Source organism: Paraflavitalea speifideaquila (genome assembly GCF_032395985.1).
Lineage (GTDB): Bacteria > Bacteroidota > Bacteroidia > Chitinophagales > Chitinophagaceae > Paraflavitalea > Paraflavitalea speifideaquila.
Genome location: NZ_CP135920.1, coordinates 3,547,833 through 3,604,922, shown reverse-complemented (window position 1 = coordinate 3,604,922; position 57,090 = coordinate 3,547,833). Strand labels below are relative to the sequence as shown.

General features: G+C 44.8%; 69 protein-coding genes, 1 tRNA gene and 2 pseudogenes (2 of these 72 running past the window's edge). 41 read left to right on the top strand and 31 right to left on the bottom strand.

What is annotated here, in order from left to right; genetic code table 11:
• From RS881_RS24510 to RS881_RS24490, 5 genes are all read left to right on the top strand, one after another.
• Positions 1-198: the 3' portion of a hypothetical protein gene (locus RS881_RS24510; protein ID WP_315823496.1), read on the top strand. It extends 123 nt beyond the left edge of the window; 198 of the gene's 321 nt are visible here — the last part of the coding sequence; its start codon lies beyond the left edge, outside the window; it ends in the stop codon at positions 196-198.
• Entirely contained in the window at positions 129-707 is a 579-nt protein-coding gene (locus tag RS881_RS24505) for an SAVED domain-containing protein (RefSeq protein WP_315824600.1), read from the top strand. Before RS881_RS24510 ends, RS881_RS24505 begins: the two co-directional genes overlap by 70 nt.
• A gap of 60 nt (positions 708-767) precedes the next feature.
• Positions 768-941: a histone H3 family protein gene (locus RS881_RS24500; protein ID WP_315823495.1), complete on the top strand. Its 174-nt coding sequence runs from the start codon at positions 768-770 to the stop codon at positions 939-941.
• A 416-nt stretch (positions 942-1,357) separates the two neighbouring features.
• The gene (locus RS881_RS24495) at positions 1,358-1,786 is read left to right on the top strand and encodes a hypothetical protein (RefSeq protein WP_315823494.1); all 429 of its coding nucleotides are present in this window, start codon (positions 1,358-1,360) and stop codon (positions 1,784-1,786) included.
• A 23-nt stretch (positions 1,787-1,809) separates the two neighbouring features.
• Entirely contained in the window at positions 1,810-2,397 is a 588-nt protein-coding gene (locus RS881_RS24490) for a nucleotidyltransferase domain-containing protein (protein WP_315823493.1), read from the top strand.
• A gap of 1,306 nt (positions 2,398-3,703) precedes the next feature.
• Here RS881_RS24490 and RS881_RS24485 read toward each other — a convergent pair.
• From RS881_RS24485 to RS881_RS24470, 4 genes are all read right to left on the bottom strand, one after another.
• The gene (locus RS881_RS24485; RefSeq protein WP_315823492.1) at positions 3,704-4,120 is read right to left on the bottom strand and encodes a hypothetical protein; all 417 of its coding nucleotides are present in this window, start codon (positions 4,118-4,120) and stop codon (positions 3,704-3,706) included.
• Positions 4,121-4,197: 77 nt separating this feature from the next.
• On the bottom strand, positions 4,198-4,473 hold the full coding sequence (locus tag RS881_RS24480) for a hypothetical protein (protein WP_315823491.1): 276 nt from the start codon (positions 4,471-4,473) through the stop codon (positions 4,198-4,200).
• Positions 4,474-4,591: 118 nt separating this feature from the next.
• Entirely contained in the window at positions 4,592-5,830 is a 1,239-nt protein-coding gene (locus RS881_RS24475) for a site-specific integrase (protein ID WP_315823490.1), read from the bottom strand.
• Between the two features lie 248 nt (positions 5,831-6,078).
• Positions 6,079-6,165, bottom strand: a tRNA-Ser gene (locus RS881_RS24470).
• 57 nt (positions 6,166-6,222) lie between these two features.
• On the opposite strand from RS881_RS24470, the gene RS881_RS24465 reads away from it, so the two are divergent.
• The 4 genes from RS881_RS24465 (at position 6,223) to RS881_RS24450 (ending at position 8,528) form a co-directional block, all read left to right on the top strand.
• The gene (locus tag RS881_RS24465) at positions 6,223-6,654 is read left to right on the top strand and encodes an ester cyclase (protein WP_315823489.1); all 432 of its coding nucleotides are present in this window, start codon (positions 6,223-6,225) and stop codon (positions 6,652-6,654) included.
• 177 nt (positions 6,655-6,831) lie between these two features.
• Positions 6,832-7,113 (top strand): hypothetical protein, encoded by a 282-nt coding sequence (locus tag RS881_RS24460; protein WP_315823488.1) that lies wholly within the window; start codon positions 6,832-6,834, stop codon positions 7,111-7,113.
• Positions 7,114-7,141: 28 nt separating this feature from the next.
• The gene (locus RS881_RS24455) at positions 7,142-7,315 is read left to right on the top strand and encodes a hypothetical protein (RefSeq protein WP_315823487.1); all 174 of its coding nucleotides are present in this window, start codon (positions 7,142-7,144) and stop codon (positions 7,313-7,315) included.
• Between the two features lie 109 nt (positions 7,316-7,424).
• A complete protein-coding gene (locus tag RS881_RS24450) occupies positions 7,425-8,528 on the top strand; it encodes a sialidase family protein (protein WP_315823486.1) in 1,104 nt (367 codons plus the stop codon).
• A 446-nt stretch (positions 8,529-8,974) separates the two neighbouring features.
• Here the strand turns inward: RS881_RS24450 and RS881_RS24445 are convergent, their stop codons facing one another.
• The 14 genes from RS881_RS24445 to RS881_RS24385 all read right to left on the bottom strand — a co-directional run bounded on the left by RS881_RS24445 (position 8,975) and on the right by RS881_RS24385 (position 19,155).
• Positions 8,975-9,130, bottom strand: a complete 156-nt coding sequence (locus RS881_RS24445; RefSeq protein ID WP_315823485.1) for a hypothetical protein — start codon at positions 9,128-9,130, stop codon at positions 8,975-8,977.
• A gap of 28 nt (positions 9,131-9,158) precedes the next feature.
• Positions 9,159-9,434: a hypothetical protein gene (locus RS881_RS24440; RefSeq protein ID WP_315823484.1), complete on the bottom strand. Its 276-nt coding sequence runs from the start codon at positions 9,432-9,434 to the stop codon at positions 9,159-9,161.
• 297 nt (positions 9,435-9,731) lie between these two features.
• Complete coding sequence (locus RS881_RS24435) at positions 9,732-10,457, bottom strand: hypothetical protein (protein ID WP_315823483.1); 726 nt, start codon at positions 10,455-10,457, stop codon at positions 9,732-9,734.
• 576 nt (positions 10,458-11,033) lie between these two features.
• On the bottom strand, positions 11,034-11,624 hold the full coding sequence (locus RS881_RS24430) for a hypothetical protein (RefSeq protein ID WP_315823482.1): 591 nt from the start codon (positions 11,622-11,624) through the stop codon (positions 11,034-11,036).
• A gap of 332 nt (positions 11,625-11,956) precedes the next feature.
• The gene (locus tag RS881_RS24425) at positions 11,957-12,934 is read right to left on the bottom strand and encodes a J domain-containing protein (RefSeq protein ID WP_315823481.1); all 978 of its coding nucleotides are present in this window, start codon (positions 12,932-12,934) and stop codon (positions 11,957-11,959) included.
• A 204-nt stretch (positions 12,935-13,138) separates the two neighbouring features.
• Positions 13,139-13,723, bottom strand: a complete 585-nt coding sequence (locus RS881_RS24420) for a hypothetical protein (RefSeq protein WP_315823480.1) — start codon at positions 13,721-13,723, stop codon at positions 13,139-13,141.
• 190 nt (positions 13,724-13,913) lie between these two features.
• The gene (locus RS881_RS24415) at positions 13,914-14,216 is read right to left on the bottom strand and encodes a hypothetical protein (RefSeq protein WP_315825063.1); all 303 of its coding nucleotides are present in this window, start codon (positions 14,214-14,216) and stop codon (positions 13,914-13,916) included.
• A gap of 236 nt (positions 14,217-14,452) precedes the next feature.
• Positions 14,453-14,860, bottom strand: a complete 408-nt coding sequence (locus RS881_RS61700) for a DUF4407 domain-containing protein (RefSeq protein ID WP_425476366.1) — start codon at positions 14,858-14,860, stop codon at positions 14,453-14,455.
• A complete protein-coding gene (locus RS881_RS59955) occupies positions 14,857-15,174 on the bottom strand; it encodes a DUF4407 domain-containing protein (protein ID WP_350340174.1) in 318 nt (105 codons plus the stop codon). The genes RS881_RS61700 and RS881_RS59955 overlap by 4 nt, the downstream gene beginning before the upstream one ends.
• Before the next feature lie 1,072 nt (positions 15,175-16,246).
• A complete protein-coding gene (locus RS881_RS24405) occupies positions 16,247-16,456 on the bottom strand; it encodes a hypothetical protein (protein WP_315823479.1) in 210 nt (69 codons plus the stop codon).
• A 179-nt stretch (positions 16,457-16,635) separates the two neighbouring features.
• A complete protein-coding gene (locus RS881_RS24400) occupies positions 16,636-17,223 on the bottom strand; it encodes a DNA-binding transcriptional response regulator (protein WP_315823478.1) in 588 nt (195 codons plus the stop codon).
• Complete coding sequence (locus RS881_RS24395) at positions 17,220-18,020, bottom strand: sensor histidine kinase (RefSeq protein WP_315823477.1); 801 nt, start codon at positions 18,018-18,020, stop codon at positions 17,220-17,222. Before RS881_RS24395 ends, RS881_RS24400 begins: the two co-directional genes overlap by 4 nt.
• Before the next feature lie 26 nt (positions 18,021-18,046).
• Positions 18,047-18,877: a tetratricopeptide repeat protein gene (locus RS881_RS24390; RefSeq protein ID WP_315823476.1), complete on the bottom strand. Its 831-nt coding sequence runs from the start codon at positions 18,875-18,877 to the stop codon at positions 18,047-18,049.
• A gap of 113 nt (positions 18,878-18,990) precedes the next feature.
• Positions 18,991-19,155: a hypothetical protein gene (locus RS881_RS24385; protein WP_315823475.1), complete on the bottom strand. Its 165-nt coding sequence runs from the start codon at positions 19,153-19,155 to the stop codon at positions 18,991-18,993.
• Between the two features lie 615 nt (positions 19,156-19,770).
• Here RS881_RS24385 and RS881_RS24380 point away from each other — a divergent pair.
• From RS881_RS24380 to RS881_RS24365, 5 genes are all read left to right on the top strand, one after another.
• Positions 19,771-20,151 carry a hypothetical protein gene (locus RS881_RS24380; protein ID WP_315823474.1) on the top strand — a complete coding sequence of 127 codons (381 nt, stop codon included), beginning with the start codon at positions 19,771-19,773 and terminating at the stop codon, positions 20,149-20,151.
• Between the two features lie 40 nt (positions 20,152-20,191).
• Positions 20,192-20,419: a hypothetical protein gene (locus RS881_RS24375; RefSeq protein ID WP_315823473.1), complete on the top strand. Its 228-nt coding sequence runs from the start codon at positions 20,192-20,194 to the stop codon at positions 20,417-20,419.
• Positions 20,420-20,800: 381 nt separating this feature from the next.
• On the top strand, positions 20,801-21,100 hold the full coding sequence (locus RS881_RS59950) for a patatin-like phospholipase family protein (RefSeq protein ID WP_350340173.1): 300 nt from the start codon (positions 20,801-20,803) through the stop codon (positions 21,098-21,100).
• On the top strand, positions 21,028-21,645 hold the full coding sequence (locus tag RS881_RS24370; RefSeq protein ID WP_315823472.1) for a patatin-like phospholipase family protein: 618 nt from the start codon (positions 21,028-21,030) through the stop codon (positions 21,643-21,645). Before RS881_RS59950 ends, RS881_RS24370 begins: the two co-directional genes overlap by 73 nt.
• A gap of 41 nt (positions 21,646-21,686) precedes the next feature.
• Positions 21,687-22,190, top strand: a complete 504-nt coding sequence (locus RS881_RS24365) for a toll/interleukin-1 receptor domain-containing protein (protein WP_315823471.1) — start codon at positions 21,687-21,689, stop codon at positions 22,188-22,190.
• 21 nt (positions 22,191-22,211) lie between these two features.
• On the opposite strand, the gene RS881_RS24360 is transcribed toward RS881_RS24365, so the two are convergent.
• From RS881_RS24360 to RS881_RS24345, 4 genes are all read right to left on the bottom strand, one after another.
• Complete coding sequence (locus tag RS881_RS24360) at positions 22,212-22,358, bottom strand: hypothetical protein (protein WP_315823470.1); 147 nt, start codon at positions 22,356-22,358, stop codon at positions 22,212-22,214.
• Between the two features lie 146 nt (positions 22,359-22,504).
• Positions 22,505-23,227, bottom strand: coding sequence for a leucine-rich repeat domain-containing protein (locus RS881_RS24355; protein WP_315823469.1), 723 nt, complete (start codon positions 23,225-23,227; stop codon positions 22,505-22,507).
• Positions 23,228-23,280: 53 nt separating this feature from the next.
• On the bottom strand, positions 23,281-23,547 hold the full coding sequence (locus RS881_RS24350; RefSeq protein WP_315823468.1) for a hypothetical protein: 267 nt from the start codon (positions 23,545-23,547) through the stop codon (positions 23,281-23,283).
• Positions 23,547-23,822: a hypothetical protein gene (locus tag RS881_RS24345; protein ID WP_315823467.1), complete on the bottom strand. Its 276-nt coding sequence runs from the start codon at positions 23,820-23,822 to the stop codon at positions 23,547-23,549. Before RS881_RS24345 ends, RS881_RS24350 begins: the two co-directional genes overlap by 1 nt.
• Positions 23,823-24,227: 405 nt before the next feature.
• On the opposite strand from RS881_RS24345, the gene RS881_RS24340 reads away from it, so the two are divergent.
• The 13 genes from RS881_RS24340 (at position 24,228) to RS881_RS24280 (ending at position 43,014) form a co-directional block, all read left to right on the top strand.
• Positions 24,228-24,971: a hypothetical protein gene (locus RS881_RS24340; protein ID WP_315823466.1), complete on the top strand. Its 744-nt coding sequence runs from the start codon at positions 24,228-24,230 to the stop codon at positions 24,969-24,971.
• On the top strand, positions 24,935-25,300 hold the full coding sequence (locus tag RS881_RS24335) for a hypothetical protein (protein WP_315823465.1): 366 nt from the start codon (positions 24,935-24,937) through the stop codon (positions 25,298-25,300). Before RS881_RS24340 ends, RS881_RS24335 begins: the two co-directional genes overlap by 37 nt.
• A 512-nt stretch (positions 25,301-25,812) precedes the next feature.
• Positions 25,813-26,151 carry a hypothetical protein gene (locus tag RS881_RS24330; protein WP_315823464.1) on the top strand — a complete coding sequence of 113 codons (339 nt, stop codon included), beginning with the start codon at positions 25,813-25,815 and terminating at the stop codon, positions 26,149-26,151.
• Positions 26,135-35,629: an MBG domain-containing protein gene (locus RS881_RS24325; protein ID WP_315823463.1), complete on the top strand. Its 9,495-nt coding sequence runs from the start codon at positions 26,135-26,137 to the stop codon at positions 35,627-35,629. The genes RS881_RS24330 and RS881_RS24325 overlap by 17 nt, the downstream gene beginning before the upstream one ends.
• Entirely contained in the window at positions 35,626-36,744 is a 1,119-nt protein-coding gene (locus RS881_RS24320; protein WP_315823462.1) for a PKD domain-containing protein, read from the top strand. Before RS881_RS24325 ends, RS881_RS24320 begins: the two co-directional genes overlap by 4 nt.
• Before the next feature lie 13 nt (positions 36,745-36,757).
• Entirely contained in the window at positions 36,758-37,207 is a 450-nt protein-coding gene (locus tag RS881_RS24315; protein WP_315823461.1) for a hypothetical protein, read from the top strand.
• Positions 37,204-37,449, top strand: a complete 246-nt coding sequence (locus RS881_RS24310; protein ID WP_315823460.1) for a hypothetical protein — start codon at positions 37,204-37,206, stop codon at positions 37,447-37,449. Before RS881_RS24315 ends, RS881_RS24310 begins: the two co-directional genes overlap by 4 nt.
• Positions 37,407-37,814 carry a T9SS type A sorting domain-containing protein gene (locus tag RS881_RS24305; RefSeq protein WP_315823459.1) on the top strand — a complete coding sequence of 136 codons (408 nt, stop codon included), beginning with the start codon at positions 37,407-37,409 and terminating at the stop codon, positions 37,812-37,814. The genes RS881_RS24310 and RS881_RS24305 overlap by 43 nt, the downstream gene beginning before the upstream one ends.
• Before the next feature lie 642 nt (positions 37,815-38,456).
• On the top strand, positions 38,457-38,990 hold the full coding sequence (locus RS881_RS24300; RefSeq protein ID WP_315823458.1) for a hypothetical protein: 534 nt from the start codon (positions 38,457-38,459) through the stop codon (positions 38,988-38,990).
• Between the two features lie 295 nt (positions 38,991-39,285).
• Positions 39,286-39,894 (top strand): hypothetical protein, encoded by a 609-nt coding sequence (locus tag RS881_RS24295; protein WP_315823457.1) that lies wholly within the window; start codon positions 39,286-39,288, stop codon positions 39,892-39,894.
• 123 nt (positions 39,895-40,017) lie between these two features.
• On the top strand, positions 40,018-40,743 hold the full coding sequence (locus RS881_RS24290; RefSeq protein WP_315823456.1) for a carboxypeptidase regulatory-like domain-containing protein: 726 nt from the start codon (positions 40,018-40,020) through the stop codon (positions 40,741-40,743).
• Between the two features lie 149 nt (positions 40,744-40,892).
• Positions 40,893-42,296 carry a TonB-dependent receptor domain-containing protein gene (locus tag RS881_RS24285; protein ID WP_315823455.1) on the top strand — a complete coding sequence of 468 codons (1,404 nt, stop codon included), beginning with the start codon at positions 40,893-40,895 and terminating at the stop codon, positions 42,294-42,296.
• Positions 42,238-43,014: a DUF4249 family protein gene (locus RS881_RS24280; protein WP_315823454.1), complete on the top strand. Its 777-nt coding sequence runs from the start codon at positions 42,238-42,240 to the stop codon at positions 43,012-43,014. Before RS881_RS24285 ends, RS881_RS24280 begins: the two co-directional genes overlap by 59 nt.
• Before the next feature lie 74 nt (positions 43,015-43,088).
• On the opposite strand, the gene RS881_RS24275 is transcribed toward RS881_RS24280, so the two are convergent.
• The 3 genes from RS881_RS24275 to RS881_RS24265 all read right to left on the bottom strand — a co-directional run bounded on the left by RS881_RS24275 (position 43,089) and on the right by RS881_RS24265 (position 44,915).
• Positions 43,089-43,532 (bottom strand): APC family permease, encoded by a 444-nt coding sequence (locus tag RS881_RS24275; RefSeq protein ID WP_315824599.1) that lies wholly within the window; start codon positions 43,530-43,532, stop codon positions 43,089-43,091.
• Positions 43,533-43,564: 32 nt separating this feature from the next.
• Positions 43,565-44,551: an amino acid permease gene (locus RS881_RS24270; protein ID WP_315823453.1), complete on the bottom strand. Its 987-nt coding sequence runs from the start codon at positions 44,549-44,551 to the stop codon at positions 43,565-43,567.
• 151 nt (positions 44,552-44,702) lie between these two features.
• The gene (locus RS881_RS24265; RefSeq protein WP_315823452.1) at positions 44,703-44,915 is read right to left on the bottom strand and encodes a TetR family transcriptional regulator C-terminal domain-containing protein; all 213 of its coding nucleotides are present in this window, start codon (positions 44,913-44,915) and stop codon (positions 44,703-44,705) included.
• Between the two features lie 293 nt (positions 44,916-45,208).
• Between RS881_RS24265 and RS881_RS24260 the strand changes: the two genes are divergently transcribed.
• Both RS881_RS24260 and RS881_RS24255 read left to right on the top strand, forming a co-directional pair.
• Positions 45,209-45,508 (top strand): hypothetical protein, encoded by a 300-nt coding sequence (locus tag RS881_RS24260; RefSeq protein WP_315823451.1) that lies wholly within the window; start codon positions 45,209-45,211, stop codon positions 45,506-45,508.
• A gap of 193 nt (positions 45,509-45,701) precedes the next feature.
• Positions 45,702-46,103 carry a hypothetical protein gene (locus RS881_RS24255; protein WP_315823450.1) on the top strand — a complete coding sequence of 134 codons (402 nt, stop codon included), beginning with the start codon at positions 45,702-45,704 and terminating at the stop codon, positions 46,101-46,103.
• 145 nt (positions 46,104-46,248) lie between these two features.
• Here the strand turns inward: RS881_RS24255 and RS881_RS24250 are convergent, their stop codons facing one another.
• The 4 genes from RS881_RS24250 to RS881_RS24235 form a co-directional block, all read right to left on the bottom strand.
• Positions 46,249-46,722, bottom strand: coding sequence for a Fic family protein (locus tag RS881_RS24250; protein WP_315823449.1), 474 nt, complete (start codon positions 46,720-46,722; stop codon positions 46,249-46,251).
• Entirely contained in the window at positions 46,707-46,922 is a 216-nt protein-coding gene (locus RS881_RS24245; RefSeq protein ID WP_315823448.1) for a hypothetical protein, read from the bottom strand. The genes RS881_RS24250 and RS881_RS24245 overlap by 16 nt, the downstream gene beginning before the upstream one ends.
• A gap of 812 nt (positions 46,923-47,734) precedes the next feature.
• Positions 47,735-48,064 carry an NAD(P)-binding domain-containing protein gene (locus tag RS881_RS24240; RefSeq protein WP_315823447.1) on the bottom strand — a complete coding sequence of 110 codons (330 nt, stop codon included), beginning with the start codon at positions 48,062-48,064 and terminating at the stop codon, positions 47,735-47,737.
• A 104-nt stretch (positions 48,065-48,168) separates the two neighbouring features.
• Positions 48,169-48,249 carry a hypothetical protein gene (locus RS881_RS24235; RefSeq protein WP_315824598.1) on the bottom strand — a complete coding sequence of 27 codons (81 nt, stop codon included), beginning with the start codon at positions 48,247-48,249 and terminating at the stop codon, positions 48,169-48,171.
• 45 nt (positions 48,250-48,294) lie between these two features.
• Between RS881_RS24235 and RS881_RS24230 the strand changes: the two genes are divergently transcribed.
• From RS881_RS24230 to RS881_RS59945, 12 genes and pseudogenes are all read left to right on the top strand, one after another.
• Positions 48,295-48,888 carry an SDR family NAD(P)-dependent oxidoreductase gene (locus RS881_RS24230; protein WP_315823446.1) on the top strand — a complete coding sequence of 198 codons (594 nt, stop codon included), beginning with the start codon at positions 48,295-48,297 and terminating at the stop codon, positions 48,886-48,888.
• Positions 48,889-49,086: 198 nt separating this feature from the next.
• Positions 49,087-49,164, top strand: coding sequence for a hypothetical protein (locus tag RS881_RS24225; protein WP_315824597.1), 78 nt, complete (start codon positions 49,087-49,089; stop codon positions 49,162-49,164).
• Positions 49,165-49,196: 32 nt separating this feature from the next.
• Positions 49,197-49,343 (top strand): hypothetical protein, encoded by a 147-nt coding sequence (locus RS881_RS24220; RefSeq protein ID WP_315823445.1) that lies wholly within the window; start codon positions 49,197-49,199, stop codon positions 49,341-49,343.
• Entirely contained in the window at positions 49,340-49,705 is a 366-nt protein-coding gene (locus RS881_RS24215) for an SDR family NAD(P)-dependent oxidoreductase (protein ID WP_315823444.1), read from the top strand. Before RS881_RS24220 ends, RS881_RS24215 begins: the two co-directional genes overlap by 4 nt.
• Before the next feature lie 155 nt (positions 49,706-49,860).
• Positions 49,861-50,469 (top strand): TetR/AcrR family transcriptional regulator, encoded by a 609-nt coding sequence (locus tag RS881_RS24210; protein WP_315823443.1) that lies wholly within the window; start codon positions 49,861-49,863, stop codon positions 50,467-50,469.
• A 140-nt stretch (positions 50,470-50,609) separates the two neighbouring features.
• Entirely contained in the window at positions 50,610-51,887 is a 1,278-nt protein-coding gene (locus RS881_RS24205; RefSeq protein ID WP_315823442.1) for a TolC family protein, read from the top strand.
• Positions 51,888-51,893: 6 nt separating this feature from the next.
• Complete coding sequence (locus RS881_RS24200) at positions 51,894-52,496, top strand: efflux RND transporter periplasmic adaptor subunit (RefSeq protein ID WP_315823441.1); 603 nt, start codon at positions 51,894-51,896, stop codon at positions 52,494-52,496.
• A gap of 140 nt (positions 52,497-52,636) precedes the next feature.
• Positions 52,637-52,939 carry a permuted SH3 domain-containing protein gene (locus tag RS881_RS24195; protein ID WP_315823440.1) on the top strand — a complete coding sequence of 101 codons (303 nt, stop codon included), beginning with the start codon at positions 52,637-52,639 and terminating at the stop codon, positions 52,937-52,939.
• 11 nt (positions 52,940-52,950) lie between these two features.
• The gene (locus tag RS881_RS24190) at positions 52,951-53,361 is read left to right on the top strand and encodes an efflux RND transporter permease subunit (protein ID WP_315823439.1); all 411 of its coding nucleotides are present in this window, start codon (positions 52,951-52,953) and stop codon (positions 53,359-53,361) included.
• Between the two features lie 17 nt (positions 53,362-53,378).
• On the top strand, positions 53,379-53,633 hold the full coding sequence (locus RS881_RS24185; RefSeq protein ID WP_315823438.1) for a hypothetical protein: 255 nt from the start codon (positions 53,379-53,381) through the stop codon (positions 53,631-53,633).
• Positions 53,603-56,001, top strand: a pseudogene (locus RS881_RS24180) (efflux RND transporter permease subunit). The gene RS881_RS24185 and the pseudogene RS881_RS24180 overlap by 31 nt, the downstream one beginning before the upstream one ends.
• A gap of 32 nt (positions 56,002-56,033) precedes the next feature.
• Positions 56,034-56,323, top strand: a pseudogene (locus tag RS881_RS59945) (terpene synthase family protein).
• Positions 56,324-56,608: 285 nt separating this feature from the next.
• On the opposite strand, the gene RS881_RS59940 reads toward RS881_RS59945, so the two are convergent.
• Positions 56,609-56,800 (bottom strand): tyrosine-type recombinase/integrase, encoded by a 192-nt coding sequence (locus RS881_RS59940; protein ID WP_350340244.1) that lies wholly within the window; start codon positions 56,798-56,800, stop codon positions 56,609-56,611.
• 10 nt (positions 56,801-56,810) lie between these two features.
• A protein-coding gene (locus tag RS881_RS24170) for a tyrosine-type recombinase/integrase (protein WP_315823437.1) crosses the window boundary here: on the bottom strand, positions 56,811-57,090 show its 3' end. The gene runs 767 nt beyond the window's last position; only the last 280 of its 1,047 coding nucleotides appear in the window; its start codon lies beyond the right edge, outside the window — the gene reads right to left on this strand; it ends in the stop codon at positions 56,811-56,813.

Below are 57,090 nucleotides of genomic sequence, written 5' to 3'. Positions count from 1 at the left end.
CATCAGTTTGAGCTGCAACCGGATTACGTAATTGACCTTAGAAAGTTCTATGAAGACCAGGGAAATGTTAAGGGACATGAATTGCTGAATGGGTTTGATTATAATAAGACATTGCTTCCTAAAATTAGATCAATTCAAAAAAGGTCAATGATGAAACGCAGGCGACACTCATCAGGGCGAGAGGGTTTTCGAGACTGAGTCCGTGGTTTGCTTTCGGCCATGCTTTTTCCCAGGTGTCAGGGTACACCATTGAGGTAAATCAAAATGATCATTTGTGGAGAACTGATGAAAATGCTAGCCCTCATTTTAAGCTTATAAGTGAAAATGTCAAAGGAGAATCGATTGGTTCAAATACCGGAACGGTTGCTGTTGGGGTTAGCGTGACGGGATCTATAGAGGCTGATGTCAGGGAGTATATAGCAAAAGTAAGAGGCGTAGATGCGTTGTTGTTCCTGCGGCCTGAAAACGAGCTTGGGGTAAATTGCTTACAGTCTGGCGGTGATGTCGTGGCATTGTGCCAACAATTTAAAACTTTGACAAGGGAATTTGTTCGTGACAGGAAGGCAACAAAGCTCTTGCTTTTCTACTTTGGCCCTCTAAGTGGATCTTGCTTTATAGGCCATCAGCTGAATGCTATCTGTAAAGAGGTACAGATCATGGAGAAGCTATCAGGCGAAGGCTATATGGAATCATTTATTTTGTCATAAAGTAAGTAAGAAAAGTATTATACGAGGGAAAGTGCCCGAATAATCAAGCATATATCAATAATGACAGATTATCAGATTATCAAAGATGATCCTAGCGACTGGAAAATGCTGCAACATTTTACTTCGTCCATTTTGAGTGATTGTGGCTTTCAGGCGACCACAGAGAAAGTCATCGAAACAGTTCGTGGCGCTGTAGAAGTAGACGTATACGGAGAAAAAAAAGGACGCATATAATACAAAGATATTATGTGAATGCAAATATTGGAATTCCCATGTCCTCAAACAATAATTCATGCGTTCAGAACTATTGTGGAAGATAGCGGTGCCAACCAAGGGGTGATCATATCTAAGATTGGTTTCAAAAGGCGCTTATGAAGCAGTTAAAAATCAAACATTTCATTGTTTACCTGGAAGGAATTTCAAGATGCCTTTAAGATGAATTATCTTCAAAACATTATTGATCGAAATTATAAGAAAGGACATGAACTTAGATCAAAAGCTACCACTATAATAGAAATCTATGTTAAACATCCATTCGTATTAAGTGATGAAGAGTTTAATAACTTTCAGTTATCAAGGGAAGCGTATAACGACTTTCTTTTTATTCATTTAAAGAACATTATGAAAACCTAGAAACTCGGGAAATCACAATGGATGAAGTTAAAAGAGGAATAGGTTCAGCGATAAAGGATCTTAAAATTGAAGCACATTCATTAAAAGAATATTTCGACTTCATATATATTAAATGCATGCAAGAAATAGGAAAAATGAATTTAATGATGTCATTAATAGAAAACAGAATAAAAACGGAAAATATGAATAAGAAAACAAAATACGCACTTTATGCCGGTACAGCGGGAGGAGTCATAAATGGCATTCTTAATATTATTAAACAGAATAATGAAAACTCTTCTCTTCCTCTTGATTATAGTCAAGTATTAAAAGCAGTAGCGAAAGGTGCTGCTGCTTGTGGAGCTTGCGGCTTCATTATTGGCGCTTATGTTGATCACCAAAACAGCCTTGAAAAACCTCTTAATACCGATCTTAAGCTTGGTAATCTAGTAAAGAATTGCAGTTAAGGCACTACGATAAAAAATACCAAATGTTATGTGAAAAAGCTAACTGGATAATTTCGAAAATCAAGAAAGAGTTTGGCGACGACTTACAAGGAGAGCCATTCCGGTTTGGCTCTACGGAGGAGGGTACTGCCTTAAAAGAAAAGTACGATATAGATATTTCGGTATCCTTTAAACATGATGCCTTTGCAACCATTTTTGACATGTATGAAATTCTGGGAGATTTTTTAATGAACCTTGAGGGAAAATACGATGTGTTGCGTGTAAGAAAACAAACAGTTTCTATCGGTGTATTCTTTGATCTTGGATACGGCCGTGAAGGAAAGTTAGACATTGTTCCTATTAAAATTACTAACCGTAAGGGCAATAAAACATCGGGGTATTTGCATAAAAATTCATCGGATTTTTTTCCTATTCATTCCTATCAAAAAACTGATCCAATCATATTGAGTAAAGAAAAACTCTCTAAAACACAAAAGGAAATATTAATAGCACTAAAAAAATGGAAGAAAAATAAAAATGTGCCTATCAGTTCACACCTTTTGCAAAACTTTATTCAAGATGCCTACTATTGTAATTCTAACAGAATTCCCCATGGCCTGACCAAAAGATAATTATGGTATTGTCTCACATCAGAAATAATATAGACACAATTTATTTGACGAGTATTGAAAACACGAATAATGTACTTACAGACATTCCAGAAAATGATAAAATGGTTATAAAAAGTGCCTGTAATAAAGTAATTGAAGATTATCAATATCAGCCCAATTCGATAATTGAATATTTTTAAAGCGGGATCATTAACCTGGCTGTTTATGCTGACCGTCTGCAAAAATCTGGAACCTTTCTGTTAGTAATCCTTTCAAGGAATTGCGAAGGAAGGAAAATAACCGCCATTCCAACCAGGGTCTTGGGCTGGTATTCAACCGGCAGTTGATTGAACTAATGAAAGGAGCAATCGATATTAATTCTGAAGACCAATTATTCACAGGAACCGTTTGTATGCCACTTCCGTAATGATTACTCCAAACTGTAATCTAGTGTTTTGAGTATTCCTTAATATCCAAAACTATATAGGATCAATTTGTCCCACACGTTGTGGGACGATTATGTAAATGAAGTGGTTTATTGCAGTGAGCGGTTATGAACTCACTTACTCCCTCAAAATAAATACGTTAATAGGGCAGTTGTGGACAACACTACATCTTGCTGTGCGCATACCCGGTGCACTCAAAAGTTAGCTCGTTGCTTTAATGAACCAAGGTTTATTTCAAAAACCACCGGTATACCTTGGGTCACATCGGCAGTTAGCATTTTATTTCTTGTTAATGTTTGAGCGGATAGTCCGAAATTTGACGTTTTCTTTGATTATTCTCCTCCTATCTATTTGCAAATTTTTAAGGTAAATTCGACTGGATTTTTTTTTTTCATGCAGACCCCAAAAACGCCACAATGCTCCGAATGGGCATAAAGGGTCTACATCTGCTTTTTCCCAAGGTGAAGAATTACACTTTTCATCTACTAATTTTTTAATAGTATTTGTGCTACAAACAGGTTGTAGTTTACAGGGAATTTCACCTTTTAACAAAAGGTCATTAATTTGCCATATAGCCCAAAAGTGTATGGGTTCAATTTTTTGATTCGAAGTGTTTTAATTCTGCAGGAACACGCATCCAGCGTTCATTGTTGCCATTAATGACTTCAGGGTACCCTAACCTTTTAACGACATTTGACCAGATAATTCCTCCAAAATTATCTCGATACAAATCCAACATCAAGGAGATATTTTGGGTTTTTAATTCGTAAGCTGTTTCTAAGATGTGTATATACCAGCTTTTTGTTGGCTCATAATCAGATTGATCACCAAATAAGGATTTAATGATATTGATAACCGCGTCTTTTGATTTTTTGTAAGTTTCAAAAACACGCCATCCTGATTGATCTAAAAATCAATAGCAAAACCATATATGTCTTCTGCCTTTTAGGTTGAAATCCTGTATTCTCAATTTCTAATAAAATGAGATAAAAGTGCCAACCAGGATAGGGTGACATCAGCGAAATGTCAAGAGCTGCAAATAAGAACTCTGAATCGGCGGCTATTCTGGGACAAACAAATTCAGCCAACTGCTTACCTGCTATATAAGGAAACTCATTACTAACAAACCCACCATAAATTTTTCCCTCGATCATTTGCGCGAGTGATTCTTGAATTGCATCAACTCCAAACTCATATTCTCTTTTTCTCCCTTCATCGTTTTCCAATTGTAATAAAACTCTGGGGATCTTAATGCCATTTGTAATTTCCTCAATTAAAGGAATTGGTGGCAGGGACACATTTGTTACTTTATAAGTTCCATTGTCATGATCTACAGCATAACTACCAATTACTGGCCTTAATGCTTTAAAGTATTTTAATTGCTCATCAACAATGCCGTTTTTAATGGAATATCCAGGTCTTCTCCACCTTGTTGAATTGAAATTAAAATTTCACGGAACCTACTCAAAATGTTCCATGTATAGTTTAACCCAAATGTTGAGGTGATTTCTTGTAGAAAATGAGTGTATTCGTGAACATATACTGATAAATCTTCTGGGCGTAGTAGACTTAAATCAGACAAATCTAATGCTCCAGATATCTTAATTCGCCAATATGCTGGCCTATATGCACCTAATTGTATTCTTGCCATATTATTTAGGAATGTTGGAAAATGCTTTAGATGCGAAATGCAAGAAATGATTCTCATTAAAGAATAATGTCTTTGAACCGTTATCTATCCTTGTCTAAAAGGATTGAATCCTTCCACTTTATTCTGCTTTTGTATCATTTCTGTTTAAAACATATTTCATTCGTAATACCTTCATATCATCACTTACCTTCCTGTCCAGGATCTTCGCATAGTGCTGCGTCGTTTTCAAATTTTTATGCCCCAGCATCTTACTCACAGATTCCATCGGAACTCCATTGCTGAGCGTAACAGTAGTAGCGAAAGTATGCCGGGCAATATGAAAAGTAAGGTTCTTATGAATTTTGCATACATCCGCAATTTCCTTCAGGTAGGCATTCATTTTTTGATTACTCAACACCGGCAGGGCTTTGCCTGAATTTACACAGGCAGGGTAGTCCTTATACCTGTCCAATATTTCCACCGCTGTCGGCAAAAGAGGAATACGGGAGGCAGTCTCCGTTTTCTGCCGGCTGGTGAAGATCCAGTAGTCGCCATCGATTCCACGCGCAACCTCAGATCGCTTCAATTTCTGTACATCTGCATAAGCAAGCCCGGTAAAACAGCTAAACACAAAAATATCCCGTACATGATTTAGCCGGTCAGTTCCAAAATTTCTGCAAACAATAGTTTGTAATTCTTCTTCAGTCAAGAAATCTCTTTCCACCTCATGTTTCGTCATCTTAAAACCCACGAATGGATCTTTCTGCAGCCAGCCCTTGCGAATACAGATATTGATGATCTTCCGGAAATTGCTGATATACTTGATCGCGGTATTGTGATTACAGTTCCTTTGAGTTTTCAGCCAGAACTCATAATCAGCTACAAACTCGTAGTTCAGCCGTTTGATGTCAATGTCGTTAATTCCGTACTTCCATTGCAAAAATGCTTTCGTGTGATCTCTGGAAGTATTATACCGTTCCAGGGTAGCAGCGGAAAACTCTTTTCCGATCAAAGCAGCCAGTTGATCGTTGTGGTGCTGAAATATCTCAATCAGCATCCGGGGCCGTTCCTGGTTCCCCATCCATTTTTCCCGGAATGCTTCAATAGTTATTTCTTGTCCATCCTGCACCATTTCCCGCTCCAGCTTCAATACTTTCCCGGTAAGCGTGTCGAGATAGGTATTGAGCTGCCGCGCCTCCACGCTGTTACCCTTCGCGCGGCCCGCGGCCGCACTCCAACGCGCGACCTCAATATACCGTTGAATGCTTTGGTCAATTCTTTGACCATTTACTGTGATGCGGATATAAATAGGAGCCAATTTGTCCCTTGTCATTTTCGTCTTTCTGATATAATAAAGACTACTAATCCGGTGTTCCATCTTCCACCTCCTTTTTTGTGTTTTACGAATGATTAAAATCCGTCACTAAAAGTTCTATCGCTTCAAACCCTCACCAGTAGGGCGTTCCCGTTAAATTCGGTGTCCCAAATTTAACGGTTGGTTTGGGACACCGAATAGGACACCTATCCGGTTGATTTCGTTTGATGCGAATTGAGGTGGAAAATTTTAAAGGGCCCACAAAACCAGTGTTTTATGAGCCCTTTAATACATTTTGATAAGTTATCCGGCGGAGAGGGAGGGATTCGAACCCCGGTGCAGTTTCCCACACTCCGCATTTCGAGTGCGGCCCATTCAACCAGCTCTGGCACCTCTCCTATTGTTGCCTGTTTTAGCAGCCGGGGCGCGAAGATAGACAAAAAGTATATTTTTACATGATGGACACAGTAAATAGTATTAATAAGGCCGCCCGGAACAAAGCCAATTACCTGGCCGCTAAACAAGCTTTTAATGAAAGAGATATACCTGGGTGCCTTGCCTTTTATGCTACCGATCACATGGTGAAGTCCATGCCTGCCACCAAAGGAAGGCAGGTGATTCAGCAGTTTTTTGAAACCCTGCACAGCAGCTGGGGCAACTTGATGCTTACCGTTGAGCAAGCGGTGGCAGAAGACGATTGGGTTATGGGGCGAAGTGTGGCCACGGCCACACATAACCAAACTGTTATGGGGGTGGCTCCTACGGATAAACAGATCACTGCTACTTTTTGGGATCTGCATCTTTTTAATGAAGAAGGTTTGATTGTTGAGACCTGGAACCTGATCGACAATGCCGCCATCATGAAACAAATTGGCCTTTTGCCTTAATATGCGCTCTCTTCCGTTTCAACTACCCGAATGCCAGAAAAATAGAAGGGTTAGCCCCCTACCAGATGCCAATCAGCTTGTTAGTTAGTCATTGGCAAAAATTACCCTGGTGAGAACCGGCTAAAAATACAAATAATAGCAACAAAATCAAATGTTACAGGGGCGTGTAATTGCTGGATGCCCGCATCCGTAAAGCGAAATGCCTTATCTGTTAAGCAGCCCCGTTTTCAGGTGCCGCAGCATGGTAGTTTTGACTCTACAAATCAAAAAGCCGCACGCGGCTTCGCCCGCATGAGCCAGAATGGCGCCATCCCGCATAGTGTGTACAAAGAAATGAACATCGCCAGTGTCACCAAATGGCTTACGGCAGCCGGCGCCATGAGGCTACTGGACTACAAAAAGGATCAAACTGGAAGATTCTATTTATACATGGCTGCCGAAATCCTGGCCGCTGGGTAATAAAATAAAAACGGTCACTTTCCACCAGTTGTTAACCCATAAAAGCGGGCTCACTACCGAGGATATACGGTATGGCACTGATTACAATTCCTCAAAGACCTGCATTGCTGCCGGCGTGGTGAATGAAGCAAAGGGTTATAATTACAGTAACGTGAACTTCGCGCTTTTCCGTATTATGTTTTCCATCATCAATGTGATGTAGGCGCCTGCCTAATAGGGTGAACAGGCACAAAGAGGCAGCTTCTTTTCAGAGGCTGCCTCTTTGTAGGTAAGATTCTCTCCCTATTTTTGTTGCCATTTTTATAAAGCCTATGGCACAACATTCGTTCCTGGTACCAGGGATTGTTATTGACCATGCTCTCAAATCATCGGGACGTTGTATTGGTTCTCCCAGTATCTGTATACTGCCCGATGGGAGTTACCTGGCTTCGCACGACTATTTTGGAGAAAATAGTAATGAGCAGGTGGCTGGCATTGTCAGGATCTTTCGTTCGCAGGACAAAGGGGAAACCTGGTCACCGGTTGCTGAATTGAATGGTGCATTCTGGTCTAAACTCTTTACCCACCGAAGCAAGGTCTATCTGCTGGGCACCACCAAAGCGTTTGGCGACCTGGTTATCAGGCGCTCGGACGATGGTGGGTGTACCTGGACAACGCCGACTGATAGTCTGCACGGGCTATTGCGTACTGGCCGCTATCATTGTGCACCTACGCCGGTGATCGAACACGAGGGACAACTCTGGCGGGCGGTAGAAGATGCGGCGGACCCTGTTGGTGGAGGGAGTAAACGCTTTCAGGCCCTGGTGATGCATATACCGGTTGATGCTGATTTACTCAACGCCGCCAGCTGGCATTATACAAATTCACTCCCCTATGACCCTTCTTATCTCGAAGGGAAGTTTGGCGGCTGGCTGGAAGGCAATGTAGTAGTGGCGCCTGATGAATCTCTCAAAAATATCCTGCGGGCACATTTTGTGCAGAAAGGCAGTGAACGGGTTGCTATCATTGATCTATCGGCCGATGGCAGCCATGCCAGCTTCGATGCCACTACTGGTTTTATAGAATTCCCTGGAGGAGCCAAAAAGTTCAGCATCCGGTATGATCCGGTGTCGAAGCACTACTGGACCTTATCGAACTATGTGCCTGAGGAATACGAGGGTGATAACCAGGAACGCATACGCAATACGTTGGCGCTTTGCGGTTCTCCCGACCTTACCAACTGGACGGTACACCGTATTGTGCTGCAAAGTGCCAATACCGCGCATCATGGATTTCAATATGCCGATTGGCAGTTTGCTGGTAACGATATCATTGCGGTGGTACGTACGGCTTATGACGATGAAGAAGGCGGGGCCGACAACCAGCACAATGCGAATTACCTCACCTTTCAACGAATACCAAACTTCCGGATATAGTCAAACTTTTGGTCATTCAAATCCAATGTCGTTTAAGCTTAATACTCCTTTAAGGTGAGTCACGCTGCGGCCCGGCTGATGCAGCGCTGCAGCGTGGCCCACCTTTATAACAGCAAAAGTTTTCTTAAACGACATTGCATTCAAATTTCATAAGCAAGTTATGCCGAATGGCAAGCGGCATATTTATTTGTTCTGAGAACGGCCTCTATCAGATAACTGTTCCTGGAAGGAGGTCCACAGACCTATTGGAATATCACCAACCTGAATTAAGACCTTTGGTCATTCATGATGATGACCCGCAGGTGATTGAGCGACCGTTGCCGGCAAGCACCAGGCGGGATTAATTTTGCAAAGCTGTTCAAGGAGGTCTTTGTATTCAGCTCTTACTGATTCTGCTTCTACCTGTCCAAGAAACTGGATATTGTATCCATGCGGTCCATGCAGGATTAAAAGGGATATTTGGCGCCGGGCGCCGGTTGACTACCACCCACTTCATCGTTGGTTACGTTGGGTGCATAGTACATAACATGGGGTACGCTGGCGGTAACAACATTGTCATCGGCGTCGGGATTGGTGTAGGTCCTGAGTATGGGCGACAACATATAGGATATGCCGGCTCGTTCCGGCGCTTTATAATATTTCTTTTGAACCGGTCCTGGATCGTCTTTTTATGGCATCGGGAGCTTGTCCTTCGGCCTGCATCCTGGCAATGTCGAAAAATACAGGCATAATGTTTTTGGCGCCTGCAGCATCGAAGGCAATGGGGTACAGGATATCATCCCGGTAATCTTTTATTGCCCAGGACCCTCTCATGGCATCGTCGCCGTTGCGACTAACAAAACAGTGAAAACCACTGGTGCCTTTACGGGCAATTTCAAAACCCTTGTTGACATTTAATACATACACGGTAGCACTATCCCGGAGATGCGGGGAAGGGCACTGAGGGCCAGGCGGATCTCTGCCTCTTTGGGTAGGGCCTCAATTTTATGGTAACTACCAGACGGTTTATTGTTTTGGGCACTGGCAGTAAGGAATAATAACAAACTTGCGAGCAAGGCCATTGCCCTTGTTGAATGGTGGCGTGTCATAATAGTCTATTTTTTGTTTGGCTATAATGACGCAAAGCTACAGTCTGATGCACCGGTAAAGGGGGGCATCTGGACATTATGGTGGGGTGATTTGGCCGGATGTCTATCCTGTCGTCTAATCCAGTATGCAGGGTAAAATAATGTTCCTGACCATCTTGCCATTATCCATTTGCATGATCATGACCAGGATGGCGGTTTTGCCATTGCTGTCCATTTTACCGATCATGACGCTATAATTGGATACGCTATAGTTTTTCAGGTCGGCGGGTTTTTGCGAGTCGACGGCGCCATTCGCTTCAAATTTGTACAGGTGTCCGGATAGGGAGCTTTTAAAGGGATTGTTAGTCGCTGGCATTTGCCGGAACTTGTCGTAAGGGATGTCCTGGCCCCTGAAGACTGCTGTATTCTTTTGCAGGTCGATGTGTAATGAGTCCAGGGCTTTTAGCCTGCCCTGGCCTTTAAAGGAGATCAGGTGGTTGGTATGTGTCAACTCCAGTGTGTCTTGTGCGGTGATGGCGCTGTTCATGGTGGGCTTTTCGCCACTCATGGCCAGGTATTCTTCAAATTCTTCTTTGGTGAGGCCAAACTTGTTATAATACGCATTCATATCTGTTACCAGTGCCAGGCTATCCTTAAACCACTGCATATTCTTTTGCATGGCTTTCATCACTTTTGCCAGCAGTTCATTTTGCCTGGGCGTCTGGGTGGGTGGACTCATGCTGATGATACTGGCCGTATGTTTTCCTGGTTTTAGGAGGGTTGGAAGGTCTTTGTCGGCAGTTTGGGCGTAGCCGGCTGTGAGGGTCAAGAGGCTGATGAGAAGGGTTAGGTATTGGGTCATGTAGGGCTTTTTAGAGGAGGGGCAAGATACTTGAATATCTCCAAAGAAATTCTGTTACGTCTCTGTTTGTTCAATATTCTATTGGAAGTTGATGATCTTTGGAACCATATTATTGATCAATTCGCTGGCGGTAAACCAACAAATAGCTGCTATTCCTATTGCAATAGAGCTGTGAAATAGACTTACAGGAATACTGGGTGACTGAAGTTGCCCAGCAAAAAGGATGCGTACATTTAGATAAATCAGGCCAATAAAAATAAGGCAGAAGAACAAGATGATCAAAAGGTGCGGGCGAAAAACTGGTAAGATGCCTTTCCGAGAGCAAAGTCTCCTTCACTGAAAAACCTGACAGTTTGGAACAATCCGGATACATTCGTCGTCGATAATGAAACTACTCCTAATAGAATGATGGCGACGAGTAATGACTCTGAATATTCCATGCCACTGTATGGTCGTTTCAATAGTTTAATGCCCCGCAAAAGGATCAAGGAGAAGTAGACAAGCAGATAGGTCTGAACAATAATCAGTAGAAATGAGAGCCCAAGGTGAGGGGGAAATAATGATTGCATATGGTGACTATTTTTGAATTAATGCTATGTTCCAATGGTATAAGTTCGAGATAGACTCCGGAATCTTTCCCGGACCAAATCCTGCTGCTGTTGTTTCCCATAAATAATAAGTATTTCCATTGATCTGTGCTGCCACATCTTTGTCAGATGCAGCCTGATCAAGGGATACAGCTATCAATGCGTGTTTGTAATAATTGCTTGTCATCAGCGCAACGTTATAATTTAATCTGCCTAGCAGGGCATATAATAGTAATGCCCTGGTATCGCAGTCTCCTTTCAGGTCGGCCATGAATTCAAGAGGCGATTGCACCCCAAATTTTGAATACCCTTTACAACAGTCTGTTTCACAATTAGCCAACATTTGATTAACATAGTCATCAGAATAATTGGTAGTGCAGGACCTGTCTACGACCAGTGCATATGGAATGGACTGAATACAGGACACGATCATAGAAGCGGTTTGCTGTTTATTTAATGCCTTCGATCTAGCCAGGGAGTCGAAAGCTGCTGCAATTGGCTCCAGGTAGGTCTGGTCTGTATTCAGCATCGAACGGTATACTGCTCCCATACCTTCCAATGCATATTCTTGTTCTTTCATTTGGTTATGAGCTGCAGTTGACCGATGGATTGCCGACAATGGGATTGATACGCTTATTTCATATTGTGAGCTATCCAGGTCCTGCCAATGAAAGGTATGGGTTATCAGGGAGTCTGTTTGTTTATCCTGGTTAAGGACAGCCGTTTTGGTTGAGCTTATACTTCCGGTTTTCGCCTGCTTCCGGTATTTTCGATCAGGTTTAAGGGAATACGATCTTATAGCCAGCACGACAATAGTGCCCATTAATAGAAAACTTATAATTGGTATGATCCTTCGAAACCCAGCAGCTATCCAGCTGATCAGGGATATTAATAGCATCCACCCTACGATGATCAGTAAGACAAAAACAGTGGTGGCCAGATCGCAATTAGTACGATCAGTATTATAAGCCAAGCAAGCCATGATAGGTCGGAATGGGTGGAGGAAGCGGTTGATTGGCTTTTTGATTGATACCCTGGCTTTCTTTTCCACTCTGTCCACATGGTTCTACCGGCAGGGGCATAAAATTGCTGCCTTAGAAAAACGTTGCCAGATTCGACCTTGGTCTCAACCTGACCGGTAGCGCCTGCTTTTTCAGTATATTCCTCCGTTAATGTTTCATCATATTGGTACAAGACATAGGCAAATAGCTGTCCCTCTAAAGTGCCAAAGCTGGATTCCTCATGTTTGGTAATATCTTTCAGGATCGGATCCTTAACGCGCATGTCATACAGGTCAAGGTCGAAATATTCAGTTTGATCACCTGTCTGCACCCGGCAACTAATAGGTAGCTTTAGTGGCGTTGCAAATAGATCTGTCGCTGCATATCCGGATTGATAGGCTGCAGGAGGGGCGTTTTTATAAATATTAGATGAGGTAAGGGTGGCCAGTACTTCCGTAGGATAAATGGTAAATTGTTGCTCCCATTTCCAACCGTAAGAATTAGCCAGTTCGGGTTCTCCCTGGAATTTCACCTCAATGGTGCCACACACGTAAACTCTTTTTTCCCTTGTTACTGTGTAGGTCCTGGTTTTTGTTTTCGTGACTGGTTCATGTGCGAAAGCATGCCCGGCGTTTTTAGCATGATTGGCCTTTGGGGCCTGCGACTTCTTTTCTTCCCTGTAGCTATCGTAGATCTGACGCGTGATCTCATTGCATAACACCTTGTAAGCTTCATTGATCTCCTTAAATTTTTCTTCTGCCGATGGGTCATCGGGATTCTTATCGGGGTGGCATTTATGGGCCAACTGGCGATAGGCGGCCCGCAGTTGTTCTGTTGTCGCTTTTTCGCCCACGCCAAGTATTGTGTAATAGTCCTTTGTATAGTTCATAACCCTTCAGTAGGTTAATCCATTTCAAGGTATTTTTGCAGGAACGCTGAGTTGGTGGCCTTGATTATTGGTTGTTTACGTTTCGTATTAAATGGAGGATCTTCGAATCTGCAGAATACTTCCACCTTTGAATTGAACAGGATCTTATACCACATCAGGAAATAGCTATACGCATTCAGCACCAGGCTCTTCTCTTGTGCCTTTTTAACTGGTAGTAATCATTTTGGCTGGATATCGAAAAATAAGGTATCCTGGCAGCAGAAACAAGATAACAATTAATAAAGTCAGCAACCAGGCCACCGGATAGTCGCGATTTACTGTCGAGACCTGATAAAGAAAAAAGCTGTTCTCTTCAATAGCTTGTTGTGCAGTAGTTTTAAAAATGGTGGCTTTACTTTGCCTTTCCTGAATGGCTGCTACTTTCTTAGCGATATCGTTATCATAAATTGGGGTGCCAAAATTTTCCTTTTGCTCACTGTAGTATTTGAGGCTGACTTGTAAGCGCGCAATCTCATCCATGGTCAGGTTGTCAATTTTCTTGATATGGGTGGCCAATAGTTGCTGTTTGTATTTTCCGACTTTGGGTGATAACCTGTCAGCGAATAATAAAATCATCAGTGGTTGTGCAACCTGCAATCCCATAAAGGCAATGAATCCGACGCGAATTAGGTTAGATGCATTAAACAGCGCGGCACCAGCCCTGTTTTCTTTGGCAAATGTATTAAGTAGAAATACATAGATGCATACAAATAACAGGCAAAAGAAAGTAGCCAGGATAACCTCTACCACAACTGAATGAAACAGTAATTTAATGGCATAAAAATGCTCACTCCCGTAATTAAAAGTATTGTGACGATCAATAAGGAGGATATATAAAATCGCTTAAGTACTCCTCCATCACGCATGAGCCCATATTCCCCTCCAAGGAAGCCTATAAAGCTTTTGGGTGATACCATCCAGGATGTATGCGGATCTTGTCTCATATTGATGTGCCATTATTCTGTAACTGATTTTCATTTACAAACTGATCAGGGTTTTCGCGGATATGTTCTTTCTTTTTCTCCTTCCATTGTTCTAGTGCGGTATCACTCAACTGGCTTTGGGTTTCAAGTAGCTTGATTTTTTCTTTTAATAACCGGATTACCTGGTGATGTACAATCTTATCTCGTTCGTGACCTTCCTTGTCCTGGTAATAATTGTATTGAATTTCTATACCATTGTCGGCCTTGATGAGCTCCTTGATATTTTCCTCCATATAATCATAGGGGCTTTTGATGAGCATGAGCTTAAAAATATCGGCGTCAATTCAATAGCCATGAATAATAGGGTGATAAAAAGGGATATTAATGTGCCGGATATTTCGTGTGATATTTTGATCCGTTCGAGTAGCCCATCCAGGCCGGCCGCATATTTCTCGCTTTGTGTTAAAGCCATTTCCCGCCTTTTTTTCAATATCATCTTTTTCCTGTTTCACCCTTACGTACTCAGGATGTTTTTCCAGGTCTAGGATCTCCTGCTTCAATGCATCCAGTTGTGTCTTAATGGCCGCAGCCCGGGGCCAGGTGCAATATTTCGAACCTCCTCAACGTATTGCGTTTCTAGTTCTTTGTATCGGGACCGCTTGGAGGCCAACTCGGTTTCAGTCTTGGCAATTTCATGGTCTTTCTTAAGGAGTTCGCTATTGAAAATTGAATCAGTCTTTGCTTTATAAGCTTGCTGTTGCTCTATTTGTTTCTCATGAAGTTTGATATCAATTTCGGTCTTGAACATCCTGATCTCAACTGGTTTGGATATGGTCAATGCTATGATGGCACCCATAAAAAGCCTCGGGAGGGCTCCTTTGAATTCCTTCCAGGTAATTTCTTCTGTACCATCTCCTTTGCCTGTACTAGAGATAATGAACCGGTCGATGTTGAAAATGATCAACCCCAGATGATACCAAATATGACCGATTTTACCATGGTGGCCGGATCAATCGAGTCATAACTTCCTCCAATATCGGCAGCTGTTTTAAATGAATTGATCGCATTACCCCTAGGCTCAAAAATGGTATAAAAGGCGTACCCACCTGCGAGGCCGGCCATAAGTCCGGTTGCAATAATGATCCCTCCCAGGCAAAGGTATTTTACCTGGTCGCCGTAGGTGCTTCTTTCAAGTATGTATCTATCGGCGCCTGCAGCTTTCCAGAATAAGCGCATGATCGCGGAAGGTCTCGGGCTTTGATAAAAATCACGGGACATAATTGAAGAGTTGTGGGTGATTGATAGATATATTTATGCAGGTTGTTATGTTAGGTGCCTGTATCTGAGGCATTAAATTGACTAATGAATGATCTTTAAGCCTAAAAGCGGGTTGTATAGTAGTTACTGTAAAAGGCGCTGCCAGTAAATGTTGGTTAAAGAAATGGAGTGTTTCTTTATCAACCGTTACCCGTTTAAGTGGCAGTGATATGGTGGTGACGCGCCATAGGTTATTGATCCGTATATCGACCGAGTCTGTTCCCATGGGCAGTTTGCAGATGGCAGCGCCACAAGCATTTCGGTAATAAGCTTTTCCTGGTTTGACCCGGATTTTGGTCGCATGATTAATCTCCCAACTTAAGAGTAGTAACAGGTTGTTTTCCAGAACAATGTCAATAAAGTCCAATCGACGAAACCGGGGCCGACGGAGGTCGAAGAGAAGGGTTGTTTTCTTTAATAGCCTAAGGAATGTTTTCACTCGTTTATATGTTTAGAGGGTAACCCTTTATAGAGGTTTTAACTTCTAAATGAGATCTCTGTGGAGTTGGTTGGGGAAGTTAGAGAGATAATCTCCTGAGTCTGATTGGAAAACAGGCTGTGTTATTTTGCACGCTTGCAGTGCATTTTGTCGAAGTCTGCCTGAAAGATAATAATATTTGTGTATTTAAAGTACTTGCCAAATAAATTGATTTCATACATGGGGTCTAATTTTATAAGTGATCAAGAGGTCTGGTCCTTCATGCCCGAAACCGGTCAAATCGAGGGTTGGACTATTGGTAAATGAAGTGAACGATGTGGCAGGGTATAATAAATTACTTAGTCTTCCCATCTGCAAAGTGTCTTATGCCTACGTATTGCCTCCTCTTTCGATATGGCAACGACAGCGTGCTTACAGTTGGTCAGGCCGCGGCAGGTTGTCTTATAATGGTACCTGATGGCGTTTGTGCTGCCGCATATATATACACGGTCAGGTGTACTATGGCAACCATTGGTAAGCAATGCTATGAATAGCACCCTTTTCAAGGATAGGGAGGTACGCAATTGTTGAAGATTATTGAGGCAACTGGTTTTCTTAGGTTGTATGGCATAGAGAGCAGCAGGTCTTACATCCATTCGCCTGATGATGGATGTATTTTGCCGCTCGCACAGCCTCTACACAGGAATCGTACTCACCCAGGTACCTCTTGTTCTTCATCCTGGGAAAATAGGGGCAACTCTCAATATGCACTTCGTGGTCCCCATTTGATTGCGCCTCATTGTTGACGTAATATTTCAGTTTCATAACGTACAGTTTTTTGATTTGTAAGTCAAAACTAAGAACTGAAAAACATCTTTTTTTATGGGAAACCGTAAACGGTGAGTTCACTGATAAAAATATACAAGGTTAAATAATGCCTTTATCCTTACAGAAAGCTACGAGTTGTTCATTATTGGTAAAACCTAAGGACTCTTTCATGTGGCTCAGCTTTTTTCAACACTGCTAAGTCCGGATGGCTTTAGTTGGTTCGCCTTGAGGTAGTCAGGTATGTCTTTTTGCAACATGCCCTGGGCCAGCGATGTTATGATGGTGATTTCAATGTCGGTGAACTCATAGGTATTTTTGCTGTTGATCAAATCGCTGATATGGCGTGGACGATAACGGCGGTGTTGGGCCAATTCACAGATTGCTTCCTTTAGTTCCCTGGCATCGTTTCTGGCCTTACGTACGTAGGCGTCAATATCGAATTTAGCATACAGCATTTCTATGTTGCCCGCTTTGCTTTCTGCCGAGAATACCAGTACCTTAAGATCTGGCTGGATCTTCCTGGCGGCGGCGATAAGATCCGTACCGCCCGCTAAAGTGACTTTGCGGTCATCCGGTTCAAAAAACAGGTCGGTAATTAGCAGGTCATAGGACCTGTCTGTTCCGGCTCTTTGGGTGATCCTCTCCAGGGCATCGTCACAATAATAGGCGTGTTCTATCTCAGTGATACCCAGGTCGGCCATTGTTTTCTGAACAGAGATGTTGGCGCTTTCCTGGTCTTCGACTATTAATACCTTTGTAATCATATTGTTGAGGCTGTTGGAATGGAAATTAGGATCTTTAATCCTTTCATTGTTTCCTCAAATGTAAGGGTGCCTCCAATACTTTTTATACGGTTTCCCGTATTGGTAAGTCCATTACCGGATTTAAAGGGGCTGGGTAGCCCTACCCCATCGTCGGTATATTGTATCCTTATTGTATGTTCCTCGCGATCAAACTTCAATACTACATTTTGGGCGCCGCTATGTTTCTTCATATTGATCAACAATTCCTGTAGTACCTGTTCTATTTCCAGTTGTGCTTTGGTACTAATCCGATTCCAGTAGGATTGATTATTCCCTGTTACATATACTTTTGTTGAAGGACTTGAAAAGGAGGTTGTCAATTCTGAAATGGTATGTTGGAAATTATGGTGGACTGGCTCTGATGGTTCATACGAAATGTCTCTTGATCGATTGTACAATTCCTCAATTTTATCCAGCAATACTTCCTTGTCAATGATGTCACTGTGTTCTATTTCTGTCATCAGGCGGTATAGCCGGTTTGCTACTACATCATGCACTTTTTGCGAGGTTTTAAGCTGATTAGCCTGGATAGCCAGACGTGATGCTAATTCCATTTGTTGCCTGCGTTTGCGGTACCGGATACGGGCAATATTAGCGACTGCTATAAAAAGTGCTATGGCAGACCAAAATATCACTTGTTGTTGAGTGTTTTCCTTTTGCAATTGGAGGTTACCGGCCTTGCTCTTTTCTGCCTCATACCGGACCAATGCGAATTGATTTTTGGCTGCATTACGGGCTGTTTGAATACTGTCATTCAAGTGTCGGTAGCGAGCGAAGTATTGTTTTACCTGCCCTGGGGGCTTAGTGTTAACAGCTTGTCGAGTGCTTCCAATTGGTCGTCGCTGGCGTTAAGTTCTTGTGCGAGGGTATCTCTTTTTTGGGCGTAATACAAGGCCGAGTCCGGGCGGGTATCTGTATAATAATCTGACAAATGCGCGTAACTTGCGTTCACTCCCCACTTATCCGTTTCCTTTTCCCGGATGATCAATGCCCGAAAAAGGTCAGGTCCTGCGTTATAATGCTGATCCTGCAGCCAGCGTGTCCGGGCTTTGTTCGATAGTATTCTTGCGTATTCCTTTGGGTTATTCTTAATGGAGTCAAGAATGGCCAGGTATAAACTGTCGGCCTGCAAATAGTTTCCCTTTTTCTGGTGGGTAAGGGCCAGGCTGTTTAACAACATGATACGATGTTCGTTATCGGCTGCGAATGTCAGTGCTTTTTGGGAATAACTGATGGCTGCATCGTAGTATTTCAGGTGTTGATTGCTGACAGCTAATCCGTGGTATGTGGATTGCAGGCAATATCGGTCTGCCTTCTGTCGTTCATCAAGGTATGGGAGAGCCGTTAGGAAACTCTCCTGGGCTCCGAAATAGTCTCCTTCAAGGTTTTGAATGATGCCCATAGTAGTGTAAGCTGTTGCTACCACCAGGCTATCCTTAGAATTGTTAGCGATGGCATTATAATAATAGAAAGCTGAATCGTATTTGTTAGCATTGTAGAAGGAGTCAGCCTTGTCAAATACGGAAAACCGTAAATCAGGTATTTGCTCTTGCTTATTTTTACAGGCACAAAGGCTGGCAATCAGTATTGGCAGGAAGAAGTTAAAGACTCGCACTAACGGCTATTTGACTTAAAAATAGAGAATTTAGCTATTATCAGTATAGATTAATTGATCAGTGTTAAGAAAAAAAGTAAGGCAAGCGATGGCCTGCCTTACGGGGTCAAACGTTATGGTTTAGGCGGCCTGGGAGGAATGGGACTGTTCTCTCCACCTGTGTCGCCGCCATCACCACCATCCATGGTAGTAACCTGGCCATTGTTAGGATTATGGTTGGTGTTATTGTGACCGGGGCATAAGAATGCCAGTAATAGACCCAATATAATGGTGTACATTTTTTTAATTTTTAGTAAGTGAATGTTAGGGCAGCCAGGTGCCGCGCATCCGGCTGCGGATTGCTGGTTAGTGAAGAAGCGCTTCTTACTTGTTTGGGAAGAATGAGCGTAGATGGCGGAAGTCTTTAATCGCTTCCCAAGCCGGTTACCGGCTTCCGTTTTCTTTGCCCGGTGTGAGATCAGTTCTGTACAGTGTACCTCTTAGCTATTGAGGTAATTGGCTGATAACAAAACGAAGATAGAGTGAGGTAAGGGGTTGACCAGCAAGCCGTTCCGGAACGTCCGGCATTTCCTGTATTTCCTTCCGGATTTACGGAAATGCCGGACGGATTCCGATAATTCCGTTTACTTCATCTTAATCATAGCAACTATGTTCCGCGATTATGAGCGTCTTATTTTGGAGGATTACCTTCAAAAGAAAGCAGCAAATAAATTAGCTCCTAGTTTGAATATACCCAGTCCTGCCAGGCTTAGAGAGGAATGTGAACGAGTGTGTTCGGAGAGGTTTCAAAGGAAAGATGAGCCGGTGATCAGAGATTTTTTTTTGGAAAGAGTGGTGATGAGAAAGCATGCTTGAAGGCTATTCAGGATTGTAATATTGATTGGTTTAGACCGTTGGTGAGGTACCTGAAAACCGGTGGGGTTTTTAGCCCTGAGCCCAAGACTATTGAACTCCTGGCCTGGCTAATTGATTTTAAGGAACGGCCATTTATTTTGGGGAAACGATACGCTGCTGCTACTACTGCAGGATCAACCATAACCCTTAGCCTACCTGTTGAAGATTACCCGGACGCACCGCTTGTTGAAAAGCAGGAACCCGAGCCACATGAACAGGGAACTGTGCATGGGATGAGTGAACAAATGCAAAGGAGAGGGACAGTTCTGGTACAAGCTGAAAGTGTAGTAAGTATCTTGCCGCCATGGCGTTATTGGAATGCCCTGGTAGTGAGTATATTGATGCTAGCCGGGGAATTGCAGGTTTCAGACCTGGGATAAAAAAGAGAGAGCTATGTTGTCTACGGGAAACGGAGGATGTATGTATTGGGCCGGGGATCACTACCAGCCGGTGCCTTGCAACCAAAAAGTGCCCAATACGCTGGTGGTTGCATTAGATACCTTGTTGATAAAAAACTTCAGGAAGATTACCCAGCCCGATACCATTACCAATCGTGCTATAGGATTGGTATGGTACTCAAAGATCAATAACAAGGTGGAGTTTTTACCTCCGCTGGCGAACATCCAGTGGTTGTTGGCCGGCGTTTAAAGCCAATTACGAATTATATGATTGATAAATACATAAAACAGGGTATAACTTCCAACCAATAACCGTCGCTTCTAAACATGAAAACTGCAACGACTTCCAGGAAAGACAAACTGGGCTTTTTAAACTTGCTGATTCTTGTACTGTCAGTGTATGTACTGCTTGCCTATCTGGCATCCTGGTTTATTGGAGAGCATAAAAAGGTGATACTGATGAATCCAGTAGTTAACCTCTTATTTTACAATGGTGCGGTTGATCCTTTCGACAACTCTTGCATTCCTTTTTTGGAACATACACTTAAAAGTGTACATTTAAAAGTAGTTGACTGTCCCTAATGGGCTCACAATCTTTGGATATAGTGTTTAAACTTACAAGCCAATTACCATGTCACTTAAACAGGTACACCTGCTATGCAGTAGCGGTGGGGTAAGATGTTATAGTTATATTGGTGCTTATAAAGCGCTTCTGAAAGCCGGCTATACGGTTAGCGGTGTCTCTGCCAGCAGTATGGGCTCTGTAGTCGGCATGCTTTTTTGTATGGGTTTATCGCCGGAGCAGGTAGAAGAGAAGATATTAACCTACCCCATCAAAAATATTTACGCAGGCGGGTCTTGCATAAATATTTTGCCATTTTCCGTTATCCCTTTGCTATTTATAAGCCTATGGATTATGAGGCGCTGTTAAAGGATTTTGCAGGGGCAGATCCGGAGCTTAAAAACCTCCCCATTTCCTATAGTACATTGGCGCTTGACCTCAATAAACAACAATTACTTAGCATTAACAGCGATACGAACCCGGATTGGAAAGCCTCGAAATTATTATCTATCGCAACGGCCATACCACCCATGTTTTCGCCAGTCACCATTGGCAATATGTTGCTGATAGATGGTGGTATTGCATCAGAAAGCCCTGGCTGGGTAGCTGCGGCCGAAAGTGAAGGGCAGCCCATCGTTGTATTAAAAAACAGCGCCGACCTGGCAGACCGTAACAATAATAATTTTTCACGATTTATTACGTCAATGATCCAGTCGGCCGCTGCAGGCAATGATGCCTTCAGTTTGCGGCAAATGCCTACCAGTATTGTTGTTGATATACCTTGTGGTAGTCAGCAAGCAGAAGACTTTGCCATTACCAATGAACGGATAAGGTCATTGATTTTAGCTGGCGAAAAAGCCATGGAAAAATGTTGGATCTGTGTCAGGGAGATCTTAGGAAATTTATACGGGTAGAAAACATTGCGCCTTCCAATAAAAAAGACAGTGGACTAGATATGGCCCGGGAGAGAAATATTGCTTTGCTCAAAAAGTTTAACCGGCAAACCAGTGGCCGTCATCAGGTTTTTCTTAGCTACAGTCATAAAGACAGAGCGTGGTTTGATAAAATACAACTAATGCTTGCACCGGTTGAGGTATTTCATGGAATAAAAGTATGGGATGATATGGAAATCATACCGGGTGATTTTTGGGAGAATGCTATTAGAACTGCTTTGTCCCAAACAAGGGTCGCTATTTGTTTGGTAAGCAACAATTTTATTAATTCAAATTATATTACCACTAAAGAGCTCGCTTATTTTATGGAAGAAGCGAACAAACAAAATGTCCGCATCTTTCCAATAGCCATCTCCCGTATAATAGATCAGGAATATCCATTGAAAGATATTCAGTATGTCAATGATCCTGCCCAACCTTTGGATGAATTAAGCGATGAAAAACAGCATGCTGTTTTAAGTAACATGATACAGCTCCTTATAGAAGCCATGCGCAGACCTGAATGAGGTTACAAAAATCATGAAACCCTATCTTCCCAATTGCTGCAGGAAGCTATTTAAGTCATCATCTTTATTGAGACCTAATTTTTGCTTGATCCTGTAACGATACATTCTTACGCTTTTGGCTTCAATATGCATCAGTTTGTCTATTTGTCCCGTATCAGTACGGGTCAAAAGAGATCATGTACCTACCCACGCACCCGCAGGACATGGTATTTTAGGAGGGCCTTATTGCATAAGCCAGGATGTTCACTATTATTTTAATCCGTACCCGTTTTTGAATTAATACCAGCTCAGGTCATTTAGTTTTACTGTGCCACTTAAGTTGAGTGTTTTGATGTTCGATTCATAGCATCTGCATGTTTCGAGATTTGCCAGCCCCGGATATCCAATGAAGGAATCGGATTGTTCTCCATCCTTAAGAATTGCAGCTTGGACATGGCCGTAAAGTCCATATGATGCGCAATTTGATTTCTCGAAGCCCAGAAATCGATCATTTCAGGGCAGTTGTTGAACTTGATTTCCCGGAGTGAATTGTCGTTCACCTCCAATTGTAGCAGTTTGAGATGATTGCTTACATCCAACCTGGTCAGTTGATTCCAGCTCAGGCTTAAAATGGCTAGTTTTTTCAGATGGGCAACATCGATGCTCTTTAGCTTGTTCTTGTGGCAACTGATATTGACCAGACTGTCGCAGCCTTTTGTCAGGATGGTTTCCAGCTCATTGTCGAACCCATACATAAATTTGAGGTATTTCAACCCGGAAACGTCTACCATTTTTACTTTGTTTTCGGGAAAGCCAAAATCCACCAGGTTCACAAAGCTTTTGATGCCTTCCAGTGAAACAATATCGGCTTTGGTGACGTACAATATGGTCACCTTTTTGGCTTCCTCTACCTGTATCTGTCCGTCGCCATTGGTATCAACACCCTGCTCAATGATGGCCCTTTTAAAATTGGCGTCGGGGATACGTACTACCTGTGCCATGGCGCTTATCGATAAAGCCATTACTAAGACACAGCCTGCTATTATTTTTGTGGTCATGTTGTGTGATTTTTAGAGGGTAAGTTCAATAACCTGCCCATTGGCAGTGATCTCTACAATTTTTGTAAGATTCTCCTCAACCTTGTACAGGTAGCGGTTTTTTCCATGATGGCCCTGCTACCCTGCCCCACCTGTACGCCATGGCCATTGTAGGTGGTAGTGGTTTCCGTACCAACCTGTTTTTCTCCATTGCCTACTTTGGTTTGTGTAACGGTTGTCTGCAGATAATATTTGCCTGGGTTCAGTCCTTTGAACTCAAAGCTTCCGTCCTTACCAATTTGCGTCATGATCCTGTAGCTATAGGCTTCATCCGACATCATTATCTCTTTCTTGCCTTTTTGTCTTTCCTTTTCAGTTCGAGAAACTCACTAAAATAGTCAGTATAGGGAATCAGTATGACCAGGTTAACCAGGTAATTGCTTTCTTTGGATACAACTCCCTTGATCGTACAGGTACCGTCTTTGCCGATCATAGCTATTGCGGCTTCTTTGTCAAAAGGTGTTTTCGGGCTAATGATCTTAGGAGTCCTTTGTGCTTGTGCCAGGAGGCCTTGCAGGGCCAGGGCGGCTACGAGGCCTATGGATCGTGTTTTCATATTTTATCCGGTTATTTCGTGTGTAGTACCAATGCCGCAAAAATACTGTTGAACAGGTACCTGAAAAATACCTGGATCCCAGTAGTCGCTCCCCCTGTTTTTAAGGTAGCCTTGCCCGGTGAGGATATGCCGGAGGCGGCTGGTAGAAATTTTACAAGGTTGAATTGAGTTACCGGGGCTTATATATACCACTAACTGGTAATTTTTGCGTTTTTCAAAATATCCTCTAAAAGTAGGATATGCCGTTCCAGTTCGTCGGCCTATATTGCAGCCTGTAGAAAAGGAGGTGTATGAGATGCGGAGTTCCCTGCTCCTGCCCTATTGGAAGTCCTCTCCTATAAAGTACCATCGGAACAACAACCAATTTTCTAAAGTCCATTTTATTTAACCTTCACTTTTTCATGTATGAAAAGAGCAACTACTCTATTGGCACTGCTGTGCCTTTTACTGAACAGTCAACAAAGTCTCGCAAAGATCTGGCGGGTGAATAACAACCCTGGTGTGGCCGCCGATTTTACTGATCTGCAGAGCGCTCATAATGGCGCCGCAGGGGGTGATACGCTACACATTGAAGGCTCTCCTAATTCATATGGTGGCGCAACCTTTAATAAAAAGCTCATCGTACTGGGGCCGGGTTATTTCCTCGATGAATATCCCAATAGCCAGGCACTGCTGCATTCAGGTAAGGTGGGTGGGGTTACCTATAATATGGGGTCGGAAGGATCGGTGATCATGGGGATCGATTTCCTGGGCAGTGGCATTGTTATATTTACCGATGATATCATTATCCGCCGCAATAAATTTTCTGCTCCCAATGGCGCTACGCCCGACTATTCTATCGGCACGATCAACCTCTATTACCATAGCAACAACAGTGGTATCCCTGCCAACAACGTGATCATTTCCCAGAACTATGGTGTGAAGATAGCAGTAAACGCTGCCTCCACCGGTGTGCTGATCACCAATAATTTCATTGCTTTCGAATCCTGGGAGGCGATGCAACCACCAGTATTTGCCTTGCAGCGCACGCCAGTGCGATCATCCTGGTACAGAACAATATATTTCGTCGTGGCAAAGTGGTTGCCTATAACAGCAATTTTGCCAACAATATCATGGTCAACGGACAATTTGAAGGCACGGGCAACCTGAGCTCTAACAATATCGGGAGTGGTACACAGTTTGGATCGACCAATGGTAACCAGGAGAATGTGGTCATGACCAATGTATTTGTAGGTGCGGGCACGGGCGTTACGAATGAAGGTCAGTGGAAACTGAAAGCAGGATCGTTGGCAATTGGCGCGGGCTATGGCAGTACTGCACAAAATCCTATTGACTGTGGTATGTACAGCGGTCAGAATAGTTATATCCTGGCTGGTATGCCGCCAATGCCGGCTATCTACTCTTTTGAGGTACAACCGATCGGCAGCAATACGGATCCTATTGACGTAAAGGTGAAAGTGAAATCTGCGGGGAATTAAGAAAGGCAACGAGAGGCTTCCTTTATAGTCCGGAAGTCGGAAAGTCCGGAAGTCCGAAAGAAAAGCCTTTATAGTCCGGAAGTCGGAAAGTCCGGAAGTCCGGAAGAAAAGCCTTTGTAGTTCGGAAGCCGGAAAGTCCGGAAGTCCGGAAGAAAAGCCTTTGTAGTTCGGAAGCCGGAAAGTCCGGAAGCCGGAAGAAAAGCCTTTATAGTCCGGAAGTCCGAAAGAAAAGCCTTTAACCGGCTTCGACAAGCTCAGTCCCGCGGAGCGGGATGAACTCTGACATTTGTTTACTGACTTAGATACGGATGGTAATGCCCTCCCTGGGGGCCTGCCATTCAATTGATAACCCGTAAAACGGGTCCCTTCTGACCAACAATCTATATGCGAACCTTTTACAACAGGCGTATAAATATACCATTGCCATTTTCATCCTGGGCTTGTGCGTGTGGACGGATGTCCAGGCGCAATCGGTGACCAGGGTTGAATATTTTATGGATACGGACCCCGGGATGGGCAAGGGCACTACGGTGCTGGTGACACCGGGCATGGATGTAACGGCGAGTTTCCAGGTAAACATCAACGCTTTGACGGCGGGGTTTCACCGCCTGTATACGCGGGGGTTTATTCCGCCTTACCAGGTCACTGAAAACGGAACGCCGGTGACCAAGGGTGGCTGGTCGCTGACGGGCGTGCGCACTTTTATAAAGAAGACTTCACCACTGCCAATGGTCCCCTATCGAGTATTGTGGGCGGCGAGTATTTTGTGGATGCTGACCCTGGCTTTGGCGGGGGTACGGCGCTTCCCTGACGCCTGGCCCGGACCTTACGAATATGTCTTTTGCTTTTGATATTACCGGCTATGGGGCCGGTTTTCACCGTTTGTATGTACGCTTTAAAAATGCGGATGGCACCTGGGGGCATACCAATACCCGGACCTTCTATAAAGAGAACCTGGCAGGTCCAGCCGGCGCCCTGCCCAATGTGGTGCAGGGGGAATATTATTTTGATGGAGACCCGGGCTTTGGCAGTGGTATCAATATCCCGGTGACACCGGGTACTGATCTGACGACGATCGCTTTTACAGCGGATGTGAGCACACTTACTGCGGGATTTCACCGCATTTATACACGTTTTAAAGATGCGAATGGCAAATGGGCTATTACGAATAACCGAAGTTTCTACAAAGATGCTGTGGTGCCTGGCGGTAGCACGACTTCCAATATTGTGAAGCTGGAATATTTTGTGGATGCGGACCCTGGTTTTGGTCAGGGTACGAATGTACCGGTAACGCCGGGCATTGACCTCAACAATATCAGCTTTGCGCTCGACATGGCCACGGTGTCTGTCGGCAATCATTTACTCTACCTGCGTGCCATCGATGCGAAAGGCGCGTGGAGCTTGACCAACCTGGGCAGCTTCAAGGTAGATCCTCCTACTGAACTTATCATTACCATTGGCAGCATTACCGGAACGCTGTGTGCGGGCGGCCCTGTGGCTGTTCCTTTTGCAGTGAATGCGCCTTTTGGTAGCAATAATATTTTTACGGCGCAGTTGTCGGATGTGAATGGCAACTTTGGCAATCCTGTTAATATCGGCACGCTTGCGGGGCATGAATCGGATACGATCGACGCGGTAATCCCTGCCAATGCCAGTGCGGGAGCGGCCTATCGCATCCGGGTGATCGCCAATTCGCCCAATGATACGAGTGGCGCCAATACTACGGCCCTGCGCATTGTGCGTACGCCGGCGAATTTCAGTATCAATGGTGCTGCGAATAGCTGTATGGGCAATCAAACTTATACAGCCAATAATATCAGCGGGTCTGAGTACAAATATGTGTGGACGGTGGATGGAGGCGCTACGCTGGATACCACGGCTGGTACGGCTGTGGCGCATTGGACAGCAGGCGGGCAGCATGTATTGAGCCTTACTGTATCGAATAGCTGTGGCAGTGCTTCTGTGAACCTGAATGTATTTGTATTTGGGCGTGCGCCACAAACGAAACCGGTGGTCAATACGAGCGGGCGTACGCTGAGCACGCCGGCCTATACACCGGCAGACAGTGCTACGGGCTACCAGTGGTACAAAAATGGCGGGGCTATCAATGGAGCTACAGGCAGTACGCTGAATGCACCGGATGAGGGCAGTTATACGGTAAGTTATACGAATAGTTGTGGTGCGGGTACGCAATCGAACCCGGTGGTATTCGTAGGTGAGCGGCAGAACCAGACCATAACTTTCCCTGCTGTACCGGATATTGTGTATGGCAGCAGTGGTGAAGTGGTGCTGCAGGCGACTACCACTTCGGGGCTGCCCATTACTTATACGGTATTGAGTGGTCCGGGAGTATTGAAACAGGATACGCTGGTGATCAACGGTGCGGGCACTATTGTGGTGCGGGCATTCCAGGCGGGCAATGAGAATTATAATGAGGCTACCACGCAGATCAGCATTGTGGTAACACCGATCGCTGCCACGCTGAGCTTCAGCAACCTGGTGCAGGTATACAACGGCACAGGGAGAACGCCAGCTATAACAACGAACCCTGCGGGATTACCGGTGAGCCTGACCTTCAATGGTGTGCCCGGTGCTCCTGTGAATGCGGGCACGTACAAGGTAGTGGCCACTATTAGTCATGCCAATTATGCCGGTAAGGATAGTGCAGATTGTACGATACAAAAAGCTACGCAAACCATTTCACTGGCGGCTACGCCGGATAAGACGGTGGGCAGTGCGCCGTTCAAACTAACGGTGAATGCTTCTTCTGGCTTGCCGGTGAGCCTGGCCCTGGTGACGAACCCTGCGGGTATTGCCACCCTATCGGGCGATACGATCACGATTGTAAATGCAGGTACTGTGGTGGTAAAAGTGAACCAGGCGGGTAACGGTAATTGGCTGGCTGCTGCGGAGGTGACGGATACTTTTGCGGTGGTGCAAACACCTGACCTGGCGGTACTGGCTGTTGGTTCTCCCGCCACTACTGTTGGTCCTAATGATGTGGTGACGATCAACTGGCGGGTGGATAATATTGGTACGGGCAGTTCACCTTCCGACTGGACAGAGCGTATTTACCTGCAATCGGCCGCTGGTCAGAACAGAACATTAATACAATCGGTAAATTATACGAATGCAGCGGTGCTGGCTGCGGGTGGATCGGTGAACCGCAGTGCAGCGGTGACCATCCCTGCTTTGTTTGATATTGGTGCGCAGGGTGTATTTGTGGTGGAACTGATACCAGGGGCCACTGTAAATGAAACACCCGGCGCTACGGCGAATAATACGGGGGTACAGGCTACACCGTGGAGCACCAGCAAACTGCTGAGCCTGGAACTTTCTTCCAATCAACTGACGGAGGGCGGCCCTGGGGTAACGGCTTCTGTGAAGAGAACGGGTGCTATTAATGCCGCGCTGACGGTGAACCTGGCGGTATCGAACCCTACACGGTTTACCTTACCGGCTACGGTGACGATACCTGCCGGACAGGCAGGCACCACATTTACTGTGGCGGCGCCTGACAATGCAGCGCTGGATGGCAATTTGAATGATAGTATACAAGCTACTGCAGCGGGCTATGGAGCAGGGAAAGTACAACTACAGGTGCTGGATAATGACCAGGCGAGCCTGACGATCACGAACCTGCCTGCCACTATTATGGAAGGCAATACGGCGACCTTCCGTGTGAATACGAACCTGGTTGCTGCAACTCAGCTGACGGTATTCCTGACTTCGGACAACCAGGCACGCTTCCCGGTACCGGCATCTGTGATCATTCCTGCCGGTGCTTTGTTTGTGGATGTGGCGGTGACGCTGGCGCAGGACAATATACCGGAGATCGGGGTACCTGTGAATATCAATGCCGGTGCAGCCAGTCATACAGCAGCGAGTGGAACTATCACGGTGCAGGATGATGACCTGCCCAACCTGGAACTGGTGTTGCTTAGTAACTCTATTGCTGAAGGGGCGGGCGCTTATGCCACGAAGGCTACTTTGCGCCGTACAGCAGGCAGCACCACTGCAGCCTTTACGGTGAACCTGTCTGCAAGCCTGTCCAATACACTTGTGCTGCCCAATTCGATCTCCCTGGCGGCCAATGAAAATGAAAAGACCTTTAATGTAGGTGTTATTGATAATACGCTGGCTGATGGTGAGCGGGTGGTAGCTATTACGGCGGCTGTGTTTGTGAACAGTTGCGGTTGCAGTGCACCGCCTACAACGGCAGGTTCTGTATCTACGAATATTACGATCAGTGATAATGACGGAAATACTTTGACATTGACCGCCCCGGTGCTGACATTGCCGGAGGGACTGAGCAATGCGGGTACGATAAGAGTGACGCGCAATACGGCTACTACGGCTGGTATGCTGGTGAACCTGACCTCATCGAATACGAATGAGGCAACGGTACCACCATCGGTGGTGATCGCCGCCGGGCAGGCTTATGTAGATGTACAAGTGACAACGATCAATGATAATGTGGCGGATGGCAACCAGCAGGTATATTTCCATGCTACGGCCAATGGATTTGCTACGGGCTCGGTGTGGGTAATGGTATCGGACCGTAACAAGCCCGATCTGCAAGTGCCGCTGGCGAAACTCACCAATGCAACGGTGCAAGCCATGAGCATCTTCAATTATCAGTTGACGGTGACAAATACCGGTTTCTCCACGGCTCCGGGCGGCATCAAGGTGCGCGGATACCTGTCAAAAGACAATGTGTTTGACCTGGCCGATACGCTGGTATCGGAAGACATCATCACAGCTTCGATACCTGCAGGCCAAAGTGCCCAGGTGGTGAATGCGGTGCAGATGCCCAACCTACCAGGCAACTGGAAACTGATCTACGAGGTGAACCCCGACCAGGATATGGAAGAGTTGTTGACAACCAACAATACTTCCCAACCGGTGACTGTGGTGGTGAGCCCTGATTATACGGCTACGGCTGTGGTGGATGGCGCTTATTTCTTTAAAGGCGTGAATGTTCCAGTAACGGGTGTGGCCACGAAGACGAATGGCGCTGTGGCTGCGAATACCAAAGTAGAAGTATATGTGATCACCAACGGACTGCGCCGTGAACTGAGTGCTACTACAGATGCAGCCGGTCATTATACCACCCAGTTTGCACCGCTGGCCAATGAGGCAGGCCATTATATTGTTGGCGTGGGCTTCCCTGGCCTGGGTGCTACGGCAGAGCAGGATAATTTTGATATCCTGGGCGTGCTGATCAACAACAATAATCCGGTACAATACAAAGTATTTTTGAATGATACCCTGCGCGGCAACCTGCCGGTAAAGAACCTGAGCAATAAGAGCCTGGCCAACTTTACGCTAAAGGCGTTGAGCCTACCCAATGGTGCGGTGATCCGTTATGATACGATCACCCTGCTGGCGGGCAATGCCAGTGCTGACCTGCATTATACAGTCATCGGTAAGGCTTTAACTGCCGGTAATTATTTTGAGGCGGTCAATTTACAGGCAGTGGCCACAGAAGGCATTGTACAGCCTGTGAGTAGTGTGTTCTACTTCTGTCAGGCGCTGCAGGCGCACCTGGTATCGGATATGACGAAGATCGATGTAACGGTATCGCAAAGCGTTGGCGAACGCCTGGCTACGCTGATGCTCGTCAATAAGGGCGCGGGTAGCACAGGCGCTATCAATATTAACCTTCCCCAGGTGAACTGGCTGAGTAGTGTAACACCGCTCTCCCTGTCCGCTATTGGTGCAGGTGATACGACCATCGTGGTGCTGAAGTTCAAGGCCCTGCCTGAAGTGCCATTCAACTATCCCATTACGGGCAGTATTGGCATCAGTGCGCAGAATGGCAACAGCTTTAGTGTGCCTTTCAGCTTTGAGAAGAAGGCAGAATCGAAAGGTGCGGTGAAAGTAACCGTGACGAACCAATTCACGTTCTATGCGGCAGATGCTCCGAAGGTGAGCGGCGCGCATGTACAGATCAAGAATTATTTTACGGGTGCTATCTATGCAGAAGGCAACACGGATGCTTTGGGTGTATTTGCTGCGGGCAATATCCCTGAGGGCAAGCACCGCATTGTGGTAGAGAAAGAGAAGCATTTGCCTTATAATGGTACGATCACTGTTAATCCTGGTGATACGACAGCCACCAGTGTGTTCCTGAATTACCAGGCGATCACGTTCAGCTGGACGGTAGAGCCTACGGCGATCCAGGACCAATATGATGTGACGCTGGTGACGCAGTTTGAAACGAATGTGCCAATGCCGGTGGTGACGATCGATATGCCAAAGGATATGCCGGCCTTATCGGGTACTGAAACCTATGCGTTCAATGTAACGCTGACGAACCATGGTCTGATTGCGGCTGAGAATGTACAGTTGAACCTGCCTACGCAGGATGTGGAATATGAATTTGTAACGAACTATGTGGCGGGTACGCTGGCGGCGCAGCAAAGCATCCAGATACCGGTGATCATGAAGCGGCGCGGGGTGCCATTGCCTGGCGGCAAAATGGGTACTTCGCTGGCATCCCTGGGGCTGAGTGCGCGTGGCAGCAGTGGTGGCGCTACCTGTTCGGACTATACGTTTGTGCTGTATGTGTACAAGTGTGAACTGTCTACGGGCCTATGGCAAAAAGTAGGTACGCTGATCAACTATACGGGCCGTACCTGTTCCGGACCTCCCGGAGGTGGTACCGATCCACTGGTTGGTGGCGGCAGCCTGCCCTATGGGGGCAATGGGCTTTATTTCAATATTCCCTGCCTGTATTGTGAACTGCCGGGTGGTGGCGGTGGCACAGGGAATACGCCTGCTTATACGGATGAGAAGTCGAGCTGCATGAAGTGTATACTCGATATGATCGATGCGGCCTTTGACTGCGGCGTGCCGGATGGCGGCGTGGGAGGCATCATCACCTGTATCGCAAAAACGAAACTGGTACATGGTGACCTGATCGATTATATCGACTGTTTTTCACCAGATCCAACTCCTGACTGGATCAAATGCCCGATGAGCATAAAAGAGGCTATTACCAGTTGTCTGAATACAGATGTAGGCAGCAACCGCATGATGAATAAGACAGGTGCACGCAGCACAGCCGATGAACTGAATGCGGTATTCCTGCAGATCAGGGATGATATTGATTTTGCGATGCATGCCTATGAATTGCGTGAAAGTTGGTCAGAGTTGTATTTGGGAGATATTCTTCATAATGACGCCTGGCGCGATCTGAAGCCGCTGTTGGGTAGCAATTTGACGAACCTGGATTCTATCCGTCCCGACAAACAGGCCACGATCCTGGCGGCGATGACGGGCTATGATATCTCTCCTGCTTTATTGCAAGCCTTCTTTGCTCGTTGGAATACTTCTCTGTATGCACGCAGTCAGGGTATACTGACACCCAATGCGCAATACCCTGATATTATCAACTGGATGAAGGTGAAGAGTTATTCGGATTCTTTGGTGGATGCGCACAATACTTCTATTGACAGAGGTTATGAGTCGATCGATGATATGTATCTGCATGTACGTGCTGATCTTGACCGGATACTGGAAGAGCAAAGCAAACAAACGGTATGTGCTTCTGTGAAAGTACAGTTCAGCCAAACGCTGACGATGACGCGGGAAGCTTTTGAAGGCACGCTGGAGATCTTTAACGGTCACCCAACGGATGCGATGGACTCATTGAGTGTGACGCTCCAGATCACTGATGAGAATGGCGTACCGGGCAATGGTCATTTTGAGATACAAACAAAGAGTCTCACGAACCTGGCTAATGTAACGGGTACGGGTAATATCGCTTCTCAACAAAAAGGCAGTGTGAAATTTCTCTTCATACCAGAGCCTGGTGCAGCGCCTACAGTGCCCAAGGTGTACAATTTTAGCGGTACGGTGCGGTATTGGGATCCTTATGTGAAGGGAATGGTGGATATGCCGCTTTCGAAGGTGCCGCTGACGGTGAACCCAAGTCCGAACCTGATGCTGCATTACTTTATGCAACGAAATATACTGGGTGATGATCCGCTGACTGATCCTGCTATTGAACCATCGGTGCCTGCGGAGCTGGCAGTGATGGTAGAGAACCAGGGTTATGGACCTGCGGTGAATATGATGATCTCTTCTGCGCAGCCGAAGATCATTGAGAATGAGAAAGGCCTGGCCATTAATTTCAACCTGATAGGCACCAGCCTGCAAGGGCAACCCAGGAACCTGGGGGTAACGGATATCAACTTTGGTACGGTACCAGCGCTCTCTACAAAGATTGGCCAGTGGTACTTTACGAGCTCCTTACTGGGCAAATTTGTAAGCTATGAAGCGAATGTGGTTCATGCGAACAGTTTTGGCAATCCCGAACTGAGCCTGGTGAAAGGTATAAAGCTGCATGAACTGACGAGGAGTGTGAAAGCGTATGGCAGCCTGGATGATGGCATTACGGACTTCCTGGTGAATGATCTGTTTGATGTGAATGATGAGCCGGATATCCTGTACTTCTCACAAGGCAATAGGACGGCCAAGGTGAGTCCGGCGGCTTCGGGTAGTTTCAATACGCCTGTATCTGGTCCCAGCTTTACGAATGTACTTACGGTAACGCCTTCTGTGGCGGGCTGGAATTATATCAAACTGGATGATCCGGGTAATAAATTGTATGAACTGGAAAGTGTAACGCGAAGCGATGGGCTGGTGATACCGCTCAACAATGCCTGGCTGACGTTTGTGACCTTACCGGTGAGCAGGGCCCCGGTGTATGAAAACAAATTCCACTTTGTCGATACGTTCTCTACGCAGGCTGCGGTGACTTATACGATAGTGTGGAAACCGAAGAGCACGGTAATACCTGCTATTGTGAGCATTAATGGGGCTCCTGCACAGGTATCTGCTACACAAGTGAAAGAGCTGGTGGTGGTCTTCAATAAAACTATTGACGCGGCCAGCTTTACGAAGGAAGACCTGACATTGACCTTCCAGGGCGGACCGAATATTATTGACAATAGTGTGGTGATCACGAAGATCGATTCGGTGACTTATAAGGTAGACCTTTCTGGTGTGACCACTGGCAATGGCTTCTATAGCTTTACGGCACAGGCGGCGGAGATCGCTGATCTGTATGGCACGAAGGGTGAGAGCGGCAAACAAGTGACCTGGACGCAGTTCCTGAATGTGCCGGCGGTGGAAGCCTTCCTGACTATCCCGCCGGGCTTTACTGCGGCCACCTTCGATACACTGAATGTACTCTTTAACCTGCCGGTGGATGTGGCTACGGTGACGCCGGCGCGCTTCACCATTACTAAGAATGGTGTGCTGCAAAGCGGCAGTGTGGTGATCGATAGTGTGCGGGCTGATCATAAATTGTTCTACCTATCGGGCCTTGGCAGTATCCTGACAACTCCGGGTGCGTATGTGCTGACGGTAGACCTGCCGAATATACAATCGGCCAGTCATGTGGCGGGTGTGGCGACGCAGTCGATCACACTGACGGTAGACAATGCCGGTCCGACGCTGGTGAAACTTGCAACACTGCCTGCGGGTGGCCTGGATGGGCAGCATGTACCCTTTGTTACTATTGAGTTTGATGAGAACGTAGTGGGCTTCAATACGGCAGCGGTGAGCCTGACCTGGAATGGCGCCGTGCAGCCGCTGAATATTTCGCAGTTGTCGAATACGGACCTGCGACACTGGACAGGGGGCAACTTTGGCATGGTTACTTACCCGGATGGCAATTATACATTCAGCATCAATATGGGGTTGGTGAAAGATGCGTTGGGTAATTTTGGAACGGGCACACAAACGGTGACCTGGACGGTGAACCGGTCGGCACTGATCACCATCAGCAACCTACGGGTAACGCCTGATGCAGGCTTCTCCAATACGGATGGCATTACATCGGGTGATACCCTGCGGGTATTCTTTGCCCTGAATGCAGATGCCTCGCAGGTGACCATTGAACAAACAGACCTGGGTGGTGCTGTGGTACTGGGTACGGAAGCGAATGTAGCAGCAGGTAATGTGAGCGTACCGGTCACCTTGCAAAATGGTGGTAATACGGGCATACGGGTAACTGCTACCGGAGCAAATGGAGGTATTGATACGGCTATGGTGCAATTGTATGTAGACCCTGTGCCGCTGACTGCTCAATGGCAGTTTGCAGGCGGCGCCATACTGACGCGGCAGGTGGATACGATCGCGCTGAAATTTGCTACCAGGTTGTTGAGCGCTGCGGGACTGGATACGGCGATGCACCTCACGCTGAATGGTGGTGCGGTATCCGCGCCAGGATTGATCATTACTGCGTTGAATGATACGGTATACAATGTATCGGGCATTCGCACAGGGGTCTTACGCCGGGTACTTACGAGTTGACATTCAATGCAAGACCATTTAGCAAATACAGCAGCGGGCAGTATGGAAATAGCCTGGTAAGGGTATCATGGACGGTATTGTCGACCAACCGGGCGCCTGTGGCGAAGGCTGGTGATGATATCAACGTAACGGCCCCCGCTACGGTGCAGCTAAGCGGATCGACCTCTACTGATCCTGATGGAGATGTACTGACCTACAAGTGGATAGCGCCGGAAGGCATTACATTGAGTGATTCCACGATTGCCAATCCCAGCTTTGCGGTGAGTGCGGCGGACCAGGGCAAGCGCTTTGACCTGCTGCTGATCGTGAGTGACGGGCACCTGTTTACTACGGATGTGGTGAAGGTGATCGTGGGCAGTGCGCCGGCCGGGCTGATCGTTTCGGCGAAAGCCTTCCTGCAAGGGCCTTATGTAGCGGCGCAGGGACTGATGGTGGACAGTTTGCGTGCAAAAACGCTGATACCGTTAACCGATCCCTACCCTGCTCTTGGATTTACGGGTGTAGGTACACCGGCCGCCAACATACCGCTTGGGCGCCTGGCGATCACGGGCAATACAGCGCTGGTAGACTGGATATGGCTGGAGCTGCGCAACCCTGCTGATCCTACGCAGGTAGTGGCAGCCAGATCGGCTCTCCTGCTGCGAGATGGCAGCATCGTAGACCTGGATGGCAGCTCGCCTGTATACTTCAATAATATGCCGAATGGCAATTATTATATCGCAGTGCGTCACCGCAATCACCTGGGTGTGATGACGGCTGCGCCGGTGGCCCTCAACACGGCCATGGCTACGGGGATCGACTTCAGCTCACCGGCTACGGCCACCTGGGGTACGGATGCGCGCAACAACCAGGGCGGTGTGATGGTGCTGTGGGCGGGCGATGCGAATGGCGATGGCGTGGTGAGCTACAACGGCAGCAACAACGATAAGAATGCGGTGCTGGCTCAGGTAGGTATGAGCACGGGCAACAATGTACTGACGCTGTATCACCGTACGGATGTGAATATGGACGGCGCGGTGAAATACAATGGCGCGGTGAATGATAAGAATGTAATACTGGGTGTGGTAGGATTGCCTACGCCCAACAGAACGATCACACAACAATTACCCAACTGATCAATAACAAATAATGCGCAATAAATTATTCTTAATAAGCCTGGTACTGGCGTCGGCACTCAGGGTGCCGGCCCAGACCTACGAAATCAGGGCGGTGAACAAAGGCGGTGGTGTGGTAGGCGTGGAAATGCGGATCACCGCAGGGGCGCCACCCACTACAGCCGATTATGTAACGGACCTGGTATTTGGCCTGCGCTGGCTGGCCAGTTATAATGTAGACCTTGTGAGCACCCTCTCTACGGATTACCATATCGCCAAATCGGGCCTGCGCAAAACGCAGGGGGCTTATCATTACCAGGCTTTTTATGCAGACCAAACGCCTTTTCTTTTCCCGGCCAACTGGACCTTGAACAGCTGGATAGAGCTATTGTCGGTACGCAATACCATGACGGGTAGTGGTGTGGGCACTTTTGAAATAGCGGCGGTTGGATTTGACCTACCACCGAACCCAATTTTGGGGTGAGCCTGGCCGATTTCTCACCAGCTGTCATGGGCAGTGCTACGCTGGTGCCATTACCGGTCCACCTTACGCGTTTTGATGCGCAAGCCAAACAATCGTTTATCCAGTTGCAATGGGTTACCGACGAGGAATTGAATGCAAAGGGGTTTGAGATCGAACGTGCGGAGCAGGGTAATCCTGCGAGCTTCAAAAGCTGGGGTATGTGGCCAGCAAGGGCACGGGTGGGGGTACTTATGAATGGATAGACCGGGATGTAGTGGGTGGGATAAAGTATTATTACCGCCTGAAGCAAATAGACATCAATGAGCAATTCCGGTATTCGGATATCCGGATGGTGACGCTGGGCGAACAAGGGAGTCATGCCATCAGGCTATGGCCCAACCCGGTGGACAAGGAGTTGCAGCTAACCTTTGAGGGAAGTATTGCGGCCAGCCAGGTATTGCTGAAGATCACGGATGGGCAGGGACGCGTGGTGCTATTGAAGGACTACCGCCTTAGTGCGGGCCGAAAGACCACGTTGAACGTGGTAACGTTGATGCAGGGGCAGTATTACCTGTCTGTGGAGGACGGCAAAACGGTATTGGGCGTGAAGACATTTGTGAAGCAGTAGAGGATTTGGTGGTGGGTATTTGAATGGTTGGATAAGACATTCCGGTGAGAAGGTCTTATCCAACCATTTTTCATTCCAGTGTATTCCTGGTAATCATTCGCTGTCATTGAATTGCTACCCGCTTAGATTGCCATCATGAAAAGTATAGGCATCCTCTCCATCAAATCCAGTATCCTGATAAATGTTTTATACTGCTGACTCCGCCCCAATTTATCCATACAGACCAGCTTTCCTTATGCCAGATACGGGTTCCCGTACTTTCGTCTCCCTTTGTTCGGTTAATATTGCAAAACCTTAAAGATCTTGCCTTATTAACCCGTAGGCGAAGCAATAAAATAGAAAGAACGCTGTTGTATACACGATGCATGTATTGGTTTGTAATTATTTATTGTCTACATTCGCAACCCATTCAAAGTGAGCATGTTGCTGTGTATGTAAAATCTCTTTCATGTAATGTCCTGTTTTAAACCACCAAAAAATAAAGATGACAAAGAAAGCTTTCTTTTTGTCGCTCGCCCTTAGCAGCATCCTGTTTGGTTGCAAGAAGGACTCCAATAGCGACGAGATTTCGGAACTTAAACAAAGGCTGGAGGCACTTGAAAAGGGAAAACGGTTGCCGCGATTACATTTGACGGCACCAATATGACTATAATCTATAATACGGGAGAGAAAGTAGTCACGCCTATTCCCAAAGGAATTAAAGGAGACACTGGCCCGGCCGGCCCATCAGGCACCAACGGTCAGGATGGTGTTGGCATCGCTTCTATCACGTATGATGAGACGACAGGCATTTTAAAGATCAAACTTACCAATGGCAATGAATCTTCTTTTCAAATCGTTACGGGCACAGATGGCTCCCTGTCTGCAGTCTTGCTTTCCGATACAAATGGCAAGCAGCTAATTGCTTCTCTTTTTGCAGGCGCCGCACCTTACCTGGAAATGACCTACGATCCTACCACCTTTGATGCCATTACAGCCAAATCAAGTGAAATTGTGGACGGTCAGATCAGAAAATCCAGGGAAGTTGTTAAAAGCTATACGGCAGGCAGGCTTTCCGGTGCGACAGAGAAGGTATTTGCAACAAGGAAGGAAATAGCTTATAATTCTACCTACCTGAACCCCGTCAACGGAGTACAGGTAACTTACGCCACTAATAAAGGAGCATTTTTTTGCTGAAGCAGAGACTGATGGATTGTACACATTATACGTGTATAATTATCAAAGTGGAAGCAACTTCATTTATTATAAATACACAGGTGTTGTCAAACTTCCCACTGCTTTGCCAGGCGACGTTCATTTTGTAAATTTTAGTGCAACTATATCTTATGCTGTATCTAATAGTCCGATTACGGTGTCTGGCTCTACCAGTTTTTGGTATCCGGCATATAACAAATATGTAAAAACAAACGAATGGAACCCCGGAGATCTTAAGTCTACAGTTGTTTACGCAATTGAAACAAACGCAGATGGTTTGATCAGCAAAGTAGCGAATGCCGCTGAGCAGCGCTCTATTACTTTTACCTATAATGCTGCCAAAAAAGTATCGCAGGCAATTGAATACAGGAATAACGTGGCCACCCGGACATTGAATTACGAATACAATGCCACTGGTCAATTAGCTTCCGTAAAGCAATTGGAAGGAGGTACCACTACCGAAATGATGAAGGCCGAGTTTGACGTAAAGGGAAATCCTGTTAAAATATATACTTACCAAAGCACCTTGTATTCTTATGGCTATGGTCCGTTTGACCCTTGGGGGAATCCCTCCAATCCCTATGAGCCTGGCAACCCCCGGCCAGCAGGTTTGTATTTGTTTGCTACCCTGGAATACACGAACTACAAAAACTTCTTTGGCAATACATTCGGATCACTGTTCCCAGGCTTAGGCGCTTACAATCCGGCAAATGCACCCAAACGGATTGCTTATGCCAATAGTGTTACTTTTGGTTCTATTGAGTATAAAGATTTTAATACGTTCGGTTATCCTCAAACCATTATTGGTAATGCTGCCACAGCTGAAGATGACGGCGGCAGTGTCCGCATTGAACTGACTGCCAGCTATATTACAAGACCCAATTAATATCCTGGGCCGACTTCAACGTCAACTGCCGTAAACGAACAGCACCGTTTACGGCAGTTTTATATTGATTTTTGGCCAGTGAAGAGCAACATGCGCACCAGTACTTTACTTATTCTACTTCTGTTGAGCATTTTCTGCGTGAAGGCCCAGGTAACTATTTCCGGCCGCGTTGATTATGAACAACAGCCTGCACAACATGCTACCGTCGAATTAACTGGCACAAAACGATACCAGGTGCTGACAGACAGCCTGGGTCGCTTTTCTTTTCCTTCCCTGCCCAGGGAAGCCTACCGGCTCGTCATTTCCCATCTGTCCTTTGTTCCTTATGAAACTATATTTACTCTTACAAAAGACACCAGCTTTCAGGTGTCGCTGCAATTCAAGCAGGATACACTTACGGGGGTTACCATCATTTCCGGAAAACCTCTCTCCCCTACTGCCAATATTGAACTAAGCCATGATGATATAGTCCGGAAAGGAAGCGCCCTGGGCGAAGCAAATATTTACGAGGCCTTGCAACAACAAGCGGGCATTATTCATACTACCGAAGTTAACAGTGGCCTGTTTGTTCGAGGATTAAATTCGGGCAACACGGCCATTTTGCTTGATGGCATCAACACTTTCAGTGGCAACCACTTGCTGGGGATCTATCCCCCTTTAAATGCAGATGCATTTGATAAGATTCAATTGGTAAAAGACAATGTGCATCCGAAATACAACGGTTTCCTGGGTTCTTATCTTTTACTGGAAACAATGGATAAAGTTCCGGATAGCGTGCATGTAAAAGCTGAATTGGGCATACTGACTTCTAAGTTAGGGGTGCAGGTCCCATTGGTAAAAACAAATTAGCCATTATCAGCCATATCAGGCGGTCCTATTTTGACCTTATATCCAAAACGTACAACAGTTTCAATAAAGACAATAATAGTTATTCGCCGTTGCCTTTATATAGCTTCTATGACTGGAATAATACTGTCATTTTCAAAAGCAAGGCTGGTTTGTTTAAAATAAATACACTCAGTTCCGGCGACAAGTTAAATATGGATGATGCGCAGCTTAATCTCAAGGCAAGGTGGGAGAACCTGACTATTGGCCTCAACTGGCATTATCAACTATCCGGCAAGCTGAACCTTACCATACATGCAGGAACATCCAGGTACAAGGCGGATGCTTCCTACAAAAGTATTGGCCGCCAGCTTAAAAATGAGATTCGTGAATCTGGCGTAACAGCCGATATGCATTGGGTGGCTTCAAAAAGTGTTTCTATTGATTATGGGATGTTTGTGAAAGGTTATCAATTAAATATGACCTCTTTAACACTTAACGATACAGACAGTACCCAACAACGTATTTCAATTAGCAAGCCTGCGAATTATTGGGGAGGTTACCTTTTTAGCAATATAACTGTGACCCATCGGCTTCAGCTAAGACTGGGCGCAAGTGTCAATCGCTATTCTTCTGACAGGCATTTTAGCGCCATCGTGCCCACGTTAAACATCATTTACAGCAAGTATAGGCAAGGCATTTCATTAAACATTAGCAGGCAATTACAGTACGCGCATCTGTATGTTCCAACGGGCGTACAGTTACCCATCAATATCTGGTATCCTACCGTTCAGAATGCACCACCGGAAGATGCCTGGCACTTCACTTCAACGTATAGCAGGGTGCTTAGCAGAAAAATAAAAGGGAGTATTTCATTCTATTATATCCTTCTACCGAATCAAATTGAATTTTTGGACAAGAATTATTTCTCTTCCCTTGATTTTAAAACGGCACAGGGTTCCGGAGCGTCACGTGGTATTGAGTTAAATGTTTATTATACCAGCAGTAAATTACAACTGGAGGGGCATTACACCTATGGCAAATCTACCTGCCGCTTCCCCGGTATTAATGATGGTAAAACGTATTCATTGCCCTACGATATCCGGCATAAAGCCGACTTTTCGTTGTTTTGGCAGTTTAAACCCCGGTGGACCTTTTCTTTATCACAATATGTACAGAGTGGAAGCGTGATTACCATGCCTACGGGTTTGTATCTGCACCAAAATGCTGACGTGGATAACGGAGGATTGCAGGCTATTCCTGTTTATACAGAAAGAAATAATTACAGAATGCCATTGAGTCATCGGATGGATGTATCCATAAAACATACGTTTAGTCTAAAGGCTATCAGGTGCTCCTGGACCGCTGGCATATACAATACGTACTCCTACCAAAATCCTTACTTCATTTATTTTGTCACCAGGAAAAGGGAGAATGGTGAGCGGTATTTGCAGGCGAAGACAAAATCAATCCTCCCCTTGGTGCCTTTTTTTCAATACAGACCGAATTCTAACAAGCATGAAGCATCTCCTCCTATTATTGCCCATTTTCACCTTCCTTATGCCAGGTTGCCATAAATCTGATATAGATGTACAAATACCTGAAAATCCAAGAAGTGTTGTGGTAGAAGGCTATTTAACACCGGATTACCCGGCGGAACTTACTTTAACCGAGAGTAACTCATTGAAGGATGATCTTGTGATATTGGCCATTTGGAACGCCCAGGTTAAAATAAATACAGATACAGGTACCATGGTTGCGCGAAATATCCTGTACAAGAAGACTGACAGGCGTATTGTTGTAAACTATGGATGTCCGGACACCTTAAAGGCTGGAGCTCATTCGTTTTTTAATCTTACTGTGGTTTTAAAAGATGGAAGAACGGTGCAGGCATCAACGAAGATCATTAGTCCGGTCGAAATTAAAAAGGTTGAGCTGAACGATGACAATATAGTCGTACGTCATGACTTAGTGAATGATGCATCAAAGTATTTCAAACTGGCCGTTGCCAATTACAAGCAGGGCAAGGTCAGTCTTACTAAATCTTTGTTATATGATCAAAGCCAAAGTAGCAACGCAACCTGTGTGATGCCTTTGGCTAACTATAAAGTCGATGCAGATTCAGTTGTGGTGAGGTTGTTTCACCTGCAAAAGGAATATTACGACTATTTGAATTCAGTAGATAATGCCTATAGTGCCTTTATTGACCCCCTGTTGAATCCCGAGGACATCAAGTCCAATGTCAATGGCGGTATTGGCATTTTACCTATTATACGGTTGACAAAGTTTCGGTAAAGCTCCGGTAGCGATGACTGAAACTTTGAAGTGGTGGCTCCACCCTACCCGCCCGGGCATACACCAACTCCCCGCTATTTATTCAGTTTACTATGCTTAGCGCTATATAGGAAATAAACGGCAATGCCTACTATGCTCCATACCAACAACCTCAACCAGGTTGCCCCATCCAAACTAAACATCAGCAAGATATTAAAGCCCAGCCCCAAACCGGCCACCAGCGGAAGGTATTTTACCTTGAAGGGCCTATGCAGGTTGGGTTGCTTTTTCCGGAGTACCAGCACAGCTGCACAGATCATGGCAAAGGCAAAGAGCGTACCGATACTGGTCATTTTGGTGGCTTTTTCAATAGGCGTAACGGCGGCTATCAGCGAGGCAATGGCGCCCAATAGGATCGTGCTTTTCCAGGGTGTTTTAAAACGCGGGTGAATGGTGGCGAATAGCTTTGGTGGCAACAATCCGTCTTTCGACATATTTAAGAAGATCCTGGTTTGCGACAGCAGCATGACCAGCATCACCGAGATCAATCCAATTACCGCGGCGATGGTGATTAAGAGGATGCCCAGTTAAGTCCCACCGAACTAAAGGCCGAAGCGACTGGCGCGCCCATATCCAACTGCGTATAATGCGTCATGCCTGTAAGCGTGAGGGACACCAGGATGTATAGGGCGGTACAGATGATCAAGGAAGTGATGATGGCAAAGGGAATGTCTTTTACCGGGTTTACCGCTTCCTGCGATTGGGTGGATACGGCATCAAACCCAATGAAAGCAAAAAATACAATACCGGCAGCGGTGAGCACACCCGAAAGACCATAATGACTTACGCCGGCACTATCCACCACTTTATTGGGGATAAAAGGCTGCCAGTTGGCCGGATTGATATATGATACTCCTACTATTACGACGAATAACACCGCCGCTACCTTCAGGGAAACAATGATATTGTTTGTTTTGGCTGACTCTTTGATGCCCTTGACGAGGATATAGGTAACCACCCAAACGATCAGTGCTGCAGGCAGGTTGATAGAGAAGGCCGGGGCCTCCATGCCCAATTTCAATGCTTCTTCCCGGGCCGTAATGGGATCATTCAGTAGCCAGGGCGGTAAATTATTGACGCCCGATAAGTGCAGCAGCTTTACAAAGTATTTCGACCAACTGACCGCTACGGTGGTAGCTCCCATCATATATTCCAGGATCAGGTTCCAGCCGATAAACCAGGCGAAGAATTCACCGATCGTTCCGTAAGAGTAGGCATAAGCCGAACCCGATACGGGTAGTATACTGGCAAATTCGGCATAACAAAAGGCGGCAAACAGGCAGCCCATGCCTGCCAGTACAAAAGATAAGGCCAGGGCTGGTCCGGCATATTGATTGGCTGCCACGCCCGTCAACACAAAAATACCACCGCCAATTACGGCGCCTACACCGATGGCGGTTAATTCCCATTTACCTAAGGTTCTCGTCAGTTGACTGGTCTTAATATCATCCTGGTAGGCCTTCAGCGGCTTCTTCCGTAATAGCCTGGCAAAATTCATGATGCAGGTTTTGGTTATTTATTGAGGCAGTTAAAAGCAGTAGCATAAGGCAGAAAGGATATAAGGCGATCAGGCCGGTCTGCTATTCTGTTAGCATGGTGCTGTGTATTATATCCGTTTGGTGCTTTGGAATATACCGGTCGGTATAATATTAGTGTAAAAAAATCAGGCCTTCAAACCGGTTATCATTTTTTTCCAGGTAGTCCATGGCAATTTTTAGTTCTGCCGTTCTGCCGGTTACTTTGGCCTGCATAAAGGCGCCTTCTATTAATGAGATCAGGATAACTGCTACCTCTGCCGGATTCGTATCCGCTTTTATTTCCCGGCGGGCAATGCCTAGAGGAATACTACCCCGCCAAGGCAATACTTAGGCGCCGACAGCCAGGAATGACATCTTTCAGATGGACAAAATATCCTCCCTTTAAATTGAGTTCGAAATGACAAAAACTGCCTGAAATGCCGCACACTTATCCCTCAAAACAACACAGTTACCTGCCAAAAATGCACACTTAAGGGTTTGTCCTTTGCTGTTTAAAGTATTATTCATTTCTTCATGATAGAACAGCAAAATACGATGTTCCTGATAGTGATCATACCTAACAATTCAAACCTAACGCTATTGTTCATGAGGAAACCGTGGCTAAATGATAATACATTATGCAGGCAAATGTTGAGTATAGTATCTATCAAATCAACGGATTGGAAAGAGGCAAAGGTGCTACTCCGATTCAGCGCATAAGAGCTGGCATTCGACTCCTGTTTCTAAAGGGACTTACAACTTCCTATATAAGGGATAATAGGGGTAATATAATAGGCAGTAATACAACCTGGACAGGAGGAGCAACCTGGGAAGATGCCAGTAAAAATTACAATGGGGGCGGTGCTGACAATTATGGAAACGTGTTAAAAATGCGTAACCCTGCTGTCGATCCCCAGCCTTCAAATTATTATAAATGAATAAGGTTAATATAATTTTATTATCAGGCATGATAATTCTTCACCTTTTAGGTTGTCGTGAGAATCAAGCCAATGTGCCGGACAATTTTGAAGATAGTACAGGCACAGTGAGATGGTCAGAAGCTAATGGGATTCGACTCCCTCCCGACAGTGATGGCTCTTAGTAATGTTCTCAATAAAAAAAGCGATAACTATGAAACAAATAATTCTATCATCAATTTGTTTATTATTATTTTTTGAAATAAATGCTCAAAATAAAATAAACAAGGAAATTATTCAATTCGTTACAAAGCAAAATGATACTGTTTCTATTTATTCGGGAGATATAAAGATCATGGATGATTTAAGCTTTCGACTTACTGACTCCAACAAATTGAATAAATTAAGGGAAGCAAAATTGGAAAACATATATTTTATTTTTGATACGGGCAAGAAGAGTAGAATATGGTTTCAGGGCCTACTTTCTTCATCGATACCTGAAGGAGAGCTATACCTATATTCTTTGGGTAACAAAGTTCAAATTGAGAAAGATTCTACTGTTTCATGTAGTAAGGAGTTATTGCAAAAAATAAAAAGTTTCGCTTTACCTGATTAGGCATCTTCCCATACTGAGCAAGCATCCAGATTAAAACTTTTTTATGCCGCGCATGGCATAGGATGCACACTTTTCATAACTGGAGGAATAGATATGGTTCTGAGTAATCCGGGATAAATTTGCATTTTAAGATATCCTTTTCAGGTTATTCCTGCTCTGTCACAGACTTTGGCAGCATTAATAAAAATGGTAAGGCGTTTGCATAATCCAGGGAAGGGTATTCCAATCCTAATGCCCTTATGTTATTGTAGTAGGTTTCATGATTTGAATAGTAATATTTTTCAGACTGAACAAACCATGCCTTTTCTCCCAATTTCCGGGCAAGAAACCATTTTTCTAATAAGCGGGCACTACGCCCATTACCATCATTCCAGGGGTGTATTTTTACGAAAACAAGATGAAGCATGCTGGCAAAAAAGAATGTTTCCAGTATCATTAATTCGCTTGTCAACAATATTTCAAGGTCAGCAAATAGTTTATCCATCTCGGCGGCAACTTCAAAAGGAGACGAAGCTACATATTCAATGCGTCCGTCTTTTGTCGTTACATACATATTTTGATTCCTGAATTTGCCCAGCCGATTTGTAGTTACAATATGCCTTGCTAATAGGCGACGCATTTCAGCAATTGTTTCTTTTCCGGGCGTTTTTCTGAAGCAAATTGATAAGCGAGGTACAGGTCGTCTATTTTGCAGGTATAATCTGGCTGAAATTCAATGTGGAACCGTTTATGTTTTATATAGGAGTCCAGTTCGATGGATTCGCCCTCTATTTTGCTGGAGTATACAGAAGCTACAGAAGTATAAAAAACTAAACCCATCTGTAGAAAGCGGCGCATCTTTCAGTTCATTAAATGCAATCAACAATACTTCTTCGGAAACCATCTTCATATATTGCCCAAAAAAGATCGATTGGTATTATTTGTAGGTTTATTACCTACATCAATTGTTGTTCCCTTTGTGGCCCGGTTGAACGCCCGGTTATAAAATCAAAAATATGGAACCTGGAGGCATTACCATACTGGCAAACAAAAAAAGTCCGATAATCTGTTGATTCTCAGAATTTGTAGTAGAGAAATGGATTGCCTCCACTTTGCTCTAGTGATTCCTTTATGGAGGCCTCATCTCAAAGCAAATGGTTACCGGACTGCTCGTGCCATTTTTATGTCCATTCCGGCTCTTTGGAGCAAGTTCCTATCGCCTCCAGGCCATAAAAATGCCCCGGTTAAAAACCGTGGCACAATTTGCATTGAGCGGGCGGAGAGAGGGAGTATAACCCATCCCCAATCCAATTTATTATCAAAGCTTTAGGCTCATCATTACTGGCCGGTGCACCGAATTTTCCACCTGGGCTTTTGTGACACATTCAAAGTTATATAAATAATATTAAAAATGTTCGCCGGTATTAACGGCTGTGATCCACAAATCAGAAATAATGAACCGTTTTAGTTAAAGCCATAGGCCACAATAATCACCACTGGCGTCAGGCCGTTTTAGGATTTTTGGAAACAAAGATCGGTTAAACAACACTACTTCTTCATGAGATGGTTGTGTTGTACGTTCCATGAGCATAGATATGGCCAAATCCCTGAAATAGGCTGCATTTTCCTTTACACCTTCGGAAAGGGCTTGTTTAAGTTCTGCTGTATCTAACTGGGCGGTCTACTTGTTCAGCTACCCACACGCTTTCAACTTTACCATTTTGGAGTTCTTCAATGTCCCCGTCACGGAATGGATAGTAATTTGATGTATCAACTACAATAACATTTTCCGGAGCGTCGGCAAACAACTCTTTAGGTAGACTGGGAATCGCTGTGGTTGGGACGGATATAATCACTATATCAACATCTTTCATGATATTATCTAGCGTAGAAGGTGAGGCACCTAATTCCTGGGCGCGGTTTTTCAATTTATCAAATTCGTCAGCGTTATACACCTTTACAACGTGGCCTGCTGCAACCATTTTTTTGCGATGGTCCCGCCTATTGCACCGGTACCAATTATTCCTATTCTCATTTTTCTAAATTTAATTTTCTGAATAGTTTATTTTTTAAAAGATCATCTCATTTATTTCGCAGTCATCCCACCATCGATCTTGTATTCCGCTGCGGTTATGTACGAAGCTTCGTCAGAAGCCAGAAAGAGCACCAGGTAGGCTATTTCTTTAGGCTCGCCCGGGTGGACGTTGCTGAATTGGACTACAATGAATACAAAAAAGTAATGACCATTAATGGAGATGGTACTTTTCTGGGGATGAAGACGGTGATACCGTCCATGCTGAAAGCAGGTAAAGGATCTATAGTAAACATCTCCTCCGTATCCGGCCTGCAGGTAGCTCCCGGCTCACCCAATGCAGCCTACGTGGGCAGCAAGTTTTCCGTAACAGGCCTCACTAAGATGGCAGCGTTAGAGTATGCAACACGGAACATAAGGGTTAATTCCGTGCATCCGGGTGGGGTAAAAACAGGTATTGCGCCGGCTGATCTCTTTGATAATCCAGCCGCACTGGAACCTATTCCGATGAAGCGCTTCGCTGTCGGCAATGATCGCTTTACTGACATACAAGAAAGTATACCTGGGATCACTCCCAAGGTGCTGGCTAAGGAACTCAAAGACTTAGAACAACATAGATTGATAAAGCGAATTGTGTTGGATGAATATCCTGTTAAGATCTCTTACAAGCTAGAGCCATACGCAGATACTTTAACGCCAATTATTTATTCGCTCAAAGACTGGGGGATAAACCACAGAAAAAAGTTAGGGAACGATGTTAATGCTTACCTGTAAGTCACCAGTTTAGAGCCACCCACATTTGTTCAGAAGACTGACACGCTGTCAATTTTTTTCATGATCCAAATCAAAAAAGGGCAAAAATATTTTTTTATTGAACAGTGTTCAATATTTTTGCTCCTGAAATCACATTAAATTGGTTTAGATCATGAAAAAGCATTAATCACAGGCGCCAGCGGAGGAATAGGGTTTGAAGTGGCCAAGCGCCTGGCCACTCAAAACTACCAACTCACACTGGTTGCCCGTAGTGAGGACAAGCTTAAAAAGCATTAGCAAGTTTAAACAGCGATGTTCACAGCATTTTTGTGGCCGATCTGACAAAAGAACGAGATCTGTATGCACTGGAAGATCATTTGGCTACTAACCAGTATGATTTGCTTATCAATAATGCAGGCGCGGGTATTTATGGCCCCTTTGCCGGGATTCCCTGGAAGATCATCTTAATACGATGAAGTTAAATATGGATGCATTAGTGACCCTGTCTTATAGCTTCTTAGAGAAGGCTTCGCCAGGAAGTGCTCTTGTAAATATTGGTTCGCTAATCGCCCATTCTTCTCTGCCAGGGGCTGCGGTTTATGCAGGAACTAAAAGTTTTGTTGCTAACTTTTCGGAATCTTTGTGGTATGAGTTTAAACATAAAGATGTTTTTGTGATGGGGTTCAATCCTGGTGCTGCGGATTCCGACTTTCATTCAAATGCTGGCGGTCGAACAAAGGATTTCCCAAAATTTGTTATTTCTTCTGTAGGCGGTGTGGCTGATGAACTAGTCAAAGCGCTGCACAAAAGAAAAAGCCCAGGGTTGTTCAAGGCCTAAAAACAGATTGATGCTTTTTGGCTTCAAATTTCTCAGCCGGAAATCTGCCGTAAACATTATGGGGCAGATAAGCCCAGGGATATCGCGTTAGTTACTAAACGCAAAAACAAGCATATTTAACAGCCGATTTATATTTTTACATTATTATTACTCAGATGGGCATAGTTGAACGAAAACAGAGAGAGAAGCAGGAAATGCGTAAACGCATTTTGAACGGTGCGCGCAAAATCTTCCTGGAAAAAGGGTATGAACAAACCAGCCTGCGAAATATTGCAGCCGAGATAAGTTACAGTGCCGGCATTATTTATTTTCACTTTAAGGACAAAAGCGAAATCTTTCATGAGCTTCACAAGGAGGGGTTCGGTTTGCTGCTTGGCCAGTTAAAAGTATTAGATAAAGTAGCCGATCCTTTTGAACGATTAAAAGCTGTTGGCCGGGTATTTATCCAGTTTGCGCAGGACAATAAGGATTATTATAACCTTATGTTTATCGCAGAAGAACCCTTCAAAAATCCTCAGGCTGGAGGCTTCCAAATTGCACAGGAAGCTATCAATCATCTCCTGGACCTGGTTAAAGAATGTCAAAAAAAAGGCAGGTTTAAAAAAATGGATGTTGAGTATTTTACGTTCATGCTGCTGTCAGCTCTTCATGGTATTTGTGCCTTAATCTGTAAGGACCGCACGGTGAATTTTGTGAATAAAACGAATGACGAGCTGATGAAGCACGGGTATGAATGTTTTGTAACGCTACTTGAAAAAGGGTAGCTTTTTTTTTAACCATTTATTGAACAGTGTTTAATTTTAATACAGTGATCAGATATTTTAACAAATTGCCGCCTTTTCGTAAGACAGGCCTCCTATTGACCGTGCCGATGTTCATAACAATTATTGGAAACGCTCAAGGCATGTTGGACCAGTATATTCAGCAGGGAATTGACTCTAACCAAAGCATACGACAGCAGGTTTTTATCCTGGAACGGAATGTATACGCCCTTAGTGAGGCTAAAACCATGTTTTTACCGAACGTCACGTTTAGTACTACGTACACGAAAGCGGATGGCGGACGTACGATAGATTTCCCCACCGGTGATCTTCTCAACGGCGTTTATGCTTCATTAAACCAACTGACCAGCAGTAACGCCTTCCCGCACCTTCAGAATCAGCAGATCCAGCTTAATCCTGATAATTTCTATGACGCCCGGTTCAGGACAAGCCTTCCTATTTTGAATGCAGAGCTTACCTATAATAAACGGATTAAGTCCCAACAGGTGGAACTGCAAAGAGCGGAAGTACTTCTGTACAAACGCGAATTGGTCAAGGAGATCAAAACGGCCTACTACAATTACCTGAAAGCAACAAACGCCGTCAAAATTTACCGGTCGTCCCTTCAACTGGTTGAAGAAGGAGAGCGGATCAATACAAAGCTTTATGAGAATGAAAAGATAAGCCGCACAGCGGTTATCCGAAGTCAGAACGAGGTATCGAAGATCAACGCTTCGCTTACTACGGCAAGAAAAATGGAAGAATCGGCCCGCTATTATTTTAACTTCTTGCTGAACCGGCCCTTAACAGATTCCGTACAGGTGGATGAAATTATCAACCTGCCGGTTTATGATCCGCTCCTCTCTAATGACGTTGGCGCAAGGGAGGAGTTAGCAAAACTCAAACTTTCCAGAGATATTAATGAGAACCTGACCGGGCTTGCCAAATCTTACCTGATTCCTAAGATTGGTACTTACCTGGATCTGGGTTCACAGGCCTTTGACTGGAAGTTTACTCAAAACAGCCGCTATTACTTCCTGGGAATATCGCTGGAATGGAATCTATTTTCCTTTGGGAAAAATACCTATCGTATCAAACAAACGATGGCTGACAGGCAGGCCATTGTATCGCAAACCGATTATGTACAACAGCAATTACTGACTGAGTTGAAAGTACGGCAGGCAGGCATGCAGAGTTCCATTGCCCAATACCAGGCAGCTCAATCCCAACTACGCACGAGCCGGACCTATTATGATGATGTGGCAAAATTGTATAAGGAAGGACTAGCGATCTATATCGAGTTATTGGATGCCCAAAATCAGTGGATCGACGCTCAGCTACAGGCAAATATTGCGCTATTCGACACATGGGTATCATTTACAGCTATTGAACGGGCAAATGCCAGCTTTAATCTACAATAAACTAACATGAAGACAATTCAATTAACATTCGTCGTGTGCACTTTTCTGTTGCTGTCTTGCAAAGAAAAACACGAGCATAAAAATCCGCTGGGTGAGACAGACATCATCTCTGTTAAGATAGCGCCTTTGTCGGCTTTAGAAGTTCCCAGCGTTATACAAGCCACTGGTCTTGTGAGTACCGAAAATGAAGCAAATTATTCCTTCAAGATAGGAGGCGTTATCACCAAGGTGTTGGTAGATGAAGGTCAGTTCTTTCGGAAAGGTCAGCTATTAGCTACGCTAAATTCGACTGAGATATCGGCCGGTCTGGCTCAGGCCGACCTTAATACCAATAAAGCACAACGGGATTATGACCGGGCTGCCAATCTTCATAGGGATAGTGTTTATTCTTTGGAACAATTGCAGAACACAAAGACGGCGCTGGATGTCGCTCAAAAAGCCAGGGAAGCCATAGCCTTTAATGCTCGTTACTCAAATATTTATGCGGCCTCTGATGGATTTGTTACGAAAAAAATGGCAAGTGAGGGAGAGGTGATCGGTGGTGGTATGCCGGTGCTACTGACAAACTCAATAGAAAAAATGATAGTTACCTGCTCAAGGTCGGAGTAACTGACCGTGAGTGGGCAATCATTAAACAAGGTCAGTCAGCGAAAGTTGCCTTAGATGGCTATCCGGGTCAAACGTTCAATGCCACCGTATTCCGGAAACTGCAAGCTGCAGACAGGGAGATCGGGTCTTTCCAGGTAGAGTTGAAGTTACAGCTTGGAAAAGTAACGCCTGCTGTCGGTATGTTCGGAAAAGCTGAAATAGCAACCAATCACGAGGATAATGCCATCGCCATTCCGTACGGCTCGCTGGTGGAAGCAGATGGCGACAGAGCCTTTGTATTTACAACGATTGGAACAAATAAAGTAAAGAAAATCCCAATCACCATTCTGAAGTTCGATAACGGGAAAGTGTATGTTAAAGACGGGCTGGCAGGAATCGACAAAATAGTGATTTCAAATAGTGCCTATCTCAACGAACAATCTTCCATTAAAATTATACAGTAAACAACAAGGACATGAAGATCACAAATTTTTCTGTTAAGAATTATCAGTTTACGCTGATCATATTTGTTCTTGTCGCAGTGGTTGGTTTGCTGACACTCTTTACCATGCCGCGGTCGGAAGATCCTACTACTCATCAACCACAGTATCTGATAACGGTTATTTATCCCGGCACCAGCCCAAAAGATATGGAAGAACAAGTGGTGAAACCGATTGAAAACAAAATATACGGTCTTGAGAATATTGATAAGGTGTTAACCACTGTTGAGGACGGTGTGGCGGCGATCCAGGCCAAATTCAAATATGGTGTGGACGTTGACAACAAATACCAGGAGATCTCTACCGAGATAAACGCTCTGAAAAACAGCGAGCTTCCAAAAGACATCTATCTGATCAAAACAGAAAAATATCTTCTTCGGATGTAAAAATATTACAGATTGCCTTGGTTTCAAATACTGCTTCAGGCAAAACACTTCGGGATAATGCAGACATACTGAAGTCACGATTGGAAAAGATAACGAATCTCAAAGAAGTAAAATACGCAGGTATTCCTGAACAGGAAATACGCATCGACATGCAACTGGACAAACTGGCCCGGCTGAAGATTCCACTCAACGTGGTAATCGGCAGCCTACAAAGTGAAGCGGCCGATATTCCCGGGGAAGCATCAACCTGGATAGTAAAGTATTCAATGTAAAGACAAGCGGCAAGTTCAAGAACGTCGAAGATGTAGCGAATACTGTTATTTATAACGCAAACGGGAAGATAATTTACCTGAAGGATGTCGCCCTTGTCAGCTATAAAGACGGTACGGTTAACCATATTACCCGTCTGAACGGGCACCGGTGCATACTGGTGACGGCTGCAATGAAGGATAATGTAAACATAAGCAAGGTAAAGGAAGAGTACATGCCCGTGCTGGAGGAATTTGGTAAAGGCTTGCCTGAAAATATAAAAATGATCAAAAATTTTGATCAAGCGGATATGGTTTCCCAGCGCCTCGGACATCTTGGATTTGACTTTGCGTTAGCCATCCTTTTAGTGGTAATCACATTATTGCCCTTGGGATTTCGGGCCTCACTTATTGTCATGATTTCTATCCCACTTTCACTTGCTTTAGGGCTGATCGCAATGAATTTATTAGGTTACTCCCTTAATCAATTGAGCATCGTTGGACTGGTGGTCGCTTTGGGACTTTTGGTAGATGACAGTATTGTTGTGGTAGAAAACATCGAGCGATGGCTGAGGGAAGGTCACTCCAAAAAAGACGCTATTTTAAAGGGTACAAAACAGATAGGAGCGGCAGTCGTTGGTTGTACCGCTACGCTGGTAATCGCCTTTCTGCCACTCGCGTTTTTGCCCGATGTTGCTGGCGAGTTCATCAGAAGTCTGCCAATGGCAGTAATGACCAGTGTACTGGCATCCATGATTGTAGCGCTTACGCTCGTGCCTTTTATCGGTAGCAGGATACTTAAGACCCATACACATGGTGAAGGAAATTTCTTTCTCCGAAAATTGCAAGCCTTCTTAAGTTTTTCTTATCGCCGTGTGATGGTAGTTGCGTTAAAGTGGCCAAAAGTGACTACTGGTATCTCAATAGGATTGAGCATCCTTGCGTTCCTGTTATTCCCATTAACAGGCTTTAAGCTGTTTCCCACTTCCGAGAAACCCATGTTTTTAATAAACATCAAAATGCCTTTACAGGCAGATATCCCTGAAAGCGATCGCGTGACCAAATTGATTGAAAGTGAATTGAGCAGTCATAAAGAAATCGTTTATTATACAGCCAATGTCGGCAAAGGCAACCCTCAGATTTACTATAATGTCCATCAACAGGATGTTAAACCGGACTTTGCTCAAATCTTTGTACAAATGGAAGACGAGGCCAGTCCTGAATCGAAAAAGGAGTTGATTAAACGACTGAGGGAAAAGTTTCAAAGTTTCCCCTACGCTAGAATTGAAGTGAAAGATTTTGAACAGGGAACGCCCATCGAAGCAAATATCGTAGTAAGAGTATTTGGAGAAAATCAGGACACCTTAAGATCGCTTTCTTTTAAAGTCGAAGAAATTCTGCGGAAACATCCCGGAACATTCTATATAAACAACGAGTTAAATACCTACAAATCAGATCTGAAAATTAAGATTGACCGGGAGAAGGCCCGGACTTTGGGTGTGTTGACAAGTGATGTGGACCGGGTAATTAGAATGGCTGTAGCGGGCTTGAACGTTGGTGACTATATAGACGACCGGGGTGATTCGCGGAACGTGGTGATTACGCTGCCCAGGGAAAAGTTTTCAAACCTCGACGCTTTAAAAACCTGTATGTAAATAATATCCAGGGGACGCCTGTTCAGATCGATCAAATTGCGACCATTTCGTTCGAGACCTCCCCGACAGCAATCAATCATTTCAATAAATCACGTTTTGCCAAGGTGACTTCGTTGACAAAAGAGAATGTGTTGGCAAATGATATTCTTAAAAATATTGTCCCGGAACTTAACAAGCTGAAATTACCAGTTGGCTATTATTACAAATTATCGGGTGAAGCAGAATCGGAAGGGGATGCTTTGGGTGGAAATTTCCTGGCAGTTATTCTACTCAGTGGATTCCTTTTTATAGGGGTACTGTTATTACAGTTCAAAACTTTCAAGGGAATTGTTATTGTATTGTCCATTATACCGCTGGGTGTTTTAGGTGGGGTAATCTTTTTACTTCTCACCGGCAATCCTATGTCGTTGGTTTCGATCATTGGGTTCATAGGTCTCTCAGGCATCCAGGTTAAAAACTCCCTGCTGTTGGTTGATTTTACCAATCAGCTACGTATAGAAGGTTATAGTATAGATGAGGCGATCAATAAAGCGGGTGAAACGCGTTTTCTGCCGGTGGTACTTACTTCCATAACGGCCATATGCGGATTACTTCCTATCGCATTAAACCCTAATCCACTGATAGCGCCGTTGGCTATTGTATTGATCGGAGGCTTAATTAGCTCGACAATACTTTCGAGGATTGTAACCCCGGTGTTGTACAAATTAATTCCGCCGCGTTTGGAGAATGAAGAGTAGGGAAAACCAAGGAGGCAGGATTCCGGGGTGGCATGTGGCAACACGAAATTATTAAACAGGGGGACCTGCCGAATCTGGAGGAATATTACGCAATCCGTCAATACCTTGGCGCGGCCAACCTTGCAACGGATTCTATAGAGGTTACAGGCCGCGTAACCCTTCCTGATTATATCTATAAAGAGGAAAAAGTAATAAAATTACCCAATATGCTAGGAATGCCGTTTGTTTCGCCAACGACTTGTTTTCCCTTTCAAAGGAGATTGCAAATTCTGACGGAGCGGAATTTAATTTAGTTACAATCCTAAAAGATTGCATTCTATAAGTTTTGAAAAAGCAATTGATGAAGCTGCCGAAATCCACAATTCTGTAGTACGTAGCTTTATTGCACTTGAAAATGAACTTTATGTTTTTGCCCCTTTGGAAAATTTGAACTTAAAGAAGTTCGTCGAATGCCTGAAACATTTTATGATCGGTAACATTGTGTGGTCCATGAATGATACAGCTAGATACCCACATAAAAAGATTAACGTTTTGCACGAACCACTAAATTGATAAAGCCCCTGTTGAAACAAGGGCATGACCATTGATTATTCTATTATACTAAATTTTACGCCACAAATCTTGGGGCTTTTTCTATAATACTTCTTTTAAATTCAATTTCTTTCTTTTTCTTATTATACCGTTTTGTCATCGCTTCACTTTCGTGGCCATACAAGTATTGTACCTCTCTTAAATCTAACCCGGCCTCTACCATATTATCCGCCCCTGTATGTTTAGCGGAATATAGATGTTTTTTGATCCCTAGTCCATCAATTATTAGCGTTTTCCATAGTTTGGTAACAGTGTCTCTTTTTTACTCCATAAGGGCTAGGAGTAAAATAATCGCTACGCATTGCGCCCGTTACCTTTTTGCCGTTTTCTATTCGTGAACCCCGATTACCCCCGCCAGGCTGAAAGGGAGATCCAAATAGAAAGTATTGGCCTGGGTATTGCTCAATTTCCATTTCCTTTAGTAGGACATAGAGGTGATCATTTATAGGAACTTTTCGAAGTGCATCTGTTTTGCTATTCTCTCTTTCTTTGTCGGCA

Bases quoted from the DNA above. Each gene is read 5' to 3' on its own strand.
- RS881_RS24500 (WP_315823495.1), top strand. From the start codon at position 768: ATGACAGATTATCAGATTATCAAAGATGATCCTAGCGACTGGAAAATG.
- RS881_RS24495 (WP_315823494.1), top strand. From the start codon at position 1,358: ATGGATGAAGTTAAAAGAGGAATAGGTTCAGCGATAAAGGATCTTAAA.
- RS881_RS24490 (WP_315823493.1), top strand. From the start codon at position 1,810: ATGTTATGTGAAAAAGCTAACTGGATAATTTCGAAAATCAAGAAAGAG.
- RS881_RS24480 (WP_315823491.1), bottom strand. From the start codon at position 4,473: ATGGCAAGAATACAATTAGGTGCATATAGGCCAGCATATTGGCGAATT.
- RS881_RS24475 (WP_315823490.1), bottom strand. From the start codon at position 5,830: ATGGAACACCGGATTAGTAGTCTTTATTATATCAGAAAGACGAAAATG.
- RS881_RS24465 (WP_315823489.1), top strand. From the start codon at position 6,223: ATGATGGACACAGTAAATAGTATTAATAAGGCCGCCCGGAACAAAGCC.
- RS881_RS24460 (WP_315823488.1), top strand. From the start codon at position 6,832: ATGCCCGCATCCGTAAAGCGAAATGCCTTATCTGTTAAGCAGCCCCGT.
- RS881_RS24450 (WP_315823486.1), top strand. From the start codon at position 7,425: ATGGCACAACATTCGTTCCTGGTACCAGGGATTGTTATTGACCATGCT.
- RS881_RS24445 (WP_315823485.1), bottom strand. From the start codon at position 9,130: ATGTTGTCGCCCATACTCAGGACCTACACCAATCCCGACGCCGATGAC.
- RS881_RS24435 (WP_315823483.1), bottom strand. From the start codon at position 10,457: ATGACCCAATACCTAACCCTTCTCATCAGCCTCTTGACCCTCACAGCC.
- RS881_RS24430 (WP_315823482.1), bottom strand. From the start codon at position 11,624: ATGAAAGAACAAGAATATGCATTGGAAGGTATGGGAGCAGTATACCGT.
- RS881_RS24425 (WP_315823481.1), bottom strand. From the start codon at position 12,934: ATGAACTATACAAAGGACTATTACACAATACTTGGCGTGGGCGAAAAA.
- RS881_RS24415 (WP_315825063.1), bottom strand. From the start codon at position 14,216: ATGCTCATCAAAAGCCCCTATGATTATATGGAGGAAAATATCAAGGAG.
- RS881_RS59955 (WP_350340174.1), bottom strand. From the start codon at position 15,174: ATGTCCCGTGATTTTTATCAAAGCCCGAGACCTTCCGCGATCATGCGC.
- RS881_RS24405 (WP_315823479.1), bottom strand. From the start codon at position 16,456: ATGAAACTGAAATATTACGTCAACAATGAGGCGCAATCAAATGGGGAC.
- RS881_RS24400 (WP_315823478.1), bottom strand. From the start codon at position 17,223: ATGATTACAAAGGTATTAATAGTCGAAGACCAGGAAAGCGCCAACATC.
- RS881_RS24385 (WP_315823475.1), bottom strand. From the start codon at position 19,155: ATGTACACCATTATATTGGGTCTATTACTGGCATTCTTATGCCCCGGT.
- RS881_RS24375 (WP_315823473.1), top strand. From the start codon at position 20,192: ATGTATTGGGCCGGGGATCACTACCAGCCGGTGCCTTGCAACCAAAAA.
- RS881_RS59950 (WP_350340173.1), top strand. From the start codon at position 20,801: ATGTCACTTAAACAGGTACACCTGCTATGCAGTAGCGGTGGGGTAAGA.
- RS881_RS24365 (WP_315823471.1), top strand. From the start codon at position 21,687: ATGGCCCGGGAGAGAAATATTGCTTTGCTCAAAAAGTTTAACCGGCAA.
- RS881_RS24355 (WP_315823469.1), bottom strand. From the start codon at position 23,227: ATGACCACAAAAATAATAGCAGGCTGTGTCTTAGTAATGGCTTTATCG.
- RS881_RS24350 (WP_315823468.1), bottom strand. From the start codon at position 23,547: ATGATGTCGGATGAAGCCTATAGCTACAGGATCATGACGCAAATTGGT.
- RS881_RS24345 (WP_315823467.1), bottom strand. From the start codon at position 23,822: ATGAAAACACGATCCATAGGCCTCGTAGCCGCCCTGGCCCTGCAAGGC.
- RS881_RS24340 (WP_315823466.1), top strand. From the start codon at position 24,228: ATGAAAAGAGCAACTACTCTATTGGCACTGCTGTGCCTTTTACTGAAC.
- RS881_RS24335 (WP_315823465.1), top strand. From the start codon at position 24,935: ATGGTCAACGGACAATTTGAAGGCACGGGCAACCTGAGCTCTAACAAT.
- RS881_RS24330 (WP_315823464.1), top strand. From the start codon at position 25,813: ATGGGCAAGGGCACTACGGTGCTGGTGACACCGGGCATGGATGTAACG.
- RS881_RS24325 (WP_315823463.1), top strand. From the start codon at position 26,135: ATGTCTTTTGCTTTTGATATTACCGGCTATGGGGCCGGTTTTCACCGT.
- RS881_RS24315 (WP_315823461.1), top strand. From the start codon at position 36,758: ATGCGCAATAAATTATTCTTAATAAGCCTGGTACTGGCGTCGGCACTC.
- RS881_RS24300 (WP_315823458.1), top strand. From the start codon at position 38,457: ATGACTATAATCTATAATACGGGAGAGAAAGTAGTCACGCCTATTCCC.
- RS881_RS24280 (WP_315823454.1), top strand. From the start codon at position 42,238: ATGAAGCATCTCCTCCTATTATTGCCCATTTTCACCTTCCTTATGCCA.
- RS881_RS24270 (WP_315823453.1), bottom strand. From the start codon at position 44,551: ATGAATTTTGCCAGGCTATTACGGAAGAAGCCGCTGAAGGCCTACCAG.
- RS881_RS24260 (WP_315823451.1), top strand. From the start codon at position 45,209: ATGCAGGCAAATGTTGAGTATAGTATCTATCAAATCAACGGATTGGAA.
- RS881_RS24255 (WP_315823450.1), top strand. From the start codon at position 45,702: ATGAAACAAATAATTCTATCATCAATTTGTTTATTATTATTTTTTGAA.
- RS881_RS24250 (WP_315823449.1), bottom strand. From the start codon at position 46,722: ATGCGTCGCCTATTAGCAAGGCATATTGTAACTACAAATCGGCTGGGC.
- RS881_RS24245 (WP_315823448.1), bottom strand. From the start codon at position 46,922: ATGGGTTTAGTTTTTTATACTTCTGTAGCTTCTGTATACTCCAGCAAA.
- RS881_RS24240 (WP_315823447.1), bottom strand. From the start codon at position 48,064: ATGGTTGCAGCAGGCCACGTTGTAAAGGTGTATAACGCTGACGAATTT.
- RS881_RS24215 (WP_315823444.1), top strand. From the start codon at position 49,340: ATGAAGTTAAATATGGATGCATTAGTGACCCTGTCTTATAGCTTCTTA.
- RS881_RS24210 (WP_315823443.1), top strand. From the start codon at position 49,861: ATGGGCATAGTTGAACGAAAACAGAGAGAGAAGCAGGAAATGCGTAAA.
- RS881_RS24205 (WP_315823442.1), top strand. From the start codon at position 50,610: ATGTTGGACCAGTATATTCAGCAGGGAATTGACTCTAACCAAAGCATA.
- RS881_RS24200 (WP_315823441.1), top strand. From the start codon at position 51,894: ATGAAGACAATTCAATTAACATTCGTCGTGTGCACTTTTCTGTTGCTG.
- RS881_RS24190 (WP_315823439.1), top strand. From the start codon at position 52,951: ATGAAGATCACAAATTTTTCTGTTAAGAATTATCAGTTTACGCTGATC.